Raw genomic sequence first — 55661 nt, 5'->3', positions numbered from 1 at the left:
GCCTATCTGCTGGAAGCCGGCAGCATCCGCGCCGCCGGCACGGCAGCGGAGCTCGCGGCCAGCGACACCATCAAGCAGGCGTATTTGGGGGTGTGAACATGATATTCGAGGAACGGACGGCCCGGCACACCTGCCTATTCTGCCGTCATCCTGAGGTGCGCGCTCTTGCGCGCCTCGAAGGATGGACGCAGCCCGCGGCTCATCCCTCGAGGCTCGCTACGCTCGCACCTCAGGATGACGGCGACACCAGCCCGGCTAGAAGTTGTACAGGTCTAGGGTAGAGTAGCCATGCAATCCTTCCTCGACATCTTCGACATCTACCTGCTGGAGGCCGTCATCAACGGCATCCTGCTCGGCGGCGTGCTGGCGCTGCTGGCGCTCGGGCTCAATTTGATCTTCGGCGTGATCGACGTCACCTGGATCTGCTACGCCGAGCTCGTGATGATCGGCATGTACGGCATGTACTATCTGGTGCAGGTCTTCCATCTGCCATACTGGGCCGCGGCGCCGCTGGTCATCCTGCTGGTGGCGCTGCTCGGGGCCGCGCTGCACTTCTTCGTCATCGCGCCGCTGCTGACCGCGCCGCCGATCAACCAGCTGCTCGCCACCGGCGGCGTGCTGTTCATCCTGCAGAGCTTTGCCACCGTTGCCTTCGGCATCGACTTCCGCAATCTCGGCATCCGCCTGCCGGTGCTGGCGCTCGGCGAGATGAATTTCAGCTACGCGCGATTGCTGTCGTTTGCGGCGGCGCTGGTCGGCATGATCGCCGTCTATTTGTTCCTGACCCGAACCTTCACCGGCACTGCGATCCGTGCCATCGCGCAGGACCGCCAGATCATGCCGCTGATGGGCGTCGATCCCAAGCGCATCTATCTCGTCACCTCGGCGATCGGCGGCGGGCTCGCCGGCCTCGCGGCCTGCCTGCTGGTGTTGCAGTATGACGTGCATCCGTTCGTCGGCCTGTCGTTCGGGCCGATCACCTTCCTGATCTGCGTGCTCGGGGGGCTCGGCAATTTCATCGGCGGCTTCATCGCGGCCTTCGTGTTCGCCGAGATCATCTCGCTCGGCGGCCTGTTCTCCGATCTCGAATGGGGCTACGTGCTGGCCTTCGCCTTCTTCATCGTGATGATGTTCATCCGGCCCGCGGGCCTCCTGGCGAGGCGCTCGTGAACAGGCAGGCTGCCGGCTGGATCATTGCGCTGCTCGCGCTCGTCGCGCTGCCCTTCGTGCATCGCGATCCCTATCATCTGCACGTGCTGGTGCTGATCCTGATCTGGTCGTTCGCCTATACATCGTGGTCGATCATGGGCCGCTTCGGCCTGGTCTCGCTCGGCCATGGCGGCTTCATGGGCATCGGCGCCTATGTCACCGCGCTGCTGTGGAATCACCTCGGCGTCTCACCCTGGATCGGCATCCCCCTGAGCATGGCGACCGCGGGCGTGCTCGCGCTTGTTGTCGCCTATCCCTGCTTCCGCTTCCGCATCACCGGGCACTATTTCGTGCTGGTGACCTTGGCGCTGTCCGGCATCGTGCTGCAGGTCATCACCGCGACCCGCGACTATACCGGCGGCTCGCTCGGCTATACGCCGCAGCGCGCCCCGAGCGGCAAGGGGCTGTTCGCGCTGCAATTCGACGACAAGACCACCTGGTACCTGATCGCGCTTGCCGTGTGGGTCGCGGGCCTCGTGATCTGGCGCGCGATCGACCGCAGCATGATCCGCCACGCCATGGAGGCGATCTCGGAGGACGAGGACGCCGCGGCCGCAGCCGGCGTCAACGTCACCGCCGAGAAGCTCAAGATCACCCTGATCAGCGCGCTGATGACCGCGCTGTCGGGCGCGCTGTATTGCCAGTACCAGATGTTCATCTCGCCGGACACCGTGAGCGGCATCGCGGTCTCCCTGCAGATGGTGTTCGCCGCGATCGTCGGCGGCGTCTATGTCGCGCTGGGCCCGACGGTCGGCGCCGTCATCACCATTGTGCTGGCGGAGGTGCTGCGCATCTCGTTCGGCACCAAGGCGGTCGGCTGGGACAACCTGGTCTATGGCGTGCTGCTGGTGCTGTTCATCATCTTCCTGCCCAAGGGCATTCTTGGTAGCGTGATCGACCGGATCAAATCGCCACGCAAGCCGTCGAGAGGCCATGAACAACAAACCGTCCCAATCGCTCGCCGATGAACTGAAGCCCTTCATCGCGCCGTTCCGTTTCGACGGATCGGGCGAATTTCACCTGAAGTCCTACCCGACCGCCGAGAAGGGCGGCATCGACAAGGAGGCCGGCGGCAAGATCATCGAGGCCAACCGCAAGCGGCTCAACGATTACCAGGAGAAGCTGTACGCCCAGGACCGCTGGTCGTTGCTGCTGATCTTCCAGGGCATGGATGCCGCCGGCAAGGACTCCGCGATCAAGAGCGTGTTCGAAGGTGTCAACCCGCAGGGCTGCGAGGTGTCCTCCTTCAAGCAACCGTCGAGCCGGGAACTCGATCACGACTACATGTGGCGCGCGATGATCGCGCTGCCGGAGCGCGGCCGCATCGGCATCTTCAACCGCTCCTATTACGAGGAGTGCCTGGTGGTGCGGGTGCACGCCGAGGTGCTCGCCAAGCAGAAGATTCCGAAGAGGTTGGTGACCAAGAAGATCTGGCGCGAACGCTTCGAGGACATCTCCGCGATCGAGCGCTATCTGTCGCGCAATGGAACCGTGATCCTGAAATTCTTCCTGCACGTCTCCAAGGAGGAGCAGCGCCGGCGGTTTCTCGATCGGCTGGAGGAGCCGGCCAAGAATTGGAAGTTCTCGATGGCCGATATTTCCGAGCGCGCGCTGTGGGCCAAGTACCAGGCCGCCTATCAGGACATGATCCACCACACCGCGACCAAGGACGCGCCCTGGCACATCGTGCCGGCGGACCACAAATGGTTTGCCCGTGCCGTGATCGGCTCGACCATCGTCGGTGCGCTCGACCGGCTCGATCTGAAATTCCCCGTGGTCGACAAAGCCGAGCTCAGCGAATTCAGGCGCGTCCGCACCGCGCTAGAGGCGGAAGCCAAGGGCGGAGCGGCCGAGAAGAATGCGGCGAAAAAGGAGACCGCGAAGAAGTAGGGCGCGAAGAAGTAGAGCGGCGTTCTTTCCGCTGTCGCATCGTGCTCGCGGGTGAGCGAGTGGCCGCATGAGGTGGGCACGCCCGTCAGGCTCCCTCCCCGCAAGGGGGAGGGAACCCTGCCGGTGCTTCCTCCCTTACTCGCCCCACGGCCTGCTTTTGCGTAACGGCATCCACGCGGACAGCACAAGCCGACCGCAGCGATCGAACTCGCTATTTCGGGATATTAGAAATATATTGCTGAGTTGCCCGACGTGTCAAGCAGCCCGGTCGAACGCCGGCAGCCCCCGGCGCCTTTGCATGGGGTTGTTTTCGATATTTTGGTCGGCGCGTCCCTTACGCGCTAGCCCTTGCGCGAGGGCATCCAGGCAGACAGGAGGTAGAAGCCGATCGCAACGATCAGGAGATAGCGGAAGCCGAGCAGGGTCGAGCAGGACTCGGCAAGGCCGCCGATCACGGAGCCCGCGATGTTGGATCCGAACGCCTGGTCGGGATTGGCTTCGTCGCGGAACGAGCGGGCGAAGATCACGCCGGCGAAGAACATCGGGCCGAGCGCCAGCGCGCACGGGATCACGTAGCGCCACACGATGCCGCCGCTGAGGAACGTGTCGAGCGGCACCAGCACCGAGACCGCCAGCAGCGCAAGCAGCCCGGCATAGTGCCGCGCCGGCCGGGTGGACGGCACCTTGATCACATACAGATTGGCGGCGAGGATCAACAGCAGCGCGGTGAAGAACACCGCGGAGTTGACCAGCCAGGTGCTGCCGAACAGCAGCGCCATCTGCACCACGGCCTTGGTCTCGAGCAGCATGAAGGCCGCGCCGAGGAAGAACATCCGGTTGTTGGGTCGCCAGGCGCCCTTCGGCTTGAACAGATAGACGAGGCCAAGCCCGAGCACACCGAGCAGGATCATCGAGCGAACCGTGAGGTCGGGGATCAGCCGGCCGCTGACATAGAGGAACGGCCAATCGTCGCTGGTCGATTGCTTGGCGCCTTCGTTGTCGACCACCAGCTTGGCCGGCGCCAGCGGCACCCAGTCGCCGCGGTGGGGCGCAGCCTTGTCCTGCGCCCTTTCTTGCGGCTTGTCGAAGCCGTTGACCGACAGGTTCTCCGGCGGAATGCTGTTCAGCCAGAACTTGCCGCGGTCGCGGAATGCGGTGGAGATGCGCGGATTGCAGCCCGCGATGATGGTGGTGAAGCCGACCGCCTCGGAAGATGTCAGCGTTTCCTTGTAGGGCAGCGGCAGCACCAGCGGATCGCAGCCGAACACCTGCTTGGCCATCTCGGCGACGCGCTGCACGATCCAGCCCTGGCGGTAGTAATTGTACATCACGAAGATGCCGTCCTGCTTCAGCACGCGGCGGACGTCCTGGAATGCCTGTTCGGTGAACAGATAGCTTTCGAGACGGATGTTGGCGTAGCCGCTGTGCAGGATCAGCGAGTCGACCAGCGCATACACCACGAGATCATATTTGCGTTCGGTGGTGCGCAGGAAATGCCGGCCGTCGTCGAGATGTGGCACCACCCGCGGGTCCTGATAGGGCTTGTCGGGATGGTTGTGGATGCCGATGTCCTGGATCGCGGGATCGATCTCGACCGCATCGACGCGCTCGACGCCGAAGCGCAATGCGTGCGCGAGGTCGTTGCCGGAGCCGGCGCCGATGATCATGACGTCCTTGAACGGCGCGCCGCCGCTGTGCTTCTGCAGCAAATGGATCAGCGAATAGGACGAGCCGCGTTCGCTGAACGGCATCATTTCCTGATGGCCGATGCTGTTGACGGTGATCTCGCCGCTCTTCTTGTTGAGGTCGACGGCGTAGTAGGGCGACCAGCGGATGTCATGGTTGCCGGAGCGATCGGTGTAGAATGCGGTAAATCCGACCACGACGATGATCGTCACGAGGCGCAGCAGTGACAGCGCCTTGTCCTGGTAGAGCAGGTAGGCGATGCCGGCGCAGCTGATGCCGAACCAGACCACCGGCGGCGCCTGTGCGAACGACAGCAGCGAGAACCCCACGATGCCCGCGAGGCTGCCGCCGATATTGAGCGAATAGCCGGCGACACGGTTCGGGTAGGCGTCGAAGGCGCGGCCCAGCGTCTGGCCGAGGCCGACGAACATCAGCGCGATCAGCACGAAGAACAGTCCGGCGATCGCCTCGATCGGCACCACGAACTTGGCGAGATCCGGGTTGCGATACTCGGTGCCGAAGAACACCTCCTGCGGCGAGGCCTGATGGCCGACGTCGACCGCGAACTCGCCCCATTGGAAATACAGCACCATGATCGTGGCCACGGCCGCGAACGTCACGAGGGCTAGCCCCGGAAACAGCGCGAGCCAGTTGGTGGTCCGCCGGGCGGCAAGGCAGCCGCAGGACATGCCGAGGAAGGCCGCCAGCAGCACGATGTTGGTGAAGAATTGCAGGAACACGACCTTGGCCGAGAACCAGCGGATGCAGGCCAGTTCGAGGAACAGGATCAGGAATCCGACGAGGAAGAGATTGAATCCGGCTTGTCGCTGATTGGGTCCTTCGACCGTGTTCGTCGCGGGCATGATCGCCATATCTCCTTAACCAAACAAGGTCGCGCCCATAACACCCGGCCGCCGCCGGCACCCTAGATGCAACCCGTTGAGCAAAGATTGACTTGCCTGCCCGCGTACGCGCGATGGTTGTCTCCGTCCGCGCCACCCATGATGTCATGGTGTAGGAGAGGTTTAGCGGTGAGCGTGCCTGCTTGCGTCATGCCGGACGCGAATGCCCCGGGGGCAAGCATCGGCCGCGTGAGGAGAACACCCTCGTTGGCTCCCCCCTTGCGGGGGGAGGGTGGGAGGAGGGGTAAGCTCCGGGCGGGATCATGAGAGTATGGCTATCGCAATCTCAGTTGTTGAATCGCACGTCGAAGAGCGTGTCGTGTGGCCACCACTCTCCCTAACCCTCCCCCACAAGGGGGGAGGGAGCCTTTCCGTTGGTTCGTCCCTTACGTGAGTGCGCGGCAGTGCCGCCGCGCGCTCACTCACGCCGCGGCTTCTCCGAACACCATCTGCCAGCCCTTGCGCGTGTCCATGTATTCGCGCACCTGCTTGATGCGGCCCGCCTCGACCACGAACACGAATAGTCGTTGTCGTAGGGCTTGCCGCCCGGCAGGATCGCGCGCATGCGCTCCTCGACGATCACGCTGTCGCCGTCGGCATGAACCGCGCGGAAAGCGATGTCGATCTCGGAAAACAGGCGGTGCATCTCGGTCGAGATGAAGCGGGCGATCGCCTCCGCGCCGATCATGTGATCGGTGTGATCGAGCGCGACTGCGGTGGCGTTGCGCCCCGGCGCGATCCATTCGGCATCCGGCGCGAACGCGGCGGCAATCAGCGTGGCGTCGCGGGTCCTGAACGTCTGCCAGGCGTTGAGGACGATGTCCTTGTTGGTCGGGCTGGTCATTGCGGTGTCTCCGGGGTTGATTGATCGGCGCGGCGGGACGTGCTGGCCGGAATCGGACCTCATCACCACCGGGCCCTTTCCCGGATCGCGCGATGCGCTAGTGTCCGGCCATGCTCAGCTTCGAGGTCTGCAACGCGGCGCGGCTGCGGCGCGACGTGCGCTATGACGGCCGCTTCTTCACCGCAGTGAAGACCACGCGGATCTATTGCCGTCCGGTCTGTCCGGTGAAGCACCCGTTGCCGCGCAACGTCGCCTACTACCCGACTGCCGCCGCGGCGGAGGCGGCAGGCTACCGGCCGTGCCTGCGCTGCCGTCCTGAAACCGCGCCGTTCTGCCCGGCATGGAATGGCACCCGCTCCACGGTCGCGCGTGCGCTGAAATTGATCGACGGCGGCGCGCTGGAGCGCGGCACGGTTGCCGCGCTGGCCGACCGGCTCGGCATCACCTCGCGCCATCTCGGGCGGCTGTTCGAGCGCCATGTCGGCGCGAGCCCGCAGCAGGTCGCGACCACCCGCCGCGTCCAGCGCGCCAAGCGCCTGATCGACACGACGAACGATGCGATGACCGAGATCGCCTTCCGCGCCGGCTTCGGCAGCGTCCGCCGCTTCAACGCCGCCTTCGCCGACCTCTACGGCCGCTCGCCGTCGAGCCTGCGCGCGTCTTCACGCGGGCGGAGGTGAGGGGGCGCGCGCAGCCATGCGGCCACGTTAGGTCAACCCCCCTGACCATCTTTACCCATTGCGGCGGCTCGCCATAATCGTCTAGAACGACGGCGCAAAGCGCGTCCCGGCAACCAACCGTCAATGGTTTTGACCGAGGGTTTTGGCGCTCAACAGGGTTCGGCAATGCTGATTCGCGGCCAAATTGATGGGATTTCGGGGGAGGTGGCACAGGCTACCGCCACGATCCCGGCCGCAACGCCCGCCCTCCTTATTGGCGGCCTGCTTCTTACCTGCCCCTGAGGGCCGGCTGGGCGTCTGCGCCTGGGCACTCAGGGGTTTGTACGAGATCACCGGACCCTGATAATCGCCCAATGTAAACGCTCAAGCAGCAAACATGACGGGCGCAAAGCTCAAAGGAATTTCTGACATGGCCACCGCTGGTAAGTCCGAGAAGGACCGCGTCATCATTTTCGACACCACCCTGCGCGACGGCGAGCAGTGCCCCGGCGCCACCATGACCTTCGAGGAGAAGCTCGAGGTCGCCGAGCTGCTGGACGATATGGGCGTCGACGTCATCGAGGCCGGCTTTCCGATCACCTCGGAAGGCGACTTCCAGGCGGTCAGCGAGATCGCCCGCCGCTCCAAGAACTCGGTCATCGCCGGCCTCTCCCGCGCCCATCCGGCCGACATCGACCGCTGCGCCGAAGCGGTCAAGTTCGCCCGCCGCGGCCGCGTCCACACCGTGATCGCGACCTCGCCGCTGCATATGCGGGTGAAGCTGAACAAGACCCCCGAGGAAGTGATCGAGACCTCGGTGGCCATGGTCGCCCGCGCCCGCAACCAGATCGACGACGTCGAATGGTCGGCCGAGGACGGTACCCGCAGCGAGATGGACTATCTGTGCCGGATCGTCGAAGCCGTCATCAAGGCCGGCGCCACCACGGTGAACATTCCCGACACCGTCGGCTACACTGTGCCGGAGGAATACACCCACTTCATGCGGACGCTGATCGAGCGGGTGCCGAATTCCGACAAGGCGATCTTCTCGGTGCATTGCCATAACGACCTCGGCATGGCGGTCGCCAACTCGCTGGCCGGCATCGTCGGCGGCGCGCGGCAGGTCGAGTGCACCGTCAACGGCATCGGCGAGCGCGCCGGCAACGCCGCGCTGGAAGAGATCGTGATGGCGATCAACGTGCGGAACGACAAGTTTCCGTACTGGAACAAGATCGACACCACGCAGCTGACCCGCGCCTCCAAGGTGGTGTCGGCCGCGACCTCGTTCCCGGTGCAGTACAACAAGGCGATCGTCGGCCGTAACGCCTTCGCGCATGAGAGCGGCATCCATCAGGACGGCGTGCTGAAGGACGCCTCGACCTACGAGATCATGCGGCCCGAGATGGTCGGCCTGAAGCAGTCCTCGCTGGTGCTGGGCAAGCATTCCGGCCGCCACGCCTTCATCCACAAGCTGGAGGAGATGGGCTACAAGCTCGGCGCCAACCAGCTGGAGGATGCCTTTACGCGGATGAAGGCGCTGGCCGACCGCAAGAAGGATATCTACGACGAGGACATCGAGGCGCTGGTCGACCAGGAGATGGCGGCCGCCCACGACCGCATCAAGCTGACCTCGCTGACCGTGATCGCCGGCACCCATGGCCCGCAGCGCGCGACCATGAAGCTCGACGTCGACGGCCAGATCAAGATTGAGGAAGCCGAGGGCAACGGCCCGGTCGACGCCGTGTTCAACTGCATCAAGCGCCTGGTGCCGCACGAAGCCAAGCTGGAGCTGTATCAGGTCCACGCGGTGACCGAGGGCACCGACGCGCAGGCCGAAGTCTCGGTGCGTCTGGCGCACGAGGGCCGCTCGATGACCGCGCGCGCCGCCGATCCGGATACGCTGGTCGCCTCGGCCAAGGCTTATCTCGGCGCGTTGAACAAGATCGTGATGAAGCGCCAGCGCGACGTCCCGGCCTCCAAGGTCGCGGGCTGACGAGCGAGAGCGATCGACATGTGGAAACGCGGCGCTTCGGCGCCGCGTTTTTGTTTCGGGCGCGCATCTCCCCACCCGTCATCGAGGCGCGCACCGAGCGAGCCTCGAAGGATGCACGGCCGTCGGTCTCTGCGCTTGACGGCCCTTCTGCATCCGATTCCGGCGGTCAAGTGCGAGAGCCCAGGACCCTCTTTTTCCTGGCGGCGGTTGGCGGAGACAGCGCCTGAATGACACGGCATTCGGCAATGCGGCCGCCCTGGCAGGAGTCCAACGTTTCGCGCAGCTCCCGCCGCAATCGCGTCAGCGCCGCGATCTTTCGTTCGGTCACCTCAAGATGCCGAACCACAAGCTGGTCCACTTCCTCGCATGGCTTCTCGCCGTGCGCGGCTAGCTTCAGTAGTTCACGTACCTGCTCGATCGTGAAGCCAAGGTCCCGCGTACGGCGTATGAAGCCAAGCCGTTGGAGATGCTCGGCTGCGTAGCTCCGGTAATTCCCGGCAGTGCGCCGCGGTGCGGGGAGAAGGCCGATCTTTTCAAAATAGCGGATGGTTTCGATTTTGGTGTCGGTGGCTCGGCCCAATTGCCCGATTGTCAGCGCATCCATCTCTTGACCCTGTAGCGACTACAGGGTCCTAATATAGCTCGTAAGCCCATCGAGCGACAGGCCGATCATGAGCTCGCATTGTTGCGGACAACATCACGAAGACCTGGGCGGCGATCCGCTTCGCCAGAGCGCGTATCGGCGGGTCCTGTGGTCGGTCCTGGCGATCAACGCCGCCATGTTCGGCGTGGAGGTCGGCGCCGGGCTTGCCGCCGGTTCAGCCTCGCTGCAGGCCGATGCGATCGATTTTCTCGGCGATGCCGCCAACTACGCCATCAGCCTGCTCGTGGTTGGCATGGCGTTGCGCTACCGTGCGGCTGCGGCGCTCGCAAAGGCTGCGACGATGGCGCTGTTTGGGTTGTGGGTCCTCGGGATCACGGCGTGGCACGTCTTGAACGGCACGCTGCCGCATGCAGTCACGATGGGCAGCGTCGGGCTCACGGCGCTGGTCGCCAATACGGTCTCATTCTGGCTGCTGTGGCGTCACCGCACGGGAGACGCAAACATGCGCTCGGCGTGGATCTGCACGCGTAACGACGTTCTCGGCAATCTCGCGGTGCTGTTCGCGGCCGCAGGCGTCTTCGGGACCGGCACGGGTTGGCCCGACGTGATCGTGGCGGCGGCGATGGCCGCGCTTGCCCTCCAGGGATCGGCGTCGGTGATGCGACAGGCAAGGTCCGAGTTCAGGTCGAACGCCGATGTGGCGCCAACCGTCGGTTTGCGTCACGGTGGGCGCCCGGCGTCCATGGAGAGGCGTGGGTAAGGGCTGCAACAGCGCCGTGGCAGAATTCATCGCGTCCGCTTGTTCCAGGGGTGGCAACATGGCCTTGCGTCGAGGACCGCTGCTGATGTTCGCGCTGCTGCTGTCCACGACGGCCGCGCAGACTGGAGAGAAAGAGCCCAAGGAGCCCACGGCCATCGTTGAGCTCGGCGGAGCGGGCGAATGGGGTTTGCCGGGCGCCTCCAGTCATGGCCCCTCGCTCGCCGTCGAGTTCACGCCGATCAAGGATTGGCTCGAAATCGAAGGAGGCGTTGATCGCATGTTCCATAGCGGACGTGGCGAGTGGGGTACGGACCTCCTCTTCAAGAAGCCCTTCACCCTGTCGGACAAGCTCGAGTTCATGGTCGGCATTGGTCCGCAATGGACATTTTCGCGGGGAGGGACCCAGACCAGTGCGGAGTTCGCGCTCGACTTCATGTACTGGCCCACCGCGGATCGGAAGTACGGTTGGTTTCTGGAGCCGTCATACAGCTACGCGTTCAACCGCGGACACGAGCGATCACTGAGTACCACGGTGGGCCTGCTCATCCCGATCCCGTAGTCGACACAACGCAGTTCGGCTCGATCCCCGCCATTGCGGGCGGAGCGAAGCAATCCATCTTTCCGCTTGTCGATACGTGGATTGCTTCGTCGCATTGCTCTCCGCAATGACGGCCGAGGTTGATGGGTTGGGATGAATTCTGGCTTTCTGGGTCATTGTTGGAATCCCATCCCAACAATCCCTCCCATACCGCACTGCTTTGGAATCTTCCGCGCCATCCCCGGCGCTACCCTGCGTGCTTTCCGGGGATGCCGCCCATGCCGCTTGCCTCCATCGACGTCGACCTGCCGCGCGCCGCGACGCCGGCGGAGACCGCGCTGACCCGCCGCGTCGACCTCACCACGCTTCGCCTGTTCGTTGCCGTCTGCGACGAGCAGAACCTCACCCGCGCCGCGCAGCGCGAGGGCATCGCGGCCTCGGCGGTGTCGAAGCGCATGAACGATTTCGAGTTGGCGTTCGGCGTCACGCTGTTCAAGCGGCTCGCCAAGGGCATGGCGCTGACGCCGGCCGGCGAGGCGCTGCTGCATCACGCCCGGGTCACGCTGCTCAATGTCGAGAAGATCGCGGTCGAGCTGTCGGAATATTCGCAAGGCGTGCGCGGCCATGTCCGCATGCTCGCCAACCTTTCGGCGATCGTGCAGTATTTGCCCGAGGACCTGTCCGCCTTCTTCGCGGCGCACGAGCTGCTGCGCGTCGATCTGCAGGAGCGGCCGAGCGGCCAGGTGATCCGCGGCATCGAGGAGGGCGCAGCCGAGATCGGTATCTGCTCGGCCGAAGCCGACAGCCGCGCGCTCGAAGCCTTTCATTATCGCTACGACAATCTGGTGGTGGTGATGCGGCCGGACCATCCGCTGGCCGGCCGCGAGAAACTGCTGTTCACCGAGACGCTCGATTTCGACCATATCGGCCTGCATACCGCGAGCTCGATCTATCTGCGCTCGCAATATGCGGCAAACCAGGCCGGCAAGACCATGCGGCTGCGCATCAACGTGCCCGGCTTCGATGCGGTCTGCCGTATGGTGCAGGCCAATATGGGGCTCGGCCTGATCCCGGACCGCGCCTTCGCGGTCGTCGGCGCGGGCATGGGCCTGCGTGCAATCCCGCTGCGCGACGATTGGGGGCGGCGAGAGCTGAAGATCGTGGTCCGCGGCGCCGCGCATCTGTCCGCGACCGGCCGCCTGATGCTGGACTATCTGCGCACGATCGAGACCGACCGGGTCGGGCGGATCGGCAGTCCGCGCGTTTGAGCTGTCGCTGGAAGGCTGCGCAGAAACTCGATCAGCGCCGCGTTGACCTTGAAGTTCAGCTTCCCACGGCCATCTCGAGGGGATAGCTGCGGGAGAGGTCCATCATGACGGTGAATCAAATCAGGCCGGCGCATGTCGACGACGCTGCGGAGTTGACGCAAGTCGCAGCACGTGCGGTGAAGAATGACGGATTCGACGATAACGCTGTCGCACGCTTCATGCCCGGGCTCAGGGTCAACCTCGCGCTCATCGCAGCCGGGCTGGTCTTTGTCGCCGAGGGGGACGACGGCGTCCTGCAGGGCTGGGTGTCGGTGAGGCCAACCGGAATCGGAGGGCTGATTCTCCTGGAAGGCATCTTCGTCGAACCGGCCCATTCGCGCAGGGGCGCCGGCAGCAGGCTTTTTTCAACCGCAGTCGGGCTCTCGCGAAAGCTGGCGGGGAACGTCATCCTGATCAATTCGAGCCCAAGCTCGGTCGACTTCTACGCTCGCCTCGGCGCCAATAAGATCGGCGCCACGCCGTTCGTGTTCTCGCCCGACGTCGAGCTGACGATGTTCGCGTTCACGATTCCGCCAGTTTGAGCGACGAGGACGTCGACCGCGCGAGACCTGCATCAATCTCAATATCTCAGTGCAGAATCTTCACGGAGCAGGGGACTTCCGGTTTACCCTCCACGCGCTACCTAGTGGTCAACGCTTCACCGCAGCGGGTTGCGCGCGAGTGAGTTTGCGATGCCGTCCAACCCACCGCGCCCGCCGGCGAGGTGACATGCAGGAGGTCGATGATGACCGAGATCGTATCCGGCGTACGAATCCCGGACAGCAAGATCGCCCGGGAGGCCGCCGAGCTGGTGCGGCAATGCGAAACCGAGATGCTGTTCAATCACTCGGTCCGCGTGTTCGTGTTCGGCGCCCTCAAGGGCGTCAGGCAGAATCTGAAGTTCGATCCTGAACTGCTTTATGTCGCCGCGCTGTTTCATGATCTCGGCCTTGTCGATCACTTCCATAGCGAGACGAAGCGGTTTGAAGTCGACGGTGCCGATGCGGCGCGCGCGTTTCTCAGGAGCCACGGCATCCCGGAGCCGAAGACCGACCTGGTATGGGAAGCGATTGCGCTGCACACCACGCCCGGCATCCCGCAGTTCATGCGGCCGGAAATCGCACTCACCAACGCGGGCGTTCTGGTCGATGCCGTCGGTGTCGGATACGACGACTATACGGCCGAACAGCGCGACGGCGTGCTATCAGCGTTTCCGCGCGGCGATTTCAAGAACGAGTTCATCGAGGTTCAGACCTGCTCGGCCCTGAAGAAGCCACAGACCACGTTCGGCACGGTCAATTTCGACTTTGTGATGGATCACGACCCCACGTTTCACAGGCCGAACGCCTGCACCCGGATCCGCAACACACGGTGGCCGAGCTGAGCGCGGGCGGCGGACATCATCCGCCGTCAAGCGCGGCGAGGCGGTCGGCTTCCGCGATGTCCTCGACGGTGTTGGCGTTGAAGAACGGATCCAGCGGCTCGGTTGGCCATTCGACCGTGGCCAGCGGGTAGCGCGCGGTCCAGCGGTCGATCTTGCGCACGTCCTCCTCGACCAGCGCATGGCGCAATTCGCCGCGCAGGCGCACGCTCCAGAGGCCGATCACAGGGTGGGTCTGCCCGCCGGATGAGGCGACCGCGAGCTCGGCATTCTCGGCGGCGCGCGCCTGCTCCAGGCGTGTGACGAGATCGCGCGGAAGAAACGGACAGTCGCCCGCCGCGCTCAGCACCCATTTGGCATCCGGCCGGTTGGCCGCGGTCCAGTCGAGTGCCGCCAGGATGCCGGCGAGCGGGCCAGGATAATCGGCGACATCGTCGGCGACGACGGGAAGGCCGAACGCGCCGAACCGCGCAGGGTCGCCATTGGCGTTGATGATCAGCCCGCTGCATTGCGGGGCTAGGCGGTCGATCACCCGTTGCAGGATGGTGCGGCCCGCGATCTGGCGCATCGGCTTGTCGCCGCCGCCCATCCGCCGCGCGAGGCCGCCGGCGAGCAGCACGCCGGGAATGTCAGTCATTGTCGGTCTCGCCCTTGCGCTTGTGACGCATCGATTCCTCTTCGACATAGTCGAGGTTCTGGTCGTAGACGATCCGTTCCTGGCCCGACAGCGCGATGAAGCGCTTGCCGCGCGCGCGCCCGACCAGCGTCAATCCGACCTGCCGCGCCAGATCGACCCCCCATGCCGTGAATCCGGAGCGCGAGACCAGGATCGGGATGCCCATCCGCACCGTCTTGATCACCATCTCGGAGGTCAGCCGCCCGGTGGTGTAGAGGATCTTGTCGGCCGGATCGACATTGTGGCGGTAGATCCAGCCCGCGATCTTGTCGACGGCGTTGTGCCGGCCGACATCCTCGGTGTAGCAGATCGGCGTGCTCTCCTTGCACAGCACGCAGCCGTGGATGGCGCCCGCTTCCAGATAGAGCGACGGCATCGTGTTGATGGTGTGCGTCATCTGGTAGAGCCAGGACGTGCGTAGCTCGGCCTTCGGCAGCGCGACCTTCTCGACGGCTTCGAGCAGGTCGCCGAACGCTGTGCCCTGGGCACAGCCCGAGGTCTGGGTGCGCTTCTTCAGCTTGGCCTCGAAATTGGTGTGGTGCTCGGTGCGCACCACGACCACCTCGAGATCGTCGTCATATTCGACCTCGGTGACGACGTCGTCGTATTTCAGCATATTCTGGTTCAGCAGATATCCGAGCGCGAGGTATTCGGGATAGTCGTTGATCGTCATCATCGTGACGATCTCCTGCGCGTTGAGATACAGCGTCAGCGGCCGCTCGACCGGCACCTTGATCTCGGTCCGCGCGCCGGTCTGGTCGACGCCGACCACGCGCTCCGTCAGCCGCGGATCGTCCGGGTCTGGAACAATGGTGGGAGCGGTGGTTTTCGCGGTCACAGGTCGCAGTCCCGATGGGTTCACATGGTAATGGAGCTGGGGATATAAGCACGATCGGAGATGGACTGGCCACTCTCCGCCGCTTCGCCGGAACTGCCATGGACGGTCCGGCCTTGGAGATAACGCCGCAGTTCGCGATCCGGGTCGAACACATCTTGTCGACGACCGAGCACTGAGAGAGACAATGGCGCAGCTTTCGGACGACTGCTTCGCATTCGGCGGGCCGATGATGTCGGTGGACGAGGCCGTCGCGATCATCGCCGCGCGCGTCAGGCCGGTCGGCGAGACCGAGGCCGTTGCGCTGGTGGACGCGGACGGACGTATCCTGGCCGGCGACATTGCCGCGCCTCTGCCGCTGCCGCCGTTCATGAACTCGGCCGTCGACGGTTATGCGGTATCGGGTGCGGACCTGCCGACGGACAGCGAACGCGCGCTTCCGGTCGCCGGCCGCGTGCAGGCCGGTGCATCGGCGCAGCCGGCGCGGGCCGGGCAGGCGGTGCGAATCTTCACCGGCGCGCCGATGCCCGCCGGCACCGACACCGTGTTCATGCAGGAAGACGTGCGGATCGACGATGCCGGCAATGTGATCCTGCCGTCCGGCCTGAAGCCCGGCGCCAATGTGCGGCCGGCCGGCGAGGACATTGCACGCGGCAATGTCGCGCTGGCATCGGGGCGGCGGCTGCGCCCGCAGGACATCGCGGTCGCCGCGGCATTCGGGCTTACCACGCTCGACGTGGTGCGGCGGCTTCGCGTCGGGGTGTTCTCCACCGGCGACGAGCTGGCCGCGCCGGGGAGCGCGCGTGCCGAAGCGCAGCTGTTCGATTCCAACCGCTTCATGCTGATGGCGATGCTGCGTCGGCTCGGCTGCGAGGTCGGCGATCTCGGCATCCTGCGCGACGAGCGGGCCGAGCTCGCCGCGGCGCTCAAGCAGGTCGCGCGCAGCTACGACCTGATCCTGACCACCGGCGGCGTCTCGACCGGCGAAGAGGACCACGTCAAGGGCGGCATCGAGCAGGCCGGCTCGCTGGTGCTGTGGCGGATGGCGATCAAGCCGGGCCGCCCGGTGGCAATGGGAATCATCGACGGTACGCCGCTGATCGGCTTGCCCGGCAATCCCGTGGCGAGCTTCGTCACCTTTGTCCACGTGGTGCGGCCGACGGTGCTGGCGCTTTCGGGCGCCGTACCGTCTCCGCTACTGCCGATGCCGGTCCGGGCGGCCTTCAGCTACAAGAAGAAGACCGGCCGGCGCGAATATGTCCGCGTCTCGCTGCGGCGGGCGGCGGATAGTGCGCTGGAGGCGACCAAGTTTCCCCGCGAAGGAGCCGGCCTGCTGTCCTCGCTGGTCGAAACCGATGGACTGGTCGAGCTTGGCGAGACCGTCGTGCGGGTCGAACCGGGCGATGTCGTCGGATTCCTCGGCTACGCCGGTCTGCTGTAGCGCTGAGAGGCCGCCGAGATCGCGTGGATCGGACGATCGCGCGATTGGAAATTCAGATCGCTCGATAGGCAAACATTAACAACAGCCTGCGCGGCAACCCGACGCTGCTAGAGGCGTTCTAAATATGCTTGCCTGTGGCATGCCAGAGAATAGAGTTGGTTCAGCAAGCGCGGTTTGCGCAAGAGCGAGGTTCCAAGGCGGGTTTCATGAGCGGAGACGACGTTCACAAGGTTCGCGCGTTCGAGCATCCCGGAGCGGGCAGGAAGCGGGCGAAAGCCACGCCCAAGGGACGCCAGGTCGATCCCGTGGCCGCGCACGAGATCGAGGTGCTGCTCGCCGACCGGCCGCGGCGGCGCGACCTCCTGATCGAGTACCTGCATCTGATCCAGGACAAGTACCATCAGATCTCGGCGGCGCACCTGGCCGCGCTCGCCGACGAGATGAAGCTTTCGTTCGCCGAAGTGTTCGAGACCGCGACCTTCTATGCGCATTTCGACATCGTGAAGGAGGGCGAGCCTGACATCGCGCCGCTCACCGTGCGCGTCTGCGATTCGCTGACCTGTGCGATGCTCGGCGGCGAGCAGCTCTTGAAGGATCTTCAGTCCCGCGCCGGCCCCGGCATTCGCGTGGTGCGCGCGCCGTGCGTCGGCCGCTGCGATACGGCGCCTGCCGCAGAGGTCGGCCACAACTTCGTCGATCATGCGACCGTCACCAACGTGCTCGCGGCAGCGAAGAGCGGCGACACCCATGTGCATCTTCCGCCCTATGTCGACTACGACGCCTATGTCGCCGGCGGCGGATACGAGCTGCTGGCGCGGCTGCGCTCGGGCGTGCTGCCGCGCGAAGACCTGCTGAAGGCGCTCGACGATGCATCGCTGCGCGGTCTCGGCGGCGCCGGTTTCCCGACCGGCCGCAAATGGCGCGCCGTGCTCGGCGAGCCCGGGCCGCGGCTGATGGCCGTCAACGGCGACGAGGGCGAGCCCGGCACCTTCAAGGACAGATATTATCTCGAGACCGATCCGCATCGCTTCCTCGAGGGCATGCTGATCGGCGCCCATGTGGTCGAGGCGCCCGAGGTCTACATCTACATCCGCGACGAATACCCGGCCTGCCGCCAGATCCTCGATCGCGAAATCGCCAAGCTTCCGCCGGGCGGTCCGACCTTGCATCTGCGGCGCGGCGCCGGCGCCTATATCTGCGGCGAGGAATCCTCGCTGCTGGAATCGATCGAGGGCAAGCGCGGCCTGCCGCGACACAAGCCGCCATATCCGTTCCAGGTCGGGCTGTTCGGGCTGCCGACACTGATCAACAACATCGAGACGTTGTGGTGGGTGCGCGACATCGTCGAGAAGGGCGCCGAGTGGTGGAAGAGCCACGGCCGCAACGAACGCCATGGCCTGCGCAGCTTCTCGGTGTCGGGACGCGTCAAGGATCCCGGCGTCAAGCTCGCGCCCGCCGGCATCACCCTTCGCGAACTGATCGACGAGTTCTGCGGCGGCATGGCCGACGGCCACACCTTGCAGGCCTATCTGCCGGGCGGCGCATCCGGCGGCATCCTGCCGGCCTCGATGGACGACATCCCGCTCGATTTCGGCACGCTGGAGAAATACGGCTGCTTCATCGGCTCGGCTGCGGTCGTCGTGCTCTCGCAGGCCGATGACGTCAGGGATGCCGCGCTGAACCTGATGAAGTTCTTCGAGGATGAAAGCTGCGGGCAATGCACGCCCTGCCGCGCCGGAACCGAGAAGGCGGCGCTGCTGATGCAGCAGCCGGTCTGGGACAAGGAGCTGCTCGAGCAATTGAGCCAGGCGATGCGCGATGCATCGATCTGCGGCCTCGGTCAGGCCGCCTCCAATCCGCTGACCTCAGTGATCAAGTATTTTCCGGACGGCTTTCGTCCGCAGCAAGCCGCCGAATAGGCGGGCCGGGCAGGGCGAATTTCGACGAGGATTCGAATGAGCAACGACAAGAACTCTCCGCCGCAGGGTTACGGTCACGACGCCAAGGGCGCTGCCGGAGGAAAGAATGTCCCCGACGGTCGCGTCACCGTCACGCACAGCGAGCCGATCGGCAAAATTGGCGGAACGGGCGGCGGGCCGCAGATGATCCAGTTCGAGCTTGACGGGCAACAGGTCGAGGCGCGGGCCGGCGAAACCATCTGGCAGGTCGCCAAGCGCCAAGGCACCGAAATCCCGCATCTCTGCTATTCGCCCGCGCCGGACTATCGGCCGGACGGCAATTGCCGCGCCTGCATGGTCGAGATCGAGGGCGAGCGCGTGCTGGCGGCGTCGTGCAAGCGAACGCCTTCGGTCGGCATGAAGGTGAAGTCGGGGAGCCAGCGCGCCGTCGCGGCGCAGAAGATGGTGATGGAGCTGCTCGTCGCCGATCAGCCGGCGCGCGAGACTTCGCACGATCCGGACTCGAAATTCTGGCACTGGGCCGAGAAGACCGGCGTGACCGAAAGCCGCTTCCCGGCGGCCGAGCGTTGGCACGCCGACACCAGCCATCCGGCGATGCGCGTCAATCTCGATGCCTGCATCCAGTGCGGCCTCTGCGTGCGGGCGTGCCGCGAGGTGCAGGTCAACGACGTGATCGGCATGGCCTATCGCAATCACGATGCCAAGATCGTGTTCGACTTCGACGACCCGATGGGCGAATCGACCTGCGTCGCCTGCGGCGAATGCGTGCAGGCTTGTCCGACCGGCGCGCTGATGCCGGCCGTGATGCTCGACGACAAGCAGACCCGCGTTACCTGGCCCGACCGCAAGGTCGACTCGCTGTGCCCGTATTGCGGCGTCGGCTGTCAGGTCACCTACGAGGTCAAGGACGAGAAGGTGATCTATGCGGAAGGCCGCGATGGTCCCGCCAATCACAACCGGCTCTGCGTCAAGGGCCGCTTCGGCTTCGACTATATCCATCACCCCAACCGGTTGACCAAGCCGCTGGTGCGGCTGCCCGGCGTCAAGAAGGATGCCAACGACCAGGTCGATCCGGCCAATCCCTACACCCATTTCCGCGAAGCATCGTGGGAAGAAGCGCTCGACCTTGCCGCGGCGGGCCTGCGCAAGATCCGCGACGAGAAGGGCGCCAAGGCGCTCGCCGGCTTCGGTTCGGCCAAGGGCTCCAATGAAGAGGCCTATCTGTTCCAGAAGCTGGTCCGCACCGGCTTCGGCTCCAACAATGTCGACCACTGCACGCGGCTGTGTCACGCCTCGTCGGTGGCGGCGCTGTTCGAGGGACTGAGTTCGGGCGCTGTCTCGGCGCCGTTCGCAGCCGCCGCCGACGCCGAGGTGATCTGGGTGATCGGCGCCAATCCGACCGTGAACCATCCGGTCGCCGCGACCTTCATCAAGAACGCCGCCAAGCGCGGCGCCAAGCTCTACGTGATGGACCCGCGCCGGCAGACCCTGTCGCGCCACGCCACGCAGCATCTCGCCTTCAAGCCCGGCAGCGACGTCGCGATGCTGAACGCGATGATCCACACCATCATCACCGAAGGCCTGACCGACGAGCAGTACATCGCCGGCTACACCGAGGGCTATGACGACCTCAAGGCCAAGATCCAGGAGTTCACGCCGGAGCGCATGTCGCCGATCTGCGGCATTCCCGCCGAGACGCTGCGCGAGGTCGCGCGCGCCTACGCCAGCGCCAAGTCGTCGATCATCTTCTGGGGCATGGGCATCAGCCAGCACGTCCACGGCACCGACAATGCGCGCTGCCTGATCGCGCTGGCGCTGATCACCGGCCAGGTCGGCCGCCCCGGCACCGGGCTGCATCCGCTGCGCGGGCAGAACAACGTGCAGGGCGCCTCCGACGCCGGCCTGATCCCGATGTTCCTGCCGGACTATCAGCCGGTCGGCCGCGACGACATGCGCGGCGCCTTCGAGAAATTGTGGGGCCAGGAGCTCGATCCGGTGCGCGGGCTGACGGTCGTCGAGATCATGAATGCGATCCACGCCGGCGAAATCCACGGCATGTATGTCGAGGGCGAAAATCCCGCGATGTCCGATCCCGACCTGCAGCACGCGCGCGAGGCGCTCGCCAAGCTCGATCACCTCGTGGTGCAGGACCTGTTCGTCACCGAGACCGCGTTCCACGCCGACGTGATCCTGCCGGCCTCGGCATTCGCCGAAAAATCCGGCTCCTTCACCAACACCGACCGCCGCGTGCAGCTGGCGCGCGAGGTGATCAAGCCGCCGGGCGATGCGCGGCAGGATCTCTGGATCATCCAGGAGATCGGCAAGCGGATGGGATTGCCCTGGAATTACGCGGGACCCGGCGAGGTCTTCACCGAGATGGCCGAGCTGATGCCGTCACTGAAGAACATCACCTGGGAGCGCCTAGTGCGCGAGGGCGCGGTGACCTATCCGGTCGACGATCCGGACAAGCCCGGCAACGAGATCATCTTCACCACCGGATTCCCGACCGAGAGCGGCCGCGGCAAGATCGTGCCGGCCAAGGTGATCCCGCCGGACGAGCTGCCCGACGACGAGTACCCGATGGTGCTGTCGACCGGACGCGTGCTCGAGCACTGGCACACCGGCTCGATGACGCGCCGCGCCCAGGTGCTCGACCAGATCGAGCCCGAGGCGGTCGCGTTCATGACGCCGAAGGACATGAGCAAGAAGGGGCTCGCCCCCGGCGACTTCATCCGTCTCGAGACCCGCCGCGGCGCGGTCGAGGTCAAGGTGCGCGCCGACCGCGACGTGCCCGAGAACATGGTCTTCATGCCGTTCTGCTACGCGGAAGCCGCAGCCAACCTGCTGACCAACCCGGCGCTCGATCCGTTCGGCAAGATTCCGGAGTTCAAGTTCTGCGCGGTCCGCGCCGAGAAGATCGATATCCGGACGGCGGCGGAATAGCCGTCCGAATACAATGTGAAGATGTCGACCTGTCTGGTCGGCCAAAATCGCGGGAGATCGGCTATGCGAACGAATATCGTGGGAGCCCTTTGTGCCATCGCAATGATGGCGAGCGCGCACGCGGCGGTGAAGGAAGAGCCGGTCACCTACACCGACGGTGAGACCACGATGAAGGGCTTCGTGGTCTATGACGACGCAACCCAGGCCAAGCGGCCCGGCATCGTCATGGTGCATGAATGGTGGGGCATCACCCCGCATATCCACAACGAGGCGAAGAAGTTCGCGGAGCAGGGCTATGTCGCCTTCATCGCCGACATGTATGGCGACGCCAAGACCGCCGACAACCCGAAGGATGCCGGCGCGCTGTCCGGCTCGGTGATGAAGAACCCGAAGGTGATGGAGCAGCGCTTCAACGCCGCGCGCGAGCAACTCGTCAAGCAGCCTTCCGTCAATCCGCAGCGGATCGGCGCCGTCGGTTACTGCTTCGGCGGCGCGGTCGTGCTCAACATGGCGCGCACCGGCGCTGATCTTGCCGCCGTTGCCGGCTTCCACGCATCGCTCGGGCTGAATACTCCCGCGCCGGCGCCGGGTACCGTCAAGGCGAAGATCCTGATTCTGAACGGTGCGGACGACCCGTTCGTGAAGCGCGAGCAATACGATGCGCTGAAGAAGGATTTCGACGCGGCGAAGGCCGATTACCGGATCATCGAATATCCCGGCGCGGTGCACGCGTTCACCAACCCCGAAGCCACCGAGCTCGGCAAGAAGTTCAACCTGCCGCTCCGATACGACGCCAAGGCCGATCAGGAATCCAAGGCCGAAGCAGCCAAGCTGTTTGCCGCGAACCTGCAGAAATAAGCGGACCGGCCGCCCGCATGATCAAGGTCATCATTTCGGGCGGCTTCGCTGCGGTCTACCGCGAGGTGCTGCCTGAATTCGAGCGCAGCACCGGCATCAAGGTGGAGACCGGATCCGGAGCGTCGGAGGGCACCGGCCCGAAAACCATCAGGCACCAGCTTGCGCACGGCACCAAGGCGGATGTGGTGATCCTGTCGCGCGAGGGCCTGCGCGGGCTGAACGAAGACGGGCGGATTCGTGCGGGATCCGAATCGGGCCTCGCGACGGCGCCGCTGGCCGCCGCGGTTCGGGCCGGCTCGCCCAGGCCCGACATCGGCAGTGCTGCCGCGCTCAGGCAAGCCTTGATCGACGCCGGCCGGGTGGTGGCGCCAAGCAGCACCAGCGGACAGTTTTTTCGCGACAAGGTCGTCCCGAAGTTGAACCTGCCGGACACGGTGACGCTCACCCTCGAGGCGCGCGGCACCGAGGCGGCCGAAGCGCTGCGCGCGGGCAGGGCGAATCTCTCGATCGGGCCGACCAGCGAGCTGGTGCAGGAGACCGGTATCGAGGTCGTGGGTCTGCTGCCTCCCGATCTCCAGCTTGTCCAAACCTTCACCGCCGCAATCGTCAGCGACTCCACCGCGCCTGAAGCGGCCGGGCGCCTGATCGATTTTCTTTCCTCTGATACCGATCTCCTGCTCGCGGCCATCAGGCGGGCAGGCATGCAGCGGCCCCGCGGCTGACTGCGGCTGCGACCGGGCTGCGTCGATCATGAACTGCTGTGAGACGTCCGGCTCAGCGATTGCCGGGCGCGACGTTGAGCGGCGCACCCCCGGTCGAAATCGGACCTGACGGTTTGGGCGCCCGAGCCGGCGGCTTTCGCGGCTTCGGGGCGGCCTGCGCGACCGGGGCATGCGGCGGCTCGACGACGGCCGGCGCCGGCACGGGAGCCGGAGCGGGGCGCTGCAGCGCGTCGACCTTCGAGGTCAGGGCCGCCAACTGGTCGACGATGGTCTTCAACTGGTCCTGCTGGTCGGCCATCGATTTGCTGAGCGCGCCGATGTCGTCCTCGAGCTTCTGCTGGGTCGCGAGCAGATCCGGCAATGTCTCTTTGTCGCCTGCGGCCGCCTTGTCGCTGGCCGTGGCGTTGCCGAGCGACGGAACCAGCGGTGCGATCTGGGGCCAGGCGTAGACGCCCCCGGCGCCCACACAGGCGATGATGACGACCAGCAGGAACCACGGCCAGCGGCGGCGAGCGGCAGGAATCGGGCTTGTCGGCGCATGGCGGTGCCATGCCTGATCGGAATCGTTGGTCACCTATGCTTCCTAGTCCGCTTCGGCAGCAGTTGCAATCGACGCCGAGTCTGACCACTTTGCAGGCATGTCCCCCTCGTCCGGAGCCCCATTGGCCCCCACGCACACGTCCCAGCTTCTTGAGGAACTCGTCGCTCAAGCACCGGACGGCCCCGTCGATCTCGAATGGCTCCTCAGCAACCTGGACAAGCGGTCGTTCGGCCTGCTCCTGTTGCTTTTGGGGCTGCTGGTGATCATTCCCGGCGTCGCGACGATCGCGACGCTGGCGCTGCTGTTTCCGGCGGTCGAGATGATGTTTGGCCGCAGCGCGCCGGCGTTTCCGAGTTTCGTCTCGAAGCGGCAGTTCGATTTCAAGCGCTTCAAGCGGTTCACCGTCTTTGTGCGCCCGATGCTGCAGGCGATCGAACGCATCAGCCGGCCGCGCTGGGACGCGCGTCGCGACGTGATCGACCGCCTCGTCGGTCTGGTGGTGTTTCTGCTGGCCTTCTCGGCAGGCTGGCCGCTGCCGCTGGTCAACGTCATTCCGGGAATGGTGGTCGTGCTGATCGCGATCGCCTATCTGCAGGAGGACGGCCTGCTGCTCACTATCGCGATGGCGGCGGCGCTGCTTTGCCTGCTCGGGCTCGGATGGACGCTCTGGGCATCGTTCGGAGCGGTGATGAGCTGGTTGGGGTTGTGACCTTCGACGCCGATGCAGGCAGCTGTCCCGGCATGAGGGGTCGACATCTCGTGCGGGCATGATCATTATCTCGCCGGACGTCGCGGCAAACAGCGACGCGAATGGGGAGAACAAGATGCGTTGCATCACGCTCGCGGCGATCGCCGCGTTCAGCCTTGCTTCCACGTCGGCGGTTCCTGCTGCCGACAAGAAATACGATCCCGGCGCCAGCGATACCGAAATCAAGATCGGGCAGACCATGCCCTATAGTGGTCCGGCTTCGGCCTATGGCACGCAGGGCCGGGCCGAAGCTGCATACTGGAAGATGATCAACAGCCAGGGCGGCATCAACGGCCGCAAGGTCACGCTGCTTAGCATGGACGACGGCTATAGCCCGCCCAAGACGGTGGAGCAGACGCGCAAGCTCGTGGAGCAGGATGAGATCCTCGCCGACATCGGCTCGCTGGGCACGCCGACCAATTCATCGATTCAAAAATATCTGAACAGCAAGAAGATCCCGCATCTTCTGATCTCGACCGGCGCTTCGAAGTGGAACGATCCGAAGGAGTTTCCGTGGACCACGCCGTTCTATCCGCCCTATGCGCAGGAAGCGAAGATCTACGGCAAGTACATCCTCAAGGAGCTGCCGAGCGCGAAGATCGGCGTGATCTATCAGAATGACGACTTCGGCAAGGACTATCTCAGGGGTTTCAAGGAGGCGCTCGGCGACAAGGCCGGTCTCATCGTCAAGGAGCTCAGCTACGAGGTGACCGATCCCACGATCGATTCCCAGATCGTCAATCTGAAGGCCGCGGGCGCCGACGTGCTGATGACGATCACGACGCCGAAATTCGGCGCGCAGGCGATCCGCAAGGTTGCCGATCTCGGCTGGAAGCCGACGCACTTCATCGTCTCGGTCTCAAGTTCGATCGGCGGTGTGCTCGAGCCCGCCGGCCTCGAACCATCCACCGGGCTGATGACGGCGCTCGCCACCAAGGTGGTGGGCGATCCGGCCTGGGATACCGACAAGGGCGTGCAGGACTATCTCGCCTTCATGAAGCAGTGGTATCCCGAGGGCAATCCGATCGATGGCAGCAACCAGATCGGTTATCTCTCCGCGCAGTTCACGGCCATCATCCTGAAGAATTGCGGCGACGAGCTGACGCGCGAGAACTTGCTGAAGCAGGCCACCAACATCAACAAGGTCTCGCTGCCGCTGCTGCTTCCAGGCATCACGGTCTCGGTGTCGCCGACCAACTACTCCACCTTCGACACGTTCAAGCTCGCGAAGTTCGACGGCAAGACCTGGAAGTTCTTCGGCGAGAACATCAGCACGGCGGCGCGCTGAGGACTGGCGAGACGTAGCTAGCCATGCCGGTCGGCATCCATGGGCGCAGCAAAATCGCTGCGCCCATTCGGAGCGCCTTGTTGTGTCAGTTGCGATGGTGGCTGCCACGACCGCGCGTGGCCCACAGCTGATATTGGTCCCTTGTTGGCACAGAGGTCGGCCGCCGCGGCCGAGGCCGGGCGGTAACCTCAACCCAAGCTTGCAACTCACCTACCGTGGAACTACGGTCCTTGATAAAGCGCCAGCATTAGGGAACCATAGCTCCACGGGCCCACGCATGGCCCTCGCTCTTCGAGCAAGGGAGGACGGTCGTGAACGGCCAAATGCATCCGGCGGCACCTCACCATCTGCCGTTCTTCGTCCCCGGTCCCAATGGCGACGACACCCTTATGGTGGTGATGGGCATCTTCCTGGTTGTGGTCGTCTTGTATGTCGGCACGCTGTACTGGAAGTTGCACAGCCTGCCGGAGCGGATGGCGCACAAGTCGCAGAAGCTGCAGTTCGAGATCGTCGCCGTGCTCGGCCTTATCTCGCTGTTCACCCACATGCACATCTTCTGGATCGCGGGCCTGCTGCTCGCGATGATCGACCTGCCGGACTTCAGCACGCCCCTGCGCACCATCGCGGGATCGGTGGAGCGGATCGCCGACGCCACGCCGCCGAGGTCCGTGCCGCCGCCGGAGCCGGACGCCGTCGCCGCCGCAGAGGAGGGACAGGGCCATGCTTGAGCTCCTGCTGTGCTCCCTCGTTACCATCCTCCCGGACTATCTCTATCGCCGCTACCGGCAGGGCAAGCGCTTCGGCAAGGAGATCACGTTCTTTTCGGTCTGGCACGAGCTCAGATGGGGCATCACCGGCTGCCTGATGCTGACGATCGCGCTGATCACCATGATCTTCTACTATCATCCGTCCACCACCTCGGCGGCGATCTACTTCCGCACCGTGCCGATTCTCCCCGAAGTGGCCGGCCGCGTCGCCGAAGTGAATGTCGGCTACAGCGCTGCCGTGAAGAAGGGCGATGTGCTGTTCAGGCTCGACAATTCGAAGCAGCGGGCCGCGCTGGAGACGGCGAAGCGGAAAATCGCAGAGGTGGAAGCGTCGCTGACCAGCGCGCGGGCCGATGTGGTCAAGGCGGACGCCCAGGTCGGCGAGGCCAAGGCGTCCTGGCAGCAGGCCAAGGACGAGCTGGATACCAAGAGCGAACTGCAGCGCCGCAATCCGGGCATCGTGCCGCAACGCGACATCGAGAAGCTGCAGGTCGTGGTCGATCAAAGACAGGCCGGCATCGATGCCGCGAACGCGGCGCGCGAGACTGCGGGCTTGCGCGTCTCCACGCTGCTGCCCGCCGAGAAGGAGAGCGCGGAGGCATCGATGGCGGAAGCGCAGGTCGATCTCGACAAGACCTATATCCGCGCCGGCGTCGACGGACGGGTCGAGCAGTTCCTGTTGCGGACCGGCGACGTCGTCAACCAGATGATGCGACCGGCCGGCGTATTGATTCCCGATGAGGCAGGCCGCAGCGTGTTGCAGGCCGGCTTTGGCCAGATCGAGGCCCAGGTCATGAGGCCCGGCATGATCGCGGAGGCGACCTGCATTTCGAAACCCTGGGTGATCATCCCGCTCGTCGTCACCGGCGTGCAGGACTATATCGCCGCCGGTCAATTCCGTTCCGGCGAGCAGCTGCTCGATCCGCAGGCCCTTCGCCAGCCGGGCTCGATCCTCACTTTCCTGGAGCCGCTCTATGCGGGCGGGCTTGAAGGCGTCACGCCGGGCTCCAGCTGCATTGTCAACGCCTACACCAGCAACCACGATGTGATCGCCGATCCGAAGACCGGCGCGCTCAAGGGCTTTGCCCTGCATGTCGTCGACGCGACCGGGCTCGTGCACGCGCTGCTGCTGCGTATCCAGGCCTTGCTGCTGCCGGTCAAGACGCTGGTGCTGAGCGGGCATTGAGATTGCCGTGGCGGCGGCTGGCTGCCCGGAAGCTTGTCTCATGCGGAGGATGGGTCATGACGCCCTTGCTGGATGAAATTCGACGCAGCCCGCTGCTCTGGATGCTGATCCTCGTTCCAGCGGTGCTGGCGGTCGAACTCGTTGCGCCCTCCTCTCATACCGCCCTGTTCGTGCTGGCGGTGCTGGCGATCGTGCCACTGGCCGCGCTGCTCAGCCATGCGACCGAAAGCGTCGCTGCCAGGACGGGCGATGCGATCGGCGGACTGCTCAATGCGACGTTAGGAAATCTGACCGAACTGATCATCGCCGTGGCCGCACTTCAGGCAGGGGAGCATCTGCTGGTCAAAGCGTCGATCGTCGGCGCTATCGTCACCAATTCGCTGTTCATGCTGGGCGGGTGTTTTCTGCTCGGCGGATTGCGCTATCCGCTCCAGGAATTCAATCGCGCCGGTGCGCGGCTGCAGGCGGCCCTGCTGCTGCTCGCCTCGATCGCGCTGCTTGCACCGGCGGCGATTGCCGGGCTCGAGCTGGCGCAGGGCGGTGCCTTGACCAGAAGATTGAGCCTTGGCCTCGCGCTTCTTCTGATCGCTGCCTACGGCCTCGATTTGCTGTTCTCGCTGCGGACGCACAAGGGCCTGTTCGCGACCGAGGATCACGGCGAGGCGGATCATGAGGCGAACTGGCCGATCGGGCTTGCGGTCGGCACGCTCGTCGTCGTCACCGTGCTCGTCGCGCTGGTCAGCGAAATATTCGTCGGATCGGTGCAGAGCGCAGGGCAGGCACTCGGAATGGGACCGGCCTTTATCGGCTTCATCGTCGTTTCGCTGGTCGGAGCGGCCGCGGAAATGGCCGTGGCATTTTCGGCGGCCCGCAAGAATCGCCTCGACATGAGCGTCGGCATCGCGCTCGGCAGCGCGTCCCAGATCGCCCTGTTCGTGGCGCCGGTGCTCGTGATCCTGAGCTATGTCATCGGCCCTGCGCCGATGGACCTGCAATTCTGGCCCGGTGCCGTGGTCATGGTGATGCTGACGACCATGACCTGCGGCTTCATCACGAGCGGCGGCCGCTCCGCCTGGTTCGTCGGCGTCATGCTGCTGTTGATCTATGCGATCTTCGCCATGACGCTGTATGTGCTGCCGCCCGGGGTCGCGCGCTCATGAGCGGGCAGCCGGACAACGCCATGCGCCGTCGAGGCTTGCCAGGCGGATGGGTTCGGCTTGCCGTACCGCTGGTGTTTGCCTGCAGCGTCGTCGGCCTGCTGGTCGAAGCTGCCGTGCCGCACTTTCTGCCTGACAACTCGTTCACAGCGGCCGTCGGAGGCGCTGCTCAGGCGGGCGTATTCGCGATCTGGCTCTATCTAGCCTGGCGCATCGCCAAAACCCTTCAGGGTATCTACGGTCCCGACAGCGTTCGCTACCTTGAGCAAACGCCGGTTTGGAGAATTCTGCTTCACGTGACGGCGGCCTATGGCCTTGCGGCGTTCTGCTTTGCGGTGATCTACGCATTGATCGTTCGCCGCGACGCCGACGCCTTCTCGGCTCAGCTCAACCTCGGCAACGCGCTCTATTTCAGCATCGTGACCATGACGAGCACAGGATACGGCGACATCTTCCCCAAATCAGGTTGGGCAAAGGCCGCCGTGTGCGTGCAGATCATATTTGGCGTTCTTTATAACGTGCTGTTCTTTTCCATCTTTGCAGGACTTGCCGGGCGCAGGCGGGGAGGGTGACGCGACAGCGGCGGTCGGCCCCGCGCGTCTGCGACTGATGTCGGGTGGCGATTCACTTGTCCCGTGTTGCCGGTTGTCGCAGCTGGAAGCGTCGCTGACATCCGCGCACTCGAGGAAAGCGGCGAAACCGTGCTGGTGCACCGTTACGCCGGCGTCGGATTCGCGCGCGGAGTCGCGAACGAGGCGGCCGTCCATCTCCTCGCCACGGATCGGCACTGCCCGTGATGGTGTGGTGCGCTTGGACATGCAGCCATCGGAGAAAAAATCCGCATGCTATGGCAGCGAATGCGTCGGCAGTGAACAGGCAGAGACTCTGTCGGAATAATATTTCCTTGATGGTCGTCAACGCGAGCAGCGCGATACATGCCAATTTTTTCGAGGGGCACTCATTATTTAGGAGATTTCCAATGTTGAGAATAGTGACTGGAACAACCGCACTCTTCCTCATCGCATCGTCGATTGCTAACGCGCAGGGTCCGCAAGCCGCTCCCGCCTCTTCGGAACGCTTGAACATAGCGGACCGCAATAATCTCACGGACATGCGGATCGATCTCACGAAGGCTGCGTTGCAGCTGACCGCCGAACAAGAAAAACTATGGCCGCCAGTGGAGAGCGCGATACGTGCCAGAGCGGAGGATCGGAAAGCGCGCGTAGCCAAGGTGCAAGAAACAGTGGGCAGGCGAGCTGACGAAAGCCGCATCGAAGCTTTGCGTAATCGTGACCCAATCGCCTTTCTGCAACGACGCTCTGAAGCATTGGCTCAACGATCCGCCGATTTGGACAAGCTAGCCGAGGCGTGGCAGCCGCTCTACAAGACGCTCAATCCCGAGCAGAGGCAGCGCGTGGCGGCTCTTGCCATTTTTGTACTCCACGACATGAGCGATGTCATCGAGCGACGCAGGGCAATGATGCGGGCCGATGACGACGAAGACTAGAATTCGACTGCCGCATTCAGTTCGCGAAACCTGATTCTAGGAGAAACCAATGCGAACCAGTCTATTTGTGTCAGCGATTGTTGTGGCATCCGGTGCGGCAAGTGTGGCGGCTGCCGACAATCTCAAGGGGACTTACTATCTTGTAGGAGCCCAGACTTGCCTGGTGGCACCGGCTGGATTCAAGCAAGACAGCAATGGAAACCTCACGATACCGATTGGCGAGACAAACCTCAGTCAACTCACCACTGAAGGTCGGATCATCTACCATGGTGACGGCACCGGCGAAGCGAAGCAGACCTTCGTAACCATTGTTCCACCAACACCCAATTCCTTTGGAGCGGCGGTAAGCGCGGGCGCTATGTCTTACTCGTTCACTTACGAGCAGGAGGGGGATAATGCCTATCGCATGACCGTCAAGCCCGGTACCTTTAAGGGCGAGCTCAACGCTGGTCCAAATGCTGGCAAACAATTTTCCATCGAAGGGGACAGCCGGCTGTTCCGAGTCTCCGACGACGGAAAGAGGATCGCAGCAGCAATGGACAAGCCGTTCGTCCAGAAGATCAGCTTTTCGGGATCGCCTCAGCCCGTTCCGCGGGTCTGCACCTCAATCAGTAACCAGTCCATGATCAACGGCTCCACAGTTACGGAAGGAAGGAGCAGATAATCGCGTTGACCGCGATTATGCGATCCAGGCTGCATCGGCGCAGGCGTGACGCCTGCGCCGATGTCGTTTCAGAAATTAACCGTGCGATTCACACTGGCACCGGCCGCTTGCGGACGCGGCCAGCTTCCTGTTGATGCGGTCTTTAGGCGTCAAAAGATGTGTCGTCTACCGGCAGGGACGACAGTGCAGATGGGCACCCAGCATTCGCGGCCGGCGAACCCGCCATTGCCAAACCCCGCATTGACCGCGCGACGGCGGCCGGGCACAGCGTGTGGCGAAGTCATCGAGCGGTCGCAAGAGCCGCAGGGAATACCGCCGCACTGGATTTTGCAGTGCAGCAACGGCGCAATCAGCCCCTGCTAAAGGGGCAATGGCAATCGTCGTTGCTTCTCTGTAATGGTGCGACCGGATGTCTCGGGGCCGGAATTCGTGCTCCGCAATTACGCGGGAGGAAACATGCGTAAATTCATTTTGGCTGCGGCGTCGATCGCGGCCTTGACCTTTGTCGGACCGGCGTCGGCGCAGTCGCCGATCGTCCTCAAGTTCAGCCACGTGGTGGCCTCGGACACGCCGAAGGGCAAGGCGGCCGACAAGTTCAAGGAACTCGCCGAGAAGTACACCGGCGGCAAGGTGAAGGTCGAGGTCTACCCGAACTCGACGCTTTACAAGGACAAGGAAGAGCTCGAGGCACTGCAACTCGGCGCGGTGCAGATGCTGGCGCCGTCGAACTCGAAGTTCGGTCCGATCGGCATCAAGGAATTCGAAGTCTTCGATCTGCCCTACATCCTTCCCGACCTGAAAGCGCTCCGCAAGGTGACCGACGGTCCGCTCGGCGCCCAGCTGCTCAAGAAGCTGGATTCCAAGGGCATGACCGGGCTCGCCTATTGGGACAACGGTTTCAAGCAGATGAGCGCGAACAAGAAGCTGGTCGCGCCGGCCGACTACAAGGGGCTCAAGTTCCGCATCCAGTCGTCGAAGGTGCTGGAGGCCCAGTTCCGTGCGCTCGGCGCGATCCCGCAGGTGATGGCGTTCTCCGACGTCTACCAGGCGCTGCAGACTGGCGTCGTCGACGGCCAGGAGAATACCTGGTCGAACATCTACACCCAGAAAATGCATGAGGTGCAGAAGTACGCCACCGTCACCAATCACGGCTACATCGGCTACGTCGTGGTCGTGAACAAGAAGTTCTGGGACGGTCTGCCGGCCGACATCCGCGAGCAGCTTTCCAAGGCGATGAAGGAAGCCACCGAGTTCGGCAACAACCAGTCCGCCAAGGAGAACGACGACGCGCTCGAAGCGATCAAGAAGGCCGGCAAGACCGAGATCATCTCGCTCTCGCCCGAGCAGGACGAAGCGATGCGCAAGGCGATGATGCCGGTCTACAAGGACGTGGCTTCGCGCGTCGGCCAGCCGCTGATCGACGAATTCCTCAAGGAGACAGGCCGCAGCCCGATGAACTGAGGCGTGATCCGGAAAACCAGACTCCGGTTTTCCGGACGGATCATGCTCAACAAAACGCGGATCTGAACCGCAAATCACAACGACTGCCGCGGCCGCATCAGGCCGCGGCCTGGGTGCCGTGGCCGGTTGCCGCATCAGGCCATGACGGGGGAGATCAATGCTGCTGAAGATTCTGGACCGGCTCGAGGAAATCATCATCGCGAGCCTGATGGGGGCCGCGACGCTCCTGACCTTCGTCACGGTCGTGCATCGCTTCCTGGTCGACGTGCCCGTGCTCTATCCGTATTTGTTCGGCATCAATCTCGCATGGTCGCAGGAACTCTGCATCTACATGTTCATCTGGATGGCGAAGTTCGGCGCTGCCTATGGCGTGCGCACCGGCATCCATGTCGGCGTCGACGTGCTGATCAACCGCCTCAATGACGCCTGGCGCAAGCGCACCATCACCTTCGGTCTGCTCGGCGGCGCGCTGTTCACCGCGATCGTCGGCACCATGGGCGCCAAGTTCGTGTACGAGCTGATGCACACCGACCAGGTCTCGCCCGACATGGAGATCCCGAGCTGGATCGTTTACGCCTGCATCCCGCTCGGCTCCTATCTGATGTGCTTCCGCTTCCTGCAGGTGTGCTGGAATTACTGGTGGACCGACGAGCTGCCGCATCATGACGCCTCTCATGTCGACGGCGTCGAGACCAGCAAGACCGCGCCCGTCGCGCTTGGAGAAGCGTGATGAGCGCCGCCCTTATTTTCGGACTGCTGTTTGCCCTGATGCTGACGGGCATGCCGATCTCGATTTCGCTCGGCTTGACCGTGCTCACCTTCCTGTTCACCATGACCGAGGTGCCGATCGAGAGCGTCGGCCTGAAGCTGTTTTCGGGCCTCGACAATTTCGGCATCATGGCGATCCCGTTCTTCATCCTCGCCGGCACCTTCCTGACCCGCGGCGGCGTCGCGCGGCGCATGATCGCGTTCACGACCTCATTGGTCGGGCATCTGCCCGGCGGCCTCGGGCTTGCCGGCGTCGCGGCTTGCGCGATGTTCGCGGCGATCTCGGGCTCGAGCGTCGCCACGGTGGTTGCGATCGGCTCGATCATGATGCCGGCAATGGTCGATCACGGCTATCCGAAGCGCTTCGGCGTCGGCGTGATTTCGACCTCGGGCGCGCTCGGCATCCTGGTGCCGCCCTCGATCATCCTGGTGCTCTATGGCGTGTCCACCAACACCTCGATCGGCGCGCTGTTCATGGCCGGCATCGTGCCCGGCGTGCTGCTCGCACTGATGCTGGCCGCGGTGACGTTCTTCGTCGCGCAGCGCAACGGCTATCCGAAGATGCCGCGCGCGACCATCGGCCAGCAGTTCACGGCGTTCCGCGAAAGCATCTGGGGCCTGCTGCTGATCGCGATCGTGCTCGGCGGCATCTATGGCGGCATCTTCACGCCGACGGAAGCCGCCGCGGTCGCCGCGACCTACGCCTTCTTCATCACCGTGTTCGTCTACAAGGAGCTCAAGCTCTCCGAGGTGCCGAAGGTGCTGCTGCAGGCGGCGAGCATGAGCTCGATGCTGCTCTACATCATCACCAATGCGGTGCTGTTCTCGTTCCTGATGACGCATGAGCAGATCCCGCAGGAGATGGCGGCCTGGATCATCGACAAGAACTTCTCGGTGTGGATGTTCCTGCTGGTCGTCAACGTCATCCTGCTGCTCGCCGGCAACGTGATGGATCCGTCGTCGATCCTCCTGATCATGGCGCCGATCCTGTTTCCGTTGGCGACCAAGCTCGGCGTGCACCCGGTGCATCTCGGCATCCTGATGATCGTCAACACCGAGGTCGGGCTGTGCCATCCGCCTGTTGGCCTCAACCTCTACATCGCGAGCAGCATCGCCAAGATGGGCATCAGCGAGATCACGATCTCGGTGCTGCCTTGGCTGTGTGCGATGCTGGTGTTCCTCGGCCTGATCACCTACGTGCCGGAGATCTCGCTGTGGCTGCCGCGGCTATTGGGAATGATCTGAATCAATGCGCAACACTTGCGCTTCGGATATTTCTGGCGGGCAATGAAGCGAATTACATCTTGGTAAGGGATGCTTCTCTGTCCAATCCGTAAGTTGAAGGCGAGGGCGAGCGGCATCATCTTCAAGCAACCTTCAAAGGAGGTTTCGATGAAGAAAGTTCTGCTCGCCGGCGTCGCGGCGCTCACGATTGCCGGTTCGACCGTGGTCTATGCCCAGCATCGCCCGTGGTTTCACGGCCATATGCGGATGAGCCCCGAGGATCGGGCCGCCTTCCTCGACGCGCGGATCGCCGCGGTCCACGCCGGACTGAAGCTCACCGCGGATCAGGAGAAACTGTGGCCGCCGGTGGAGGCCGCGGTGCGCGACTTCGCCAAGATGCGGATGGATCGCGCCAATGCGCGGATGGCTGCGGATAAGACCGACGCGGACAAGGCCCAGAAGCCGGATGACCCGGTCACGCGCCTGCGCGAGCGTGCCGACAACATGGCTGCGACCGCGACCTCGCTGAAGAAGATCGCCGATGCCGCCGACCCGCTCTACAAGACGCTTGACGACGGCCAGAAGCGGCGGCTTTCCATGCTCACCCATATGGAAGGGCGTGGGTTCGGTGCGGAGGGCTGGCGTCGCCACCGCCCCGAGCGCGGCATGGACCGCTGGGAACACGGAGGCCGCGGCATGGACCACGACCATTTCGACCGCGACGACGGTCCGGATCAGGAGCGCTCCGGCCGGCTTTGACGGCCTGCCGCCGACGCTTACGCCAAGCCCATGAAAGGCCGCCGGAATCCGGCGGCCTTTCGGCTTTGTAAAAGTCGGGAAAACTTGCGCCAGCTTGCTGGACATCGCGGAATCGCTTTGCTAAACGACGGCCTCTCTTGCGAGGGTCATTTCCGGACAAGTTCCGGGCGCATAGCTCAGTTGGTAGAGCAGCTGACTCTTAATCAGCGGGTCCCAGGTTCGAGCCCTGGTGCGCCCACCAAGCTTTTCAATGACTTAGATGTCTTGATCAGTTTGCGATCTCTCGCCGTTTACACCCCCGTTTACAGTTTTGTTCTTGCTTCGAGCTTGAGCACGGCTGCTTCGGCCAGCTCGATGTCGCGGCCGAGGTAATGGGCATCGAGGATCGCCTCGACGTCCTTCAGACTATGCCCAGTAAAGGTCGCGATCTGCGGCACGGTCGCTCCGGCGACAGCCAGCCTGACCACGGCGGTTCCCCTGAGATCGTGGAACGTCAGGTCTTCGATCCCGGCGCGCTCGCAGGCCTTCGACCAGGAGGTCCGGAAGCCATCCGATGTCCAGGGGCGGCGATAGGAATTGGTCAGAATGAGAGGGCCTCGCCGGGGGGTCTTGTCCAGCACCGCCTTGAGCGGAGCTCCTGCGGGCATCACGACCCGGCGGCCGGTCTTCGACTGGCGGAGCCTTATGTGAGAGCCGTCATAGGCCGACCAGGGTAGCCGCAAGAGGTCGCCCTGCCGCTGGCCGGTCCAGAGAGCCAACATGAGGGCCAGTTTGATCTCATCGCTGGCGGTTTTAAGGATGCCCGCGATCTGCTGCTCGCCCCAGATGCAATCCTTCCGATCGGCCGCATAGAGACGGCCACCGCGCTCGCAGGGGTTGTTGGCAATGATGCCACGATCCTTCGCAAACGACATGATCCGCGCCAAAGTGGTCCAGGCGTAATCGGCCTTGCGAGGCGTTTCAGCGAATTTATCCCTCCAGCTCTTGAAGTCGCCACGGACGCGACGATCGGCGAGCGCGGCCAACGGCAGATCGCCGAACTCGTTCTCAATAAGTTTGAGGTAGGCCAGATACGAGCGGCGCGAAGATGCGGCGAGGCCCGTGAATTCCGGTGCGGCCTTGTATTGGGCAATGATCGTCATGAAGGTGCCGGCGCGCGGGCGCCGCAGATTTGCGTGCGCCTCATTATATGCGAGCAAGAACTCCGGAGTGTTTGGCCTTTCCGTAATCGCCGGGCCGCCGCGCCAGGCATAATAGTGCGTTCGCATCTCACCATTCGCGAGCCGTCGCGTGATTCTATGTATGCCTTTCAGATTGACGCGCACGCTTCGCTCTCCACTCATCCAGGGCAGATCTCGCAACGTCGGAAGTATCAGTGACGGGCAGGCTGCTGAGTGAGTCTAACGCGAGGTCAATTGCTTTCAAGTCCCATCGCGACGTGCCGGAAAGAGCAGAGGGCAATCTTCCAATTTTCACCCACTTCGAGAAGGTGCTAACGGACAGACCACAGTATGAGGCAGCTTGGTCACGCGACACCAGGCGCTGGCCAATAGTCCGAACAAACTCCATCGACACTATCCAGTCACAACAGCACCACGCCAAGGCGATTGGGAAGATCGCATTTTCGTCGGCTGACGCAACTGCAAGTAACGACATCGAGATCAAGCTGCCGCCCTGCGGGGATCCAATCGCGCAAGAGCAATCAAATCCGATCAGGCGGCTCACATTGTCTTGAGATGCGACGAAATCGTTAGGGCGAGAGGTGGTGATTTTGGATCATCTCATTCTCTCCGCCGCCGTCCTATTGAGTCTGATTTGGGTGCGCGCGCGGCTATCGCCGCAGTGGGCCCTCGTCAACCGAGCCGCACGGCGTCTCGGCCATGCGGCGTCGATCCCTCGCGCAAGGAAGAGAGTATAATGTGTCGCTCGCCGGAGGCACTCGCTCGCGGGCCCGGCCGGCATTGCATGCCGGCGTCGCTATCGCTGTCCCGCGCTCGGGTGCCTTGTTAACCGGTCTTCCGACCGCAGTCGCCTCGGTGCCCGCGGTCATTGCATGCCCGCGTCGCTATCACTGCCCTCTCGTCGGCTGCTCTTTGATTTCTCACTCTTGGCTTGATCTCACTTCCTTTGCGCTGCCCAGCATTCTCACGCTTGAGAGCATCACCACTGCGATCACCTAACCACCGCGACGGCGCGCTTCGCGTCTTCTTCCTTGAAGACATTGTAGGGGCGCTGCCCCTCGCGCGCGCCAGGGTAAAGCGCCGGCTGGCGCCGGCGCCGAGCCGAGCGGTCTCCCCGGTCTTCCACGCTGCTTTCACGTTGTCGACTTTCGATGATGTGGCACACGCTTGTGCAGACCCGCTTCTCACGAAGCGGCCCTTAGGGCGGGTGATCCCCCTCCGCTCGGGTCGCCCTGGCACTTGCTACCCCCGATCTCGCCGATGGGCAGGGGTGCAGGCGCGTGGTGCGCCTTGCACCCATGGAAGCAAAAGGAAGTTTGATCATGTCGGCCAAGTCAGTTGAAAGGCACGTAGAAATCATTCCCGCGGGCGGGACCGAGGTTCTCATTCCGCTCAACAAGCTCAAGAAGTCACCGAATAATGCTCGCAAGACGCCGCACAGCGAGGCGGCGATTGAAGCCTATGCGGCGAGTATCGCTGCCAAGGGCATCCTGCAGAATCTGGTGGTCGAGCCTGAGTTCGATGGAGAGGGGGCCGCTACCGGGTTCTATCTCGTGACCATCGGCGAGGGCAGGCGGTTGGCCCAGCTTCTGCGGGTCAAGCGGAAGGAGATCAAGAAGACCGAGCCGATTCGGTGCGTCGTCGATACCAAAAACGATGCGCACGAGATCAGCCTGGACGAGAACGTCACTCGGGAAAGCATGCATCCGGCGGACCAGTTCGAGGCCTTCAGGAGACTCGCGGACGAGCGCGGCTACGGTGCGGAGGAGATCGCGGCCCGCTTCGGCGTTTCGCCGCAGGTAGTGCGGCAACGGCTTCGGTTGGGCGCGGTTTCCCCGCGTTTGATCCAGTTGTATCGCGATGGCGATCTGGCGCTGGAGCAGGTGATGGCCTTTGCCATCACCGACGATCAGAAGCGGCAGGAAAGCGTCTATGAGCGTCTGTCCTACGACCGCGATGCCAGCACAATCCGTCGTGTCCTCACCGAAACCCATGTTCCCGCAACCGATCGGCGGCCACGTTTTGTCGGGCTCGAGGCTTATACGGAGGCGGGCGGGACGATCTTGCGCGACCTCTTCACCGAGGACCGCGGCGGCTATCTGGAAGACGTGGCGTTGCTCGATCTCTTGGTGACGGCAAGGCTTGGTCGGGAGGCGGATAGCTTGCGGGCGGTTGAGGGATGGAAGTGGACCGAGCCGCATCTCGACTTCCCGCATGCCCACGGCATGCGCCGTGTCTATCCGCATACGGTCGACCTTTCGGCGGAGGATCAGACTGCGCTTCAAGCGGCCCAAACCGAGTTCGATCGCCTCGCCGAACAGCACCAAACGGCCGAGGAACTGCCTGACGAGGTGGACGCGCGGTTCGGTGAACTGGAGACCGAAATCGAGCGGCTGAAAGCAAAACGGGAGGCCTACGACCCTGACGAGATCGCGCGCGGCGGCGCGTTCGTGATCCTCAATCATGACGGCACGGTGCGGATCGAACGCGGTTTCATTCGACCCGAAGACGATAAACCCCGCCTTGAAACCGAGCAGGACGGCGACGGTCAGGCATCGGAAGAGGAACGCGGAGCAGACGATCAAGCCCCACGCGATGGTGAAGAAGAGGAGGGCGCCGGTGACGAAGAGGACGAAGATCAGCGGCTGTCTGACACGCTCGTCCGTGACCTCACGGCGCATCGGACCTTGGGGCTGCGGCTCAATCTGGGTGAGCAGCCGGAGGTCGCCATCGTGGCGGTGACCCATGCGCTGGCGGGTCAGATTTTCTATTTCGGGGCCAATGCGCATGTGGTCGGCGTCCAACCGGTGAAGACGGATTTGGCTGTCCATGCGGCCGGAATCGAGGACACGGCTGCTGGTAAGGCGTGGTCGGATCGGCATACCAATTGGGCTCGGCAGATGCCCAAAGACTCGAGCGGGCTGTGGGAGTTCGTGGCTGAACTCGACCACGACAGCCGCATGGCCTTGTTCGCGCATTGCAAGGCGTTGACCGTCAACGCGGTCAGATTGCCGTTTGACCGCAGGCCGCGCGCCCTCGCGGCGGCCCGGCATTTGGCCGAGACCGTGGTCCTCGACATGACCGGATATTGGCGGCCGACGGTCGGCAGTTATCTCGGCCGCGTCACCAAAGCGGACATCCTTGAAGCGGTCCGTGAAGGCGTGAGCGAGGAGGCCGCCGAGCGTTTATCGGGACTGAAGAAGGCCGAGATGGCGGCCGCCGCCGAGCAACTTCTGGCAGCAACCGGCTGGCTGCCGTCCTTGCTGCGGACGGCAAGAGCAGAGGATCGGGCCCATGCGCCGAACGAGGCGCATGGCAATGATTCCTGCTTGGAAGCTGCGGAGTAGGAGGTGAGCCGGGGTCGCAAGGACGGCCCCGGCAAGCTCCAAAATTTGCGGCCGCGCACCTGATGGTGCGCGGCCGGTTCAGTTGACGCGAAGCGGCGATTGCCGACGCTGGCCCCTTCTCGAATGGGGGCCATGATCCGTCCTATCCACGCCTTTTGCCGCGGCCGGAGTGGCTGCCTCGTGCCTTCCTTTGCCCGGGCTAGGCGGTCAGGCCGGGGGCTGAGATCGTGTCCGGACCTCGTGAGCCGAGACGCAATTGCGGCGGATACTCTTGGCGCCGCCGTCGTTCTACCAAGCGAAAGTGCGGTTGAGTTCGCGCTCGTTTCCTAGTGCGTCGTTCCTGTCATTGATGCGCTGACGTCGGACTTTCTTGATCGATCCGGCCGTTTTCCCGGTGCAGCGGTGGGCGCCGGCAGCCATGGGAATCTCCGTCAGTTCGGGCATGAACTCGCGTCCAACGCACCCTCGAATGGGCTGATCAGGCCCGGGGGACGGCAAGAGCCTCGATCGCCTTCCCGCAACAGCTCACGCCTTCTTTTTTCCCCTGCCGACCTGGCGGCGGCATTCCTCGCGCAACACAAAAAAGCAGGCTTTCGCCGTCCTCCGCTGGCGCTGCGGGCCCAAGGGCTGCGGGCCGATCGCTCCCCGGGCCGAGGACAGCCATCGAGGTTGCGATGGACGCAGCCCGAGCAACAGACGGAGATTACCATGGCGACCATCGGCACTTTCACCGCTTCGGACAACGGCTACAACGGCTCGATCAAGACGCTGACGCTCAACATCAAGGCCAAGTTCGCGGCCTCCGAGAAGGACAACGACAAGGCTCCCGACTACCGCATCTTCGCAGGCTCCACCGAGTTCGGCGCCGCCTGGAAGAAGACCGTCCGCGACAGCGACCGCGAATATCTCTCGGTCAAACTCGACGATCCGAGCTTCCCGGCTCCGATCTACGCCTCGCTGGTCAAGGTCGAAGGTGAGGACGGTTTCAGCCTGATCTGGTCGCGCCGCAGCGGCGAATGATCGCATCGGATCATCGGCCCCGCCTCCTCGGAGGCGGGGCCTTTTTTGCGTTGCTTGCGCCGCTCGGAAGAGAGGAAAGAGGGCACTTTTGCGTTCAGAAGAGGGGTTTCGCTGCCTGCAAAATGCAATCGACCGAACGGATTTCGGGGCAGCTTTTTGGGCTCGGCGATGAGGAATTCGCGCCAGTTCGAGCTTCGATTCTCGATCTTCGGAGGCGATATTTCGTCAGCGCTCTGCGTGGCGGCACCGTGTCTGCGCTTGCTCTCAGGGCTCGAATTGCCCTTCGCTTTTCGAGCGAAAGGGCTCAATTTGGTGCGGCTCCGATCGAGCACTCGAGATTGATTTAGCAATTTGAGCAAAGCCAGGCGCACGAAGAAGATGGTAGGGGGTCTCGGCAAGATAAAAGCACTGTCGCCGAAGATCGGCTAAGTAATTGCCTGCACATCCAAGAGTTGGAGATACTACTGGCCGCGGTGTCGCCAATCAGCACCTAACGCGATGCGATTGTTCGCCGATTGCGTCTGCGTCGCGGCGGCCGTTCCATTACCTCATGTCGCCGTGGATTTCCAAAACGGCACCTCTAAGTGTCCGTCCTGCAGCCGGCTCGAAGCAACGATAAGGGACGGGGCGACCGGCAAGTACTATCTCTTTTTTGGATTTTGCTTGGATGCGCGGCTGATCTGAACACTCGAGGTTCGCCCCCTGAGTTTCGATCAAAGATGCCCTCAGGTTCCAGCAGGAAGTCGCTGCCGGGTCGCTTCCTCGGATCGACCGCGTGGCCGTAGGCGCGCAGGGGCGGCTATCACCTGCATCGCAAGGATCAGGATGCCTCTATACGTTAAGCGTGCTTCGAGTGGGTTATCCCTTGACGCCACCCGCGATGGTCCACGACAAATCCGAGGCCGCATTGGGTGGAAGGCGCCTTCTCGTGTCGTCAACTGCCCACCTAAATCGATCGATCAATCGTACGTTCTACGAGGCGCCAGCGGTCGTAGGGTTCGAAACCGAAATGGCGATTAGCGCAGCTCGGACCTGGTCAATCGCTACCTCTAGGGACATCAAGAGCCCACGCAAATCATTTGGCGTGACCTCCTCCAATTTAAGATTTTCGGAGCAAACGGCCTCTGAAACCAACTGCTCGATTGAGGCGGTGGATCGAGGCGTTGGCAGCGGTGATCCCACTGAATCCAACAAATGGGATACGAACTGGCCCGAGAGGTTGAATCTTGTGACCATTTCGAGGTGGGAAGCGATCTCTCGCTCCAGGAGGTGAATTGGAACATCAACACTCGCAATGACGTCGTGCTGCCCTGCGCGGTAGCCTACACGCACGAACTGTTCCCTCACGGAATGAGGGGCGAGGGAAACGGGGACGACAAATGCTTCGATCGGCGAGTTTGGTGAGCTGGTCATCGCGAACACCATAGTTCGTCTTCAGAATACCTAGTATACTAGGTGGAGATCAAGTGGCGATTGGTGCCGTCATGCCGCATGAAACTGCGGCGGCTGGTGGCCAGAAATCTTCGAGACCTAAGGCAGAAGGGCCGTCTTTCCCAAGAGGAATTGGCTGACCGCGCTGGTTTGAACCGCAACTACATCGGGATGATTGAACGCGAAGAGAATTCTCCGACGGTTGATGCTATCGAACAGATTTCAGTGGCCTTGGGAGTCGATCCGGCTGTGTTTTTCCGGGAGCGGTGAGTACGGATCTGACTGTCGGATAGTAATTCTCATCGATTTCGTTCCAGGGAGGCCGAGTGGTTTTGCTTTGCGCCTTCCAAGTTACGCCGTTTGGCCGGCAAACGCCGACGTGAGTAGGATGCATGCTGGCGCAGTCATCGCATGAGCCTGAACAGTTCGAGCACGTCAGCCAGTCGTAACCTGGCACCCTTGGGCATGGGTTGAAGCAAGATATGCCGGGTATCAGCCGCGATCCCGTCGCGCTTTAGCGGATCCTGCTCGGCATGGAACGCCAGCATCTTGGCGGCAAATTTCCGGCCCGCCTCCGGGGGCTTTCGGGCGATGGACATACCCAGAAGATAGGCATTAGGGACCGGCTTGACGTGTTCCGCATAGACCAATGGCGCATTGTCCTGCGTACACCGATTTGAGGAAACTCTCGGTGCGCGGCGGCGACGCTACAACGCTTGCGTAACTTACAGCACCAGCGCCGGGTAGGGGCGCTGGTGTTTTTATGCGAACGGGTCGTTCCCGGGCTGCGTCATCCTCACGAACGTCCCGCTCTCGTGATACTCGAGCCGGCCCTGATCTTTGGCGTACATCAAGCCTGCCCATTATTCGGCCGGGTCGCCTTGTCCTCATCGATCATCGGCCGGTTGATCTTCTCGCTGTAGTTCCGGCTATCGTGGATGGGCTCGATTGCCCGGGCGTGCTCTATGATCCTGCGGGCGGCTTTCTCGGGGGCGGAGTAGGGGCGATCGCTTATAGATTTCATTCTGGGCTGAGGTGTCGCTTGAGAGCAGCGAGACTGACGGTGGTAATGGCCTCCTCCAAAAGAGCGAGGCGAGTTTCGAAGATCGACATCAGATCCAGATTGTCTTGGCTGTTGGAGACCAGCGGTTTGCGGGTGGCCGCGGTGTAGATAGACCGAAGGCTCTGAAGCGCGGTTAGGTGGCCTTGGGCGATGTAGCCGTCCACCAGAAGGACGAAGGCGGGACTGTACTCAGTCGCCGTGCCACGTCGTTCGTCCTTCATTGTCGCACCTCGGCAGGTCCTTCTGGTAACATTGCATTCTTTCGACGTGCTTATCGTAGATCAAGCGCTTTAGTTGTTTCATCGCGGTGCAGCCATCGCAAACATTGCTTGCGGTCGCTGGTTCGAATTGATCCAGATCAAACCACAGCGGGTCTCCGTGCTCTGTTGATCGTATGAGATCCCCCGGCGCAAATGGAGGGCGCAGTGGAAGCCAAAGAGCACGCATTGACGGTCTCCCGCGCGATACTCTGCAATGTCCGCGGGAAGACCCGCGCCGCCTCAAATTGCTGCCGGGATTTATTCGGCTCGACAACGCGACATCTTGCAAATAGCTCGATGATGGCCGTCGGATTCGTCTTGGGCATTGCTGCCGTTTTGATATCGGCGAACTGTCTCGCAATGGAGTTTTCCCGTATCCCCGGCTGTTCTGGAGATGTCTTGAAGCTCAGCGGAGATATTCGGGATGGGGATTTTGTCCGTTTCCGCAGTTATCTTGGCACAGAGCGGCGTGTCGTTGGCCTGCATCTCGATTCCGAAGGTGGCTCTCTAGACGAAGGCTTCCGGATCGCCATGCTCGCGCGCCAGAAGCAAATCGCTACTTTCGTTTCGGGGGAATGCGACTCGGCGTGCGCCTTCATCTTTTTGGCAAGCAGGAAGCGGTACGTCGCGCCAAATGCCAAGATCGGCGTCCATTCGGTTTCCAACCAGCATGGGAACGAAGACAACGGAACAATTCGGGACACGATCAAGCTCGCGAGGCTATCGGCCAAGCTCCATATTCCTCCGTCGGCGATTGGCAGGATGGTGATGACGCCGGCTGGAAAAATCTACTATTTGAACAAAGAGGAGCTCGCTTCGCTCAAGGTGATCGAGCGAAATCCGTTCGATCGGATTGCTCGCGCGGCGGCCGCGCAATCAAAGGATGACTCGGTGTGCGGCAAAGGGCCTTCGAAGAGCGCATTGGAGGAGGGGCCTGCGATGGGGAAAGCCGCGGGCTCGAAGGGAAGCTGAGTCGAGCGCCGGCCGGGCGGGCCTAACCCAAACGGGTCAGTCAGGTCGTCGCACATGATCCTGACAGCTTGGCACAAGCTGCACCGGCCACCCGGATCGACCGAGGTCTACAATGGGGTACGGCAGCGACAGGTTATGGCGAGCACGTGGCGCGAGGTGAGAGGTGCCTTGCGGTGCTTCTCCACGGGTGCTCATCTTGGTCAGGATCATCTCGATGAACCTGATCGCAGAAGGCGGTAAAGCGATGCTCGCCTTCGACGGTGAGCGCGCCGGTCTTCCAGTCTTCGCCGATCTGGCAAAGCATCGGCGCAATCATGCCGATCGGGATGTCGACCGGTCGGCAGCCTGCCGCGATCACCTCGTCAATGACCGCTTCTGCGATCTTGACGTTGTTGCTGCGCCCGGCGACGAACAGGCGACCGAAGATATCGTGGAGGAATTGCGCATGCGCGAGAGCGCGGCCTTCGAAAGGCAAGTAGTCGTTGGCGTCGCAGGCTGCGCACAAACCATGCGTGATGCTCAAATCGTCGTATTCAGGTGTTTCGCCCGCGAAGCTCTGGCAATATGAGCACCATTTCAGAATGACAAGGATCACTCCCGGAGGCAATTTATGCGCTTCAGATTAGCTGCAAATTCGATTGGACGTCGAGATCGCCGGGTCACAAGTTTAGGCGTCGGGGCCTTTGCTGCGATCGTCCTGCTTTGCTGCGTGCAACGGGCGGTCGCGCTGCCGCTAACACCTTTCCGGTATGAGGCCCAGGCTCAGCGACATTGCGCCGGCGATCCCGTAGTATGGCTCGATTTCCGCCGCGGACGCTACTACCGCAAAGGCCAGAGCCGCTATGCCAGGGGCTTCGATGGCAGCTACGTGTGCAGCAAAGAAGCGCGCGAGAGCGGCTACCGGCGTTCGTTGTTCGGGCTGCGGTGACGTCACCGAGCGGGACGGAGATGGCCTACCAGCCGTAATAGCGCGGTTGGTAATAGCCATAGCCTCCGCCGGGCGAACAATAGCCGTATCTGGAGCCATAGCCGTATCCGGAGCCATAGCCGTAACCATATCCGCCGCCGTAATAGGGATACCCGCCATAATAAGCGGAGCTCGCGATGGCTCCGCCGATGATCGCACCGGCAGCAGCCGCGCCCCAGCCGCGATAGCCCCATCCTCGATATCCGCCCCAGCCGCCGTAGCCTCGCCAGCCGCGGTAGCCCCAGCCGCCGCGCCAGCCGCCGCCCCAACGAACTTGAACGGTGGCATTGTCGACCGCGCCCTTCATCGCAGCGACGTTGGTCGGTAGCGGGGCCGCCTGGCCCGCACCAATACCGATCGTGTTCGCGAGCAGGGTCAAGGCCAGCAAGGTTTTGATGTTCATCATGACGTCCTCCACATCGGGGTGACTCAGGCAGTCGTAATCGCATGGCAGCAAAAACGAAAGCCGGGCTCTCGATCATGCGCAGCCGAGCTTCGCAGCCAAGCGAGAGCCGACGCTTGATCTGGATCAAGCCGTGCGTGGCAGAGCGATGGCACGGATCCCTGCGTGCCTGCTGACGCTCAATCGAAAGCACGCCCTTGAAAACCCATCGCCAGCTCGTGGCCGGAGACGAGTTCATCCAGCTCGCAATTCGCCTCGGATTGCTGGCTCTGCTGATCACCTGGTCGTTCGCCCTGGTTCGGCCGTTTAAGCCGATCCTGGCCTGGAGCGTGGTGCTGGCGGTCGCGCTCTATCCCGTCTTCAATTGGCTTGCGGGCCTGCTCGGCGGCCGCGTCGGCATGGCGACCCTCGTCTTGACCTTGATCTCGCTGGGCGTCGTCATCGGGCCGCCGACCTGGCTCGGGATTGGAGCCGTCGAGGGGGGGTGGGAGCTCGCTGGTCAATTGAGCGCCGGCAACGTGGTCGGCCGTCGCCGCCACCGGAGGTGAAGAATTGGCTGCTGATCGGCGGTCTGCTCTATGATGTCTGGGATCGGGCGTCGACCAATCTGCGCGCCGCTTTGCACCGAGCCTCACTTCATTCGGATCATACGGCGCTGACGACGCACGTGGCGCGAGCGTTTCCGACGCCAAAGACGCTTATCGATCGAGATCGAAACGACAGTGTCTATCGCGCACTCGTCGATGAGACTGAACTTGATCGTTTCGTGAATGACAAGCTCGCTTATCTCGAAATTGAACGCGCGAAGACTTTGGCCGAGCTACACGAGAACGTCGATGTTCTACTTTCGAATGCGTTTTCTGATAGACAGGACAGCATTGCGCGCTATGCCGATTGGTATTTTGGATGGGGACAGTCCTACTATCTGCTTAAAGAGGCGAGCGTCGGTGCCTTGAAAGGCCTTGGCCCTAATATCGTCCAAGGGTTCGCCGAAGGAGCCGAAACGAGGTCGCAGCATATCTTATCCGTAATTATCAGGACCGCGTCCTCAAGCCTGACTTGCGCGAACCGGTCATCGAAGCTGGCGTTGCTCAGATGTTTGCCAAGGCCCACCAGCACTACTACTAGCAGACGCTGACGTCGCTGGACGACCGACTGCAAACTTTTCTGAGCCAGTACACGCGGCATCTTGAAGTCGTCGACCCGCTTCAAAAGCCTGATCTCTCGATCGACTGGGACGCTCAGAAGTGGAAGGTGTCGCGCTACTCAGCAGAAAACGAAGCGTTCCAGGCGGTCATTCGAGGAACCGGCGGCACTGTTACCTCTGGTTGATCACTCGAACGGTCGGACCCGCCGTCGAGCGCGCTCTAGCTCAGAGTTTCATGAAGATTTCTGACCGAGCCGTTGCGAGTATGCAGCCCGAAATCTACGGCGCCGTCGCCGGATCATTTGCCGAACCCGGAGTTGGGACAGCCATCGGCTGGGCGGTCGGAGCCGGCGGTGGCGTTCTATTCGATTATGCGATCAATCGCGCGCGCGAACATCTCGGTCGGGCAGAGTTTGAGCAAGTCAACAGAGGCGAGTTGGAGGCGACAATCGGACTTCAACGTGATCTGTCTCAAGCTGTTGATGTGTGGTTCGATGATACGAGAGCAATTATCGCCGAGCAGGAAGTTGCGCAAAAATAATGCCATTGGCGATTGCGCGTGCGAAATGGTTTCATATTCAACTGAGCTGACCCAGCCACGCCTGCATCGCTGGCGGTCGTTTGTACTAGTTGACCGGAACCTGATCTTCCTTGGCAGCGTGCGACGTGGGGTAGCCGAGAGCAGGGGGTGGACTGATAAGGTTTTGAGCGAAAAGATTCCGGCAGGTAGTATCGCTTGGCTAGAAAATCGCCGAGATGAGGGTTTGGAGATATGCCGCGCCAGTACAATGTCGATCTTTATTTGTGGTGCCCCGTGAGTCGTTTGGCGCGAGCGCTCGTTGGGCCTGGGACTTCAAGTCCCGCTCAGCGTTCAGTCACGATAGGCCAACGATCGATTCCGCGACGGCCGCGGCCGACAACTCAAGCACTCACGCGATTTCTTCCGGCGTTCTTGGCTCGATAGAGGGCGAGGTCCGCCCGAGCAAGGACCTCGTCCGGAGCTTCGTTCCGCCGAACCTCGCTGACGCCGGCGGACATGTTCACTTTCAGTCTGTCGCCGATCGCATCCCAATTCATCTCGCCGATGATCTGTCTTATCCGATCGACGGCGTGAATAGCATCGTCCCTCGGCGCGCCAGGCAGAACGAGCAAAAACTCTTCGCCGCCGTAGCGGCCGAGTTTGTCAACCATCCGGATATTGGCGGCTACCGAAATGGCAAAGCTCCTAAGCACCTCGTCGCCGACGGGATGTCCGTACCTGTCGTTGATCCTTTTGAAGAAGTCGAGGTCGATGATCGCGACCGAGCAGGGCGTTCCACCTCGCTGCGCGCGCAGGATCTCCTCACTCAGCGCGCGCATGACATACCGGCGGTTCAGAACACCGGTAAGCTCGTCGATCTGCGCCAACTCCTCGATGCGGGCGTGCGCTTCCTTCAATTGGTTGCCGCGCCTGTATAACATCTCTCGGAGCGAGCTGCCGTAGAGGCCAGTGAAGGCGCAGCGGCCGAGCGCCGTCAAGAAGCACAGGAGCGCCAGCTGCCGCTCCGCGGGGGGCGCCATCGGCATCGCGATCGGGCGGTCAGTGCAGACGAAAAGAGTGGTCAGACCGACCGCCGCGAACGTCCAGACAGCTCCCGTTTGCTTCGCGGTCATGCGGAGAGCACCGAAACTGAGGATAATGAAGAGGATGCTGACGAAGTAGAATCCGATTTCCGGTGCCAGGTAGATCGCCATCAGTTGGATGCTGATGCTGCCGAAGCTCTGGGGGACCGTCAAATAATGATCCCTGAAGCGATCGGTTAAATGCAGCTCCGAGGCCGCCAACATCAATGCTGTCCAGCCGATACCAGCCGACACATAGGCTGCGCCGACCCAGCCTTCGGTCGTGCCAGCCAGGTGATAGAGGCCGAGGATCGCCGAATCCAAAACGAAGCTGATGGCCTGTGCGAGATAAATCGGCCGACGCTGGCGCGCCCGCTTGACCGCGTCTTTGGCGGCTTCAGCTGGAACTAAAACTTCGGTGAGCGCCTGTGCCATTGCAACGTTTTCCTGGTCCCTAGCAAGACCTAGACCGGTTAAAAAATCGCTGTGGATGCCAACGGCTGCTCAGAGATTTCGGACGAGGGGTCGGAAAGCGTTCTGAAGCGAGTTCCGAATGGCTACGGTCCCATGGTCGCCTAGACCGCCACAGCGATCGCAAGGGCCGATAATATGGCGGCCGCGAAGCCCCGGCGCATCAGGATATGCTCCTGGTCAGACGACAGGGTCAGCACCGGCATGAGTCGGGTGGCTCGACCAGCTCAAACTAGCCGGCGTACGGATAGTCCTAGCATAGGCTGGGGCGACCCCACGCGATCGGACCCAGCGTTAACTTGGCCTCCAGCCTCGCGGCTCAGTGGCAAAGACCGGGAACCTTGGCTCTGAGCGGCACCGCGGCTTGGCTTCGGTCCATCTGAACCGCAATCGGACAAGCGCGGTTGATCATGCCGCGAGCAGACGCTTGTAGCGCCGGTAAGCGTCAATGGCATTGTTCGCAAGCATCAGCGGCCGATGCTCACCGGCCCGCGCCATGTCGTCGACACTTCTGAGAAGGAAGCGGCTCGCGTCGGCCGCGTCTGTGATTTCGCCGGAGCGCTCGAGGAAGTCCCAGGCGATCTGGATCGACTTCTCCACGAGGACTGGCAACGGCTCGCTCATAAAAGCAAAACAGGCATCACGCTCGATGGTTCCTTTTTGCATCCATACCGGGCGTGGCGGGCTATCCGGACGGCCTCGACGTTGGCCGTCGCAAGGGCCTCGACTTGATCTACGCTGGCAAGGCCGGCCATGGCTTCGACAAGGGATCGACCGCGGAGGTTCGCCGTCGGCTGGAGCCGCTCGTCCGGAAAACGCAGCCGTACGCCAAGCACATCGCTCACAAGGGCGTCTGGGTCGAGCCGAAGCTGCTGGCCGAGATCGAGTACCGCGCCAAGTCCGCGGAGGGCAAAGTGCGGCACCCGTTCTTCAAGGGCCTGCGGGAAGATCTGCAGGGGTGAAGCGCGGCCTCAGGCCGCGCGCGCGATCTGGGCCACGAAGTCGCGATAGGTGTGCAACGGGCGACCGAGTATCTTGGTCAGCCGCTCGACGTCGCCGGCTTCCGGGATCATGCCGTCGGTGACGTAGCGCTCGGCCATCAGGCGCATCTCATAGGCCGTCCACTTCGGCATGAACGTCGCCATGTTCTTCTCGAACCCACTGGGATCGTCGCCGCCGTAGGCGATCGGGCGGCCTAAGATGTCCGACCAGATCTTCGCCACCTGTGGACCGGTCAGGGTGTCGGGGCCGACCAGGTTGATGGTATCGACGGGAAGCTTTTCGGGAGCCCGCTCGCGACGGATCAGCTCGATCGCTGCTACCTCGGCGATGTCGCGTCCGTCGACCATGGCGAGGCCCTTGCTGCCGATCGGCATCGGATAGACGCCATGACCGAGGATCACGTCCTTGATCATGAGCTCGTTGTCGATGAAGTAGCTCGGACGCAGGATCGTAGCGCTGAAGCCCATACTCGCGAGCATACGCTCGGCGCCCGACTTCACGGCGAAGTGCGGCACGTTGACGGCCCCATCGGCGTCGAACACAGACTGGTAGACGACGCGCTCGACGCCGGACTCGCGGGCAATGTTGAGCGTGATGATCGCTTGTGCGAATTCATCACCGGTGACGGCGTTGAGCAGGAACAGGGTTGTCACACCCGCGAACGCGGCGCGCAGCGCGTCGATGTCTAGCAGATCGCCCTTGGCTACTTCGACGCCGGCCGGGACGCTGGCTTTCGAGGGGGCGCGGGTCAACACGCGCACCTGGGTGCCGCGCTTCACGAGTTGATCGACGACATGGCGGCCGACACGGCCGGTAGCTCCGGTAACGAGGATGGTCATTGGATCGCTCCGTTTGGTTTGGGTTGGTTGACACCCCGGAAACTAGCGATCCACATTTGGACCGAAAGACGCTATATTTGGACAAGATGTCTCATTGGTGGAACAGATGGATTTGCTTGCCCTCGCGGATTTCAACTTGGTTGCTCGGCACGGAGGATTCGGAAAGGCCGCCCGGGCGTCCGGACGCCCCAAAGCCACCCTTTCCCGCCGCGTTTCGGAACTGGAGAGCGCGCTCGATCTGCGACTTTTAGAGCGCGGGGCGCGCACGCTAAAGCTTACCGAGGAAGGACGCGCGCTTTATGAGCGGACCGGCTACCTACTCGCAGAGATCGATGAGGCTGCAGCAAAGATCGCGTCCGGTGGCGACAAGCCGCGCGGCCGGCTTCGTATCAGTGCCCCGCTGCTCTTCTCGCAGACCGCAATGGGAAAGCTCGCCGCTGCCTTCGCGCTGAAGTTTCCGGAGGTCCGGGTCGAAGTCACAACGGAGGACCGCTCGGTCGACATGATCGAGGAAGGTTACGACCTGGTGATCAGGGTCAATCCGGATCCGGACGAAACGCTTGTCGGGCGAATCCTGATGCGCGACCGGCTAGTCGTGGTGGCAGGTCCCGCCATGCGTCGGCCCAAGGGCGATGTCGTTGTCCCGACCGTGGTGCGCGGCGCCAGTGACCTGAGCCTAGAGTGGGACGTGACGTCCCGCGGCCGGAATTCCCCCATCAAAACCGATCCCGTGTTGCGCCTGTCCTCCCTCATCATGGTGCGGGACGCGGTCCGCGCAGGGGTCGGTGCAGCGCGGCTGCCTGTGTCGCTCGTCAGTCGCGATCTCGCCGCCGGCAACCTGGTCCGCTGGGGAGACGTGGACGGCCCCCAGATCGCCCTATGGGCGCTTTATCCTTCGCGTCGATTGTTGAGCGCCCGCGTATCCGCTTTTCTCGACTTCTTGAAGGAGGCCTTTCCGTCGGGCACGCCGGAGGAGCTCGCGGCATTTATGGACTAGCCCTCTACGGCTGATGATAATCACCAGTCCGATCAGCACGAGGCATGCATGCTCGACGTAAGCCCGCCCTATGGCCTTTACCATCAGCCGCGGGCCAAGCCTTGGATGCGAGAGTACCGACGAACTTGTATCTGCGAGGGAATGTCTGCAGGCAGGCGGCCTCGCGGACGCTGATCGCGCGATCCTGCTCGGATGTCCGAATCGGCGGTTTGAATAGCTTATGCATCTCGTCGTGAGACCGGAGACAGGCCTATCCCAAGCCAGACGACCGTAGACGTCGGTGTGTCCGTCGAATTTGCGTTGGCAATTGAGGTGCAGCGATTTGGGCCAGCCCCCGCGACCATCACCCTCAGGCGTCGCTCCTATGCGTCTCAGAGCAGGGCAGGTCGGACTGTCCGGTCAGAATGGTGCCAGCTGCCGAGATCGAGCGTATCCGAAGCCAGTGGCCTGTCTCCCATGCCAGTAGGCTCATTGCTCAACGCGGCGGAGGCCGCGGCGTGCAAGAGGAATACGCGTGCTCGAACAAGAAATGTTCAACCGCCGCGGAGGGATAGGCTGATGCGCGTGACGATACTGTCCCACTCGCGCTCTTCGCTGGCGGGATAATTGATCAAAACGCAATGAATCGTTCGGTCCGAAAAGTTGCATCTGTCATAGAAGACTTTGGCGCCCTTGTAGCTTGACACCACGAAAAAGCGGGATGTCACGCGCTTGTACTGAATGCGAGAGGGTGGATGCTTCTTTGCAAGAAAAACTACTGGCGAGTCTTGGGATGCGTTAGGCGCAGCCTGGATGGTGAAGTCGGCTCGGCCGTCAGCTGTCCTGAAACGCTGTCCTTGACCCTCGGGCTTGCCGGCTTCTTCGGTAAATATCGAAGCAGGAAAGTCGACGGAAGTGCCGGTCGCGGGGATGGCAAACGTCGTCCACTTCACCGGTTGCGCCGGCACGGCGGACGGGCAAAGTGTAAATGCCATCGAAGCCGCCATCGCCCACTTAGTCGCCGTAACCGATCTTCTCATCCGGATCGCCCCTTCCGCCCGCGGGTGCCTGCGTATGGCAATAGACGACGGCGGCCCGCCGAGCGGGCCGCCGACTAGTTCACCGAACGCCGGTGCCGTAGACTTGTCGCTCTCGGCGGACCTCGTCCGCACCAAACGGTTGAGCGGACGGATCGTAGCCCTTCCATCCTGTCTTCTGCCAAGCTGTGCGACGTTCACCTAGATTGACGGCCGACTGGTCGAGGATCGCTTCGTACCGCGCACGATCGGCGTCGCTAACACGGGCTGAAACCATTGAGCCGCCTCGTCTTACGCCTTCCGCGTAGAGAGGAGCTTCTTCCTTGGAAACTCCTGCTTGCGTCAACGCACCGACGACGCCTCCTGTAGCACCGCCGGCGACCGCACCCAGCGCAGTCGACGCAAGCCATCCGGCCGCAACCACTGGGCCCAAGCCAGGGATAGCCAGTAGGCCAAGGCCCGCAAGCAGACCAGCTGCGCTGCCGAGGCCCGCGCCCACGCCCGCTCCCGTGGCAGCACCTTCGGCGCGATCGTCCACCTCGTCGCGGTCGCGATCGACCTTCCCGTCGGTGCTGTACCAATTCTCCGAGTTGTTGGCGACGATGCTCAGATCGGAATGCGGCACGCCTGCCGCCTCCAGGCTCGTTACCGCTCGCTGCGCGTCGGAATAGTTGTCATAAAGACGAGAAATCGTAACGGTCATATCGAATATCCCTCTGTGTTCGTTAGTCCCGCGTGATTACTTCGCCGCGTTCACGTTGCCCTGAAAATCCAAGCTGACGTCCGTCGAAGCGCCGCCTTTGCTGGCCTTTGCGCGCCACACGCCGTTGTCGTCCTTCTTCAATCCGGTGACGTCGGAATAGCCCGCCTGCTCGATTCTCGATTTGGCCTGACTCTCGGTGAAGCTGTTGGCGCCCGACACCGGCTTGTCCGAATTGTTCTGGCCGGAGCTGTTGACCGCGCCGTTGTTTGGGCGGTCGGTCGCAGGCGGATTTTGCGCGAACGACGGACCCGTCAAAAGAGATGCAGCGGTCAATAGCAATAGGAAAGTCCTGTTCATTTCGTCCTCCAGTTGGACGGGCACAACATGCCGACCCCGACAACGTTCCTATTTCCCCCGTTTCGGATATTTGGAATGCGGAACGTTCGCTAGTGTGCGATCGCCGCGCCATGGCGGGCTCCGTGGCAAAGCTCGCGTTACGCCGTGAAGGATCTATTCGCGAGCGAGACGCAGCGCGTTCTTGAGCCGTTCCCGCTCTCTCTCCCATCGCGCGTCTTCGGCCTCGATCCGCTTCTCGATGGCCTGCCGCTCGCTTTCGAGCTTCCCGGATCTGTCGTTGTGCTCGCGCTGCGCATCGTGCAGCGCGCCCTGCGCTTTGGCGACCAGCTTCTCTCGCCTGGCCCGTTCCTTCTCGCGCGCCGCCTCTTCCTTTCGACGCTCCGCGTCCCGGCGCTTCTACTCGCGTCCCGTAGGCCGCGGCGGCCTTGCGCGACGCCTCAACAGTAATTTTGGAGGCGCCCCGCCGCTTCGGCTCCAGTCGACGGCTCTTCTTCGGCTTGGCCCCTTCGTCGTCCAGGTCCGGCAGGTCGGCGTGCTCGGCGAACGGTCCGTCCGATCCCGCCGGCCGCTTCAACACCACGCCCGGCTTTGCCATGGTCGCGGCGACTACATCCGTCCGTGGCGTGTCTCTAATGGAAGAGGTTGCTGCCGGCGCCCCACGCTTGCAGGGCGGCCTTCATCGAGGGCGCCGCGATGGCCAGATCGTAGAATCCAAGCTAGGTCTGGTAGGTCTTCAGCTTGCGGGGTACCGGATCACCTGCGTGACCGCAAAGCCCTAGCATAACACGTAGCGGCGGGGGCGACCGCTTCCCAATTCGTTTGACCGCCGGCTCGTTGAAAGTTTCCGTCCTCTTGCGCTACTCGTCAGCGGCAGGGAAGCGGCTTAAGCGACATCCACCCCAAGAAGCCGCAGGGCCGTCTCGATCTTCGCGAGCAGCGCCTGGATCTCGGTTCTTTCGTGGTGGCGGGGCTCTGCCTGGAGCCGCTCCAAAAGTTGTCGCTTCTGTTCAGTCAGTTTCGCGATCGCGGAAATAATATGGTTTCCCCTGAATCGGAAGGGCCGCGCGGGCGGCCCTTCCTTCTCAAACGAGCTCTCTCGGTGCGGTTAGTCGATCTCTTCGATGACGCGGCGCTCGCGCGGCTCGACGATGTAGGTGTGGCTGTCGCGGTTAATGTACCGGTACTCCCGCAGCGTCGGGGCGTCGCGATAGACTTCCTCCGGAAAAGTCTCGACTTCGACGCCCTCGGGCACCCGCTCGCCGGTCCGGATTTCGGTGCGGACCGTGCTGCCGGTGGTCACGTGCTTCTCGCGCTCGACGGGCCGTGCCTTCGCGTGCTTCCGGATCACCTCGCGGTCGCGATCGCTGAAGGTGGTCTTGCGCTCCTCGCTGCGGACGGGCGCGGAGGCTGTGGACCTGCCGGAATACGGCAGCGTGGCGACGATCTTGTAGCTGGACGGCTCCACGATGACGATCTCATCCTTAACGACGACGAAGTCGTAGCCGCGGTATTGCGGGACGATCTCGACGACGTCGGCCGGCAGCTGCTGCAGGCGAACGTCGCGGGGAACGACAGTGCCGACGGACACCGAGAAGTTCACGCTGGTGAGCGGCCTCACGTCGAGACGCGCGATCGACTGGCTGACG

At 63.0% G+C, this 55661-nt stretch carries 57 protein-coding genes, 1 tRNA gene and 1 pseudogene (1 of these 59 running past the window's edge); 41 read left to right on the top strand and 18 right to left on the bottom strand.

The window, feature by feature from the left end; translation table 11 throughout:
- The 4 genes from CK489_RS36960 to CK489_RS36945 form a co-directional block, all read left to right on the top strand.
- Positions 1–96: the 3' portion of an ABC transporter ATP-binding protein gene (locus CK489_RS36960; protein ID WP_050631621.1), read on the top strand. 609 nt of this gene lie to the left of the window's left edge; the window shows 96 of its 705 coding nt (coding positions 610–705); its start codon lies beyond the left edge, outside the window; its stop codon occupies positions 94–96.
- A 192-nt stretch (positions 97–288) separates the two neighbouring features.
- Positions 289–1170, top strand: coding sequence for a branched-chain amino acid ABC transporter permease (locus CK489_RS36955; RefSeq protein WP_095735806.1), 882 nt, complete (start codon positions 289–291; stop codon positions 1168–1170).
- Positions 1167–2177, top strand: coding sequence for a branched-chain amino acid ABC transporter permease (locus tag CK489_RS36950; protein WP_050631586.1), 1011 nt, complete (start codon positions 1167–1169; stop codon positions 2175–2177). The genes CK489_RS36955 and CK489_RS36950 overlap by 4 nt, the downstream gene beginning before the upstream one ends.
- Entirely contained in the window at positions 2143–3099 is a 957-nt protein-coding gene (locus CK489_RS36945) for a polyphosphate kinase 2 family protein (protein ID WP_050631587.1), read from the top strand. The genes CK489_RS36950 and CK489_RS36945 overlap by 35 nt, the downstream gene beginning before the upstream one ends.
- Before the next feature lie 341 nt (positions 3100–3440).
- On the opposite strand, the gene CK489_RS36940 is transcribed toward CK489_RS36945, so the two are convergent.
- Together CK489_RS36940 and CK489_RS36935 are read right to left on the bottom strand one after the other, a co-directional pair.
- The gene (locus CK489_RS36940) at positions 3441–5648 is read right to left on the bottom strand and encodes a spermine/spermidine synthase domain-containing protein (protein WP_158226557.1); all 2208 of its coding nucleotides are present in this window, start codon (positions 5646–5648) and stop codon (positions 3441–3443) included.
- Between the two features lie 457 nt (positions 5649–6105).
- Entirely contained in the window at positions 6106–6531 is a 426-nt protein-coding gene (locus CK489_RS36935; RefSeq protein ID WP_158226556.1) for a nuclear transport factor 2 family protein, read from the bottom strand.
- A 110-nt stretch (positions 6532–6641) separates the two neighbouring features.
- On the opposite strand from CK489_RS36935, the gene CK489_RS36930 reads away from it, so the two are divergent.
- Both CK489_RS36930 and CK489_RS36925 read left to right on the top strand, forming a co-directional pair.
- Complete coding sequence (locus CK489_RS36930; RefSeq protein WP_095735803.1) at positions 6642–7211, top strand: bifunctional transcriptional activator/DNA repair enzyme AdaA; 570 nt, start codon at positions 6642–6644, stop codon at positions 7209–7211.
- Positions 7212–7620: 409 nt separating this feature from the next.
- A complete protein-coding gene (locus CK489_RS36925) occupies positions 7621–9183 on the top strand; it encodes a 2-isopropylmalate synthase (RefSeq protein WP_095735802.1) in 1563 nt (520 codons plus the stop codon).
- 166 nt (positions 9184–9349) lie between these two features.
- Here CK489_RS36925 and CK489_RS36920 read toward each other — a convergent pair whose 3' ends face one another.
- Positions 9350–9787 carry a MerR family transcriptional regulator gene (locus tag CK489_RS36920; RefSeq protein WP_095735801.1) on the bottom strand — a complete coding sequence of 146 codons (438 nt, stop codon included), beginning with the start codon at positions 9785–9787 and terminating at the stop codon, positions 9350–9352.
- A 67-nt stretch (positions 9788–9854) separates the two neighbouring features.
- On the opposite strand from CK489_RS36920, the gene CK489_RS36915 reads away from it, so the two are divergent.
- The 5 genes from CK489_RS36915 to CK489_RS36895 all read left to right on the top strand — a co-directional run bounded on the left by CK489_RS36915 (position 9855) and on the right by CK489_RS36895 (position 13776).
- Positions 9855–10547: a cation efflux transmembrane domain-containing protein gene (locus tag CK489_RS36915; protein ID WP_095735800.1), complete on the top strand. Its 693-nt coding sequence runs from the start codon at positions 9855–9857 to the stop codon at positions 10545–10547.
- Positions 10548–10632: 85 nt separating this feature from the next.
- Entirely contained in the window at positions 10633–11106 is a 474-nt protein-coding gene (locus CK489_RS36910; RefSeq protein WP_143278312.1) for a hypothetical protein, read from the top strand.
- A gap of 257 nt (positions 11107–11363) precedes the next feature.
- Positions 11364–12353 (top strand): LysR family transcriptional regulator, encoded by a 990-nt coding sequence (locus CK489_RS36905; RefSeq protein ID WP_095735883.1) that lies wholly within the window; start codon positions 11364–11366, stop codon positions 12351–12353.
- Positions 12354–12457: 104 nt separating this feature from the next.
- On the top strand, positions 12458–12934 hold the full coding sequence (locus CK489_RS36900; protein ID WP_095735798.1) for a GNAT family N-acetyltransferase: 477 nt from the start codon (positions 12458–12460) through the stop codon (positions 12932–12934).
- A gap of 203 nt (positions 12935–13137) precedes the next feature.
- Positions 13138–13776 (top strand): HD domain-containing protein, encoded by a 639-nt coding sequence (locus tag CK489_RS36895; protein ID WP_095735882.1) that lies wholly within the window; start codon positions 13138–13140, stop codon positions 13774–13776.
- Between the two features lie 16 nt (positions 13777–13792).
- Here CK489_RS36895 and mobA read toward each other — a convergent pair whose 3' ends face one another.
- Both mobA and CK489_RS36885 read right to left on the bottom strand, forming a co-directional pair.
- Entirely contained in the window at positions 13793–14410 is a 618-nt protein-coding gene (gene mobA / locus CK489_RS36890) for a molybdenum cofactor guanylyltransferase MobA (protein ID WP_050631595.1), read from the bottom strand.
- The gene (locus CK489_RS36885; RefSeq protein ID WP_095735797.1) at positions 14403–15287 is read right to left on the bottom strand and encodes a formate dehydrogenase accessory sulfurtransferase FdhD; all 885 of its coding nucleotides are present in this window, start codon (positions 15285–15287) and stop codon (positions 14403–14405) included. Before CK489_RS36885 ends, mobA begins: the two co-directional genes overlap by 8 nt.
- Before the next feature lie 184 nt (positions 15288–15471).
- On the opposite strand from CK489_RS36885, the gene CK489_RS36880 reads away from it, so the two are divergent.
- The 5 genes from CK489_RS36880 to CK489_RS36860 all read left to right on the top strand — a co-directional run bounded on the left by CK489_RS36880 (position 15472) and on the right by CK489_RS36860 (position 23167).
- Positions 15472–16725, top strand: a complete 1254-nt coding sequence (locus CK489_RS36880) for a molybdopterin molybdotransferase MoeA (RefSeq protein ID WP_095735796.1) — start codon at positions 15472–15474, stop codon at positions 16723–16725.
- A gap of 206 nt (positions 16726–16931) precedes the next feature.
- Positions 16932–18644, top strand: coding sequence for an NADH-ubiquinone oxidoreductase-F iron-sulfur binding region domain-containing protein (locus CK489_RS36875; RefSeq protein ID WP_095735795.1), 1713 nt, complete (start codon positions 16932–16934; stop codon positions 18642–18644).
- A gap of 183 nt (positions 18645–18827) precedes the next feature.
- Complete coding sequence (gene fdhF / locus CK489_RS36870) at positions 18828–21587, top strand: formate dehydrogenase subunit alpha (RefSeq protein WP_095735881.1); 2760 nt, start codon at positions 18828–18830, stop codon at positions 21585–21587.
- A 63-nt stretch (positions 21588–21650) separates the two neighbouring features.
- Positions 21651–22445: a dienelactone hydrolase family protein gene (locus CK489_RS36865; RefSeq protein ID WP_245350684.1), complete on the top strand. Its 795-nt coding sequence runs from the start codon at positions 21651–21653 to the stop codon at positions 22443–22445.
- A gap of 17 nt (positions 22446–22462) precedes the next feature.
- Positions 22463–23167, top strand: a complete 705-nt coding sequence (locus CK489_RS36860; RefSeq protein ID WP_095735793.1) for a substrate-binding domain-containing protein — start codon at positions 22463–22465, stop codon at positions 23165–23167.
- A 52-nt stretch (positions 23168–23219) separates the two neighbouring features.
- Here CK489_RS36860 and CK489_RS36855 read toward each other — a convergent pair whose 3' ends face one another.
- A complete protein-coding gene (locus tag CK489_RS36855) occupies positions 23220–23741 on the bottom strand; it encodes a hypothetical protein (RefSeq protein ID WP_095735792.1) in 522 nt (173 codons plus the stop codon).
- Positions 23742–23829: 88 nt separating this feature from the next.
- Between CK489_RS36855 and CK489_RS36850 the strand changes: the two genes are divergently transcribed.
- From CK489_RS36850 to CK489_RS36790, 13 genes are all read left to right on the top strand, one after another.
- Positions 23830–24417, top strand: a complete 588-nt coding sequence (locus CK489_RS36850; protein WP_158226555.1) for an exopolysaccharide biosynthesis protein — start codon at positions 23830–23832, stop codon at positions 24415–24417.
- A 115-nt stretch (positions 24418–24532) separates the two neighbouring features.
- Positions 24533–25744: an ABC transporter substrate-binding protein gene (locus CK489_RS36845; RefSeq protein ID WP_095735880.1), complete on the top strand. Its 1212-nt coding sequence runs from the start codon at positions 24533–24535 to the stop codon at positions 25742–25744.
- A gap of 311 nt (positions 25745–26055) precedes the next feature.
- Positions 26056–26472 carry a hypothetical protein gene (locus CK489_RS36840; protein WP_094194363.1) on the top strand — a complete coding sequence of 139 codons (417 nt, stop codon included), beginning with the start codon at positions 26056–26058 and terminating at the stop codon, positions 26470–26472.
- Entirely contained in the window at positions 26465–27697 is a 1233-nt protein-coding gene (locus CK489_RS36835) for an HlyD family secretion protein (protein ID WP_050631604.1), read from the top strand. Before CK489_RS36840 ends, CK489_RS36835 begins: the two co-directional genes overlap by 8 nt.
- Positions 27698–27753: 56 nt before the next feature.
- Positions 27754–28857, top strand: coding sequence for a calcium/proton exchanger (gene cax / locus CK489_RS36830; protein ID WP_095735790.1), 1104 nt, complete (start codon positions 27754–27756; stop codon positions 28855–28857).
- Positions 28854–29426, top strand: a complete 573-nt coding sequence (locus CK489_RS36825; RefSeq protein WP_050631606.1) for a potassium channel family protein — start codon at positions 28854–28856, stop codon at positions 29424–29426. Before cax ends, CK489_RS36825 begins: the two co-directional genes overlap by 4 nt.
- A 407-nt stretch (positions 29427–29833) precedes the next feature.
- A complete protein-coding gene (locus CK489_RS36820; RefSeq protein ID WP_095735789.1) occupies positions 29834–30361 on the top strand; it encodes a Spy/CpxP family protein refolding chaperone in 528 nt (175 codons plus the stop codon).
- A gap of 49 nt (positions 30362–30410) precedes the next feature.
- On the top strand, positions 30411–31025 hold the full coding sequence (locus tag CK489_RS36815; RefSeq protein WP_128089696.1) for a hypothetical protein: 615 nt from the start codon (positions 30411–30413) through the stop codon (positions 31023–31025).
- A 456-nt stretch (positions 31026–31481) separates the two neighbouring features.
- Entirely contained in the window at positions 31482–32486 is a 1005-nt protein-coding gene (locus tag CK489_RS36810) for a TRAP transporter substrate-binding protein (protein ID WP_050631626.1), read from the top strand.
- A gap of 157 nt (positions 32487–32643) precedes the next feature.
- Positions 32644–33216 carry a TRAP transporter small permease gene (locus CK489_RS36805; protein WP_050631609.1) on the top strand — a complete coding sequence of 191 codons (573 nt, stop codon included), beginning with the start codon at positions 32644–32646 and terminating at the stop codon, positions 33214–33216.
- Entirely contained in the window at positions 33216–34499 is a 1284-nt protein-coding gene (locus CK489_RS36800) for a TRAP transporter large permease (RefSeq protein ID WP_095735788.1), read from the top strand. The genes CK489_RS36805 and CK489_RS36800 overlap by 1 nt, the downstream gene beginning before the upstream one ends.
- A 147-nt stretch (positions 34500–34646) precedes the next feature.
- Positions 34647–35237, top strand: a complete 591-nt coding sequence (locus tag CK489_RS36795; protein WP_050631627.1) for a Spy/CpxP family protein refolding chaperone — start codon at positions 34647–34649, stop codon at positions 35235–35237.
- 165 nt (positions 35238–35402) lie between these two features.
- Positions 35403–35478, top strand: a tRNA-Lys gene (locus tag CK489_RS36790).
- 61 nt (positions 35479–35539) lie between these two features.
- Here CK489_RS36790 and CK489_RS36785 read toward each other — a convergent pair.
- Complete coding sequence (locus CK489_RS36785; protein WP_245350682.1) at positions 35540–36562, bottom strand: tyrosine-type recombinase/integrase; 1023 nt, start codon at positions 36560–36562, stop codon at positions 35540–35542.
- 1178 nt (positions 36563–37740) lie between these two features.
- On the opposite strand from CK489_RS36785, the gene CK489_RS36775 reads away from it, so the two are divergent.
- Complete coding sequence (locus CK489_RS36775) at positions 37741–39765, top strand: ParB/RepB/Spo0J family partition protein (protein WP_095735787.1); 2025 nt, start codon at positions 37741–37743, stop codon at positions 39763–39765.
- A 288-nt stretch (positions 39766–40053) separates the two neighbouring features.
- Here the strand turns inward: CK489_RS36775 and CK489_RS41590 are convergent, their stop codons facing one another.
- Positions 40054–40209, bottom strand: a complete 156-nt coding sequence (locus tag CK489_RS41590) for a hypothetical protein (protein ID WP_158226554.1) — start codon at positions 40207–40209, stop codon at positions 40054–40056.
- Positions 40210–40473: 264 nt separating this feature from the next.
- Here CK489_RS41590 and CK489_RS36770 point away from each other — a divergent pair, with 264 nt between their 5' ends.
- Together CK489_RS36770 and CK489_RS36760 are read left to right on the top strand one after the other, a co-directional pair.
- Positions 40474–40785, top strand: a complete 312-nt coding sequence (locus tag CK489_RS36770) for a DUF736 domain-containing protein (RefSeq protein WP_095735786.1) — start codon at positions 40474–40476, stop codon at positions 40783–40785.
- Positions 40786–42276: 1491 nt separating this feature from the next.
- Positions 42277–42486, top strand: a complete 210-nt coding sequence (locus tag CK489_RS36760) for a helix-turn-helix domain-containing protein (RefSeq protein WP_095735784.1) — start codon at positions 42277–42279, stop codon at positions 42484–42486.
- Positions 42487–42620: 134 nt separating this feature from the next.
- Here the strand turns inward: CK489_RS36760 and CK489_RS36755 are convergent, their stop codons facing one another.
- A complete protein-coding gene (locus CK489_RS36755; protein WP_095735783.1) occupies positions 42621–42866 on the bottom strand; it encodes a hypothetical protein in 246 nt (81 codons plus the stop codon).
- Between the two features lie 370 nt (positions 42867–43236).
- The gene (locus tag CK489_RS36750; RefSeq protein ID WP_095735782.1) at positions 43237–43500 is read right to left on the bottom strand and encodes a hypothetical protein; all 264 of its coding nucleotides are present in this window, start codon (positions 43498–43500) and stop codon (positions 43237–43239) included.
- Between the two features lie 204 nt (positions 43501–43704).
- Here CK489_RS36750 and CK489_RS36745 point away from each other — a divergent pair, with 204 nt between their 5' ends.
- The 3 genes from CK489_RS36745 to CK489_RS36735 all read left to right on the top strand — a co-directional run bounded on the left by CK489_RS36745 (position 43705) and on the right by CK489_RS36735 (position 45439).
- Positions 43705–44511, top strand: coding sequence for a COG3904 family protein (locus tag CK489_RS36745; protein WP_158226553.1), 807 nt, complete (start codon positions 43705–43707; stop codon positions 44509–44511).
- Between the two features lie 214 nt (positions 44512–44725).
- Positions 44726–45079: a hypothetical protein gene (locus CK489_RS42465; protein ID WP_245350680.1), complete on the top strand. Its 354-nt coding sequence runs from the start codon at positions 44726–44728 to the stop codon at positions 45077–45079.
- 42 nt (positions 45080–45121) lie between these two features.
- Positions 45122–45439, top strand: a complete 318-nt coding sequence (locus tag CK489_RS36735) for a hypothetical protein (RefSeq protein WP_095735779.1) — start codon at positions 45122–45124, stop codon at positions 45437–45439.
- A 25-nt stretch (positions 45440–45464) separates the two neighbouring features.
- Here the strand turns inward: CK489_RS36735 and CK489_RS36730 are convergent, their stop codons facing one another.
- A complete protein-coding gene (locus CK489_RS36730) occupies positions 45465–45884 on the bottom strand; it encodes a hypothetical protein (RefSeq protein WP_095735878.1) in 420 nt (139 codons plus the stop codon).
- 194 nt (positions 45885–46078) lie between these two features.
- Here CK489_RS36730 and CK489_RS36725 point away from each other — a divergent pair, with 194 nt between their 5' ends.
- The 3 genes from CK489_RS36725 (at position 46079) to CK489_RS36720 (ending at position 47569) form a co-directional block, all read left to right on the top strand.
- Entirely contained in the window at positions 46079–46429 is a 351-nt protein-coding gene (locus tag CK489_RS36725; protein ID WP_198961120.1) for an AI-2E family transporter, read from the top strand.
- Positions 46426–47019 carry a hypothetical protein gene (locus tag CK489_RS41990; protein WP_198961119.1) on the top strand — a complete coding sequence of 198 codons (594 nt, stop codon included), beginning with the start codon at positions 46426–46428 and terminating at the stop codon, positions 47017–47019. The genes CK489_RS36725 and CK489_RS41990 overlap by 4 nt, the downstream gene beginning before the upstream one ends.
- 244 nt (positions 47020–47263) lie before the next feature.
- On the top strand, positions 47264–47569 hold the full coding sequence (locus CK489_RS36720; RefSeq protein WP_143278309.1) for a hypothetical protein: 306 nt from the start codon (positions 47264–47266) through the stop codon (positions 47567–47569).
- 380 nt (positions 47570–47949) lie between these two features.
- On the opposite strand, the gene CK489_RS36715 is transcribed toward CK489_RS36720, so the two are convergent.
- Complete coding sequence (locus tag CK489_RS36715; protein WP_095735777.1) at positions 47950–49065, bottom strand: GGDEF domain-containing protein; 1116 nt, start codon at positions 49063–49065, stop codon at positions 47950–47952.
- Between the two features lie 444 nt (positions 49066–49509).
- The gene (locus CK489_RS36710; protein WP_245350678.1) at positions 49510–49767 is read right to left on the bottom strand and encodes a hypothetical protein; all 258 of its coding nucleotides are present in this window, start codon (positions 49765–49767) and stop codon (positions 49510–49512) included.
- Between the two features lie 26 nt (positions 49768–49793).
- Here CK489_RS36710 and CK489_RS36705 point away from each other — a divergent pair.
- A pseudogene (locus CK489_RS36705) lies at positions 49794–50063 on the top strand (ATP dependent DNA ligase); the annotation flags it as partial.
- A gap of 9 nt (positions 50064–50072) precedes the next feature.
- Here the strand turns inward: CK489_RS36705 and CK489_RS36700 are convergent.
- Positions 50073–50942: an SDR family oxidoreductase gene (locus tag CK489_RS36700; RefSeq protein WP_095735776.1), complete on the bottom strand. Its 870-nt coding sequence runs from the start codon at positions 50940–50942 to the stop codon at positions 50073–50075.
- A 106-nt stretch (positions 50943–51048) separates the two neighbouring features.
- Between CK489_RS36700 and CK489_RS36695 the strand changes: the two genes are divergently transcribed.
- Positions 51049–51939 carry a LysR family transcriptional regulator gene (locus tag CK489_RS36695; RefSeq protein WP_095735775.1) on the top strand — a complete coding sequence of 297 codons (891 nt, stop codon included), beginning with the start codon at positions 51049–51051 and terminating at the stop codon, positions 51937–51939.
- Positions 51940–52472: 533 nt separating this feature from the next.
- Here the strand turns inward: CK489_RS36695 and CK489_RS36685 are convergent.
- The 3 genes from CK489_RS36685 to CK489_RS36675 all read right to left on the bottom strand — a co-directional run bounded on the left by CK489_RS36685 (position 52473) and on the right by CK489_RS36675 (position 54015).
- A complete protein-coding gene (locus CK489_RS36685; protein ID WP_245350676.1) occupies positions 52473–52913 on the bottom strand; it encodes a hypothetical protein in 441 nt (146 codons plus the stop codon).
- A gap of 124 nt (positions 52914–53037) precedes the next feature.
- Entirely contained in the window at positions 53038–53658 is a 621-nt protein-coding gene (locus tag CK489_RS36680) for a general stress protein (protein ID WP_095735773.1), read from the bottom strand.
- A gap of 36 nt (positions 53659–53694) precedes the next feature.
- Positions 53695–54015 (bottom strand): PepSY domain-containing protein, encoded by a 321-nt coding sequence (locus CK489_RS36675; RefSeq protein WP_095735772.1) that lies wholly within the window; start codon positions 54013–54015, stop codon positions 53695–53697.
- A gap of 144 nt (positions 54016–54159) precedes the next feature.
- On the opposite strand from CK489_RS36675, the gene CK489_RS42810 reads away from it, so the two are divergent.
- Positions 54160–54462, top strand: a complete 303-nt coding sequence (locus CK489_RS42810) for a hypothetical protein (protein WP_158226552.1) — start codon at positions 54160–54162, stop codon at positions 54460–54462.
- Positions 54463–55120: 658 nt separating this feature from the next.
- On the opposite strand, the gene CK489_RS36665 is transcribed toward CK489_RS42810, so the two are convergent.
- Positions 55121–55661, bottom strand: a 541-nt coding sequence (locus tag CK489_RS36665; RefSeq protein ID WP_143278308.1) for a DUF1236 domain-containing protein, incomplete at its 5' end; no start/stop codon positions are given.

The organism is Bradyrhizobium sp. UFLA03-84 (assembly GCF_002289535.1).
Classification (GTDB): Bacteria; Pseudomonadota; Alphaproteobacteria; order Rhizobiales; family Xanthobacteraceae; genus Bradyrhizobium; species Bradyrhizobium viridifuturi.
This window is presented reverse-complemented; position numbering and strand designations above follow the sequence as displayed.

Bases quoted from the DNA above. Each gene is read 5' to 3' on its own strand.
- CK489_RS36945 (WP_050631587.1), top strand. From the start codon at position 2,143: ATGAACAACAAACCGTCCCAATCGCTCGCCGATGAACTGAAGCCCTTC.
- CK489_RS36835 (WP_050631604.1), top strand. From the start codon at position 26,465: ATGCTTGAGCTCCTGCTGTGCTCCCTCGTTACCATCCTCCCGGACTAT.
- CK489_RS36915 (WP_095735800.1), top strand. From the start codon at position 9,855: ATGAGCTCGCATTGTTGCGGACAACATCACGAAGACCTGGGCGGCGAT.
- CK489_RS36715 (WP_095735777.1), bottom strand. From the start codon at position 49,065: ATGGCACAGGCGCTCACCGAAGTTTTAGTTCCAGCTGAAGCCGCCAAA.
- CK489_RS36845 (WP_095735880.1), top strand. From the start codon at position 24,533: ATGCGTTGCATCACGCTCGCGGCGATCGCCGCGTTCAGCCTTGCTTCC.
- CK489_RS36955 (WP_095735806.1), top strand. From the start codon at position 289: ATGCAATCCTTCCTCGACATCTTCGACATCTACCTGCTGGAGGCCGTC.
- CK489_RS36925 (WP_095735802.1), top strand. From the start codon at position 7,621: ATGGCCACCGCTGGTAAGTCCGAGAAGGACCGCGTCATCATTTTCGAC.
- CK489_RS36685 (WP_245350676.1), bottom strand. From the start codon at position 52,913: ATGGCATTTACACTTTGCCCGTCCGCCGTGCCGGCGCAACCGGTGAAG.
- CK489_RS36700 (WP_095735776.1), bottom strand. From the start codon at position 50,942: ATGACCATCCTCGTTACCGGAGCTACCGGCCGTGTCGGCCGCCATGTC.
- CK489_RS36880 (WP_095735796.1), top strand. From the start codon at position 15,472: ATGGCGCAGCTTTCGGACGACTGCTTCGCATTCGGCGGGCCGATGATG.
- CK489_RS36810 (WP_050631626.1), top strand. From the start codon at position 31,482: ATGCGTAAATTCATTTTGGCTGCGGCGTCGATCGCGGCCTTGACCTTT.
- CK489_RS41590 (WP_158226554.1), bottom strand. From the start codon at position 40,209: ATGCCCGAACTGACGGAGATTCCCATGGCTGCCGGCGCCCACCGCTGC.
- CK489_RS36910 (WP_143278312.1), top strand. From the start codon at position 10,633: ATGTTCGCGCTGCTGCTGTCCACGACGGCCGCGCAGACTGGAGAGAAA.
- CK489_RS36815 (WP_128089696.1), top strand. From the start codon at position 30,411: ATGCGAACCAGTCTATTTGTGTCAGCGATTGTTGTGGCATCCGGTGCG.
- CK489_RS36865 (WP_245350684.1), top strand. From the start codon at position 21,651: ATGCGAACGAATATCGTGGGAGCCCTTTGTGCCATCGCAATGATGGCG.
- CK489_RS36875 (WP_095735795.1), top strand. From the start codon at position 16,932: ATGAGCGGAGACGACGTTCACAAGGTTCGCGCGTTCGAGCATCCCGGA.
- CK489_RS36675 (WP_095735772.1), bottom strand. From the start codon at position 54,015: ATGAACAGGACTTTCCTATTGCTATTGACCGCTGCATCTCTTTTGACG.
- CK489_RS36930 (WP_095735803.1), top strand. From the start codon at position 6,642: ATGCTCAGCTTCGAGGTCTGCAACGCGGCGCGGCTGCGGCGCGACGTG.
- CK489_RS36895 (WP_095735882.1), top strand. From the start codon at position 13,138: ATGACCGAGATCGTATCCGGCGTACGAATCCCGGACAGCAAGATCGCC.
- CK489_RS36905 (WP_095735883.1), top strand. From the start codon at position 11,364: ATGCCGCTTGCCTCCATCGACGTCGACCTGCCGCGCGCCGCGACGCCG.
- CK489_RS36820 (WP_095735789.1), top strand. From the start codon at position 29,834: ATGTTGAGAATAGTGACTGGAACAACCGCACTCTTCCTCATCGCATCG.
- CK489_RS36720 (WP_143278309.1), top strand. From the start codon at position 47,264: ATGAAGATTTCTGACCGAGCCGTTGCGAGTATGCAGCCCGAAATCTAC.
- CK489_RS36800 (WP_095735788.1), top strand. From the start codon at position 33,216: ATGAGCGCCGCCCTTATTTTCGGACTGCTGTTTGCCCTGATGCTGACG.
- CK489_RS36795 (WP_050631627.1), top strand. From the start codon at position 34,647: ATGAAGAAAGTTCTGCTCGCCGGCGTCGCGGCGCTCACGATTGCCGGT.
- CK489_RS42465 (WP_245350680.1), top strand. From the start codon at position 44,726: ATGAACCTGATCGCAGAAGGCGGTAAAGCGATGCTCGCCTTCGACGGT.
- CK489_RS36735 (WP_095735779.1), top strand. From the start codon at position 45,122: ATGCGCTTCAGATTAGCTGCAAATTCGATTGGACGTCGAGATCGCCGG.
- CK489_RS36680 (WP_095735773.1), bottom strand. From the start codon at position 53,658: ATGACCGTTACGATTTCTCGTCTTTATGACAACTATTCCGACGCGCAG.
- CK489_RS36750 (WP_095735782.1), bottom strand. From the start codon at position 43,500: ATGAAGGACGAACGACGTGGCACGGCGACTGAGTACAGTCCCGCCTTC.
- fdhF (WP_095735881.1), top strand. From the start codon at position 18,828: ATGATCCAGTTCGAGCTTGACGGGCAACAGGTCGAGGCGCGGGCCGGC.
- cax (WP_095735790.1), top strand. From the start codon at position 27,754: ATGACGCCCTTGCTGGATGAAATTCGACGCAGCCCGCTGCTCTGGATG.
- CK489_RS36710 (WP_245350678.1), bottom strand. From the start codon at position 49,767: ATGCAAAAAGGAACCATCGAGCGTGATGCCTGTTTTGCTTTTATGAGC.
- CK489_RS36935 (WP_158226556.1), bottom strand. From the start codon at position 6,531: ATGACCAGCCCGACCAACAAGGACATCGTCCTCAACGCCTGGCAGACG.
- CK489_RS36940 (WP_158226557.1), bottom strand. From the start codon at position 5,648: ATGCCCGCGACGAACACGGTCGAAGGACCCAATCAGCGACAAGCCGGA.
- CK489_RS36730 (WP_095735878.1), bottom strand. From the start codon at position 45,884: ATGATGAACATCAAAACCTTGCTGGCCTTGACCCTGCTCGCGAACACG.
- CK489_RS36775 (WP_095735787.1), top strand. From the start codon at position 37,741: ATGTCGGCCAAGTCAGTTGAAAGGCACGTAGAAATCATTCCCGCGGGC.
- CK489_RS36770 (WP_095735786.1), top strand. From the start codon at position 40,474: ATGGCGACCATCGGCACTTTCACCGCTTCGGACAACGGCTACAACGGC.
- CK489_RS36805 (WP_050631609.1), top strand. From the start codon at position 32,644: ATGCTGCTGAAGATTCTGGACCGGCTCGAGGAAATCATCATCGCGAGC.
- CK489_RS36825 (WP_050631606.1), top strand. From the start codon at position 28,854: ATGAGCGGGCAGCCGGACAACGCCATGCGCCGTCGAGGCTTGCCAGGC.
- CK489_RS36920 (WP_095735801.1), bottom strand. From the start codon at position 9,787: ATGGATGCGCTGACAATCGGGCAATTGGGCCGAGCCACCGACACCAAA.
- mobA (WP_050631595.1), bottom strand. From the start codon at position 14,410: ATGACTGACATTCCCGGCGTGCTGCTCGCCGGCGGCCTCGCGCGGCGG.
- CK489_RS36860 (WP_095735793.1), top strand. From the start codon at position 22,463: ATGATCAAGGTCATCATTTCGGGCGGCTTCGCTGCGGTCTACCGCGAG.
- CK489_RS36760 (WP_095735784.1), top strand. From the start codon at position 42,277: ATGAAACTGCGGCGGCTGGTGGCCAGAAATCTTCGAGACCTAAGGCAG.
- CK489_RS36900 (WP_095735798.1), top strand. From the start codon at position 12,458: ATGACGGTGAATCAAATCAGGCCGGCGCATGTCGACGACGCTGCGGAG.
- CK489_RS36695 (WP_095735775.1), top strand. From the start codon at position 51,049: ATGGATTTGCTTGCCCTCGCGGATTTCAACTTGGTTGCTCGGCACGGA.